The sequence below is a fragment of the Bacillus atrophaeus genome, from assembly GCF_001584335.1.
GTDB lineage: Bacteria > Bacillota > Bacilli > Bacillales > Bacillaceae > Bacillus > Bacillus atrophaeus.
Window position 1 is genome coordinate 57,672 of record NZ_LSBB01000002.1, and the last position, 57,671, is coordinate 115,342.

57 protein-coding genes and 1 other annotated feature (2 of these 58 cut by a window edge) are annotated in these 57,671 nt (G+C 45.0%); of the genes, 9 read left to right on the plus strand and 48 right to left on the minus strand.

Annotated features, from left to right (window positions below; all coding sequences use genetic code 11):
- The 3 genes from AXI57_RS05250 to AXI57_RS05260 form a co-directional block, all read right to left on the minus strand.
- Window positions 1-594, minus strand: partial view of an L-lactate dehydrogenase gene (locus AXI57_RS05250; protein ID WP_061669461.1) — the 5' portion only. It extends 372 nt beyond the left edge of the window; 594 of the gene's 966 nt are visible here — the first part of the coding sequence; the start codon lies at window positions 592-594; the stop codon falls past the left edge of the window.
- Between the two features lie 154 nt (window positions 595-748).
- Window positions 749-1,222 (minus strand): DUF6773 family protein, encoded by a 474-nt coding sequence (locus AXI57_RS05255; protein ID WP_010787567.1) that lies wholly within the window; start codon window positions 1,220-1,222, stop codon window positions 749-751.
- A 123-nt stretch (window positions 1,223-1,345) separates the two neighbouring features.
- Window positions 1,346-2,788 carry a YfcC family protein gene (locus AXI57_RS05260; RefSeq protein ID WP_061669462.1) on the minus strand — a complete coding sequence of 481 codons (1,443 nt, stop codon included), beginning with the start codon at window positions 2,786-2,788 and terminating at the stop codon, window positions 1,346-1,348.
- 146 nt (window positions 2,789-2,934) lie between these two features.
- Here AXI57_RS05260 and AXI57_RS05265 point away from each other — a divergent pair, with 146 nt between their 5' ends.
- The gene (locus AXI57_RS05265) at window positions 2,935-4,089 is read left to right on the plus strand and encodes a M20 peptidase aminoacylase family protein (protein ID WP_061669463.1); all 1,155 of its coding nucleotides are present in this window, start codon (window positions 2,935-2,937) and stop codon (window positions 4,087-4,089) included.
- Between the two features lie 39 nt (window positions 4,090-4,128).
- Here the strand turns inward: AXI57_RS05265 and AXI57_RS05270 are convergent, their stop codons facing one another.
- The 14 genes from AXI57_RS05270 to AXI57_RS05335 form a co-directional block, all read right to left on the minus strand.
- Complete coding sequence (locus tag AXI57_RS05270) at window positions 4,129-5,010, minus strand: glycine betaine ABC transporter substrate-binding protein (protein WP_003328021.1); 882 nt, start codon at window positions 5,008-5,010, stop codon at window positions 4,129-4,131.
- A complete protein-coding gene (gene opuAB / locus AXI57_RS05275) occupies window positions 5,010-5,858 on the minus strand; it encodes a glycine/proline betaine ABC transporter permease subunit OpuAB (RefSeq protein ID WP_003328020.1) in 849 nt (282 codons plus the stop codon). Before opuAB ends, AXI57_RS05270 begins: the two co-directional genes overlap by 1 nt.
- Entirely contained in the window at window positions 5,859-7,115 is a 1,257-nt protein-coding gene (gene opuAA, locus AXI57_RS05280) for a glycine/proline betaine ABC transporter ATP-binding protein OpuAA (RefSeq protein WP_003328019.1), read from the minus strand. It abuts the gene before it with no gap.
- Between the two features lie 594 nt (window positions 7,116-7,709).
- On the minus strand, window positions 7,710-8,915 hold the full coding sequence (locus AXI57_RS05285; RefSeq protein WP_061669464.1) for an MFS transporter: 1,206 nt from the start codon (window positions 8,913-8,915) through the stop codon (window positions 7,710-7,712).
- Window positions 8,916-9,046: 131 nt separating this feature from the next.
- Complete coding sequence (locus AXI57_RS05290; RefSeq protein ID WP_010787563.1) at window positions 9,047-10,138, minus strand: toxic anion resistance protein; 1,092 nt, start codon at window positions 10,136-10,138, stop codon at window positions 9,047-9,049.
- A gap of 15 nt (window positions 10,139-10,153) precedes the next feature.
- Entirely contained in the window at window positions 10,154-11,767 is a 1,614-nt protein-coding gene (locus AXI57_RS05295) for a YceG family protein (protein WP_061669465.1), read from the minus strand.
- A 29-nt stretch (window positions 11,768-11,796) separates the two neighbouring features.
- Window positions 11,797-12,597, minus strand: coding sequence for an HAD family hydrolase (locus tag AXI57_RS05300; protein WP_061669466.1), 801 nt, complete (start codon window positions 12,595-12,597; stop codon window positions 11,797-11,799).
- Window positions 12,594-13,703, minus strand: a complete 1,110-nt coding sequence (locus AXI57_RS21690) for a cysteine protease StiP family protein (RefSeq protein WP_061669467.1) — start codon at window positions 13,701-13,703, stop codon at window positions 12,594-12,596. Before AXI57_RS21690 ends, AXI57_RS05300 begins: the two co-directional genes overlap by 4 nt.
- A 6-nt stretch (window positions 13,704-13,709) precedes the next feature.
- Window positions 13,710-15,029, minus strand: a complete 1,320-nt coding sequence (locus AXI57_RS21695; RefSeq protein WP_061669539.1) for a phosphoribosyltransferase family protein — start codon at window positions 15,027-15,029, stop codon at window positions 13,710-13,712.
- Window positions 15,019-16,179, minus strand: a complete 1,161-nt coding sequence (locus AXI57_RS05315) for an HpcH/HpaI aldolase/citrate lyase family protein (RefSeq protein WP_061669468.1) — start codon at window positions 16,177-16,179, stop codon at window positions 15,019-15,021. The genes AXI57_RS21695 and AXI57_RS05315 overlap by 11 nt, the downstream gene beginning before the upstream one ends.
- A gap of 59 nt (window positions 16,180-16,238) precedes the next feature.
- Window positions 16,239-17,012, minus strand: coding sequence for a TerC family protein (locus tag AXI57_RS05320; RefSeq protein ID WP_003328008.1), 774 nt, complete (start codon window positions 17,010-17,012; stop codon window positions 16,239-16,241).
- 54 nt (window positions 17,013-17,066) lie between these two features.
- On the minus strand, window positions 17,067-17,645 hold the full coding sequence (locus AXI57_RS05325; protein ID WP_003328007.1) for a TerD family protein: 579 nt from the start codon (window positions 17,643-17,645) through the stop codon (window positions 17,067-17,069).
- A gap of 40 nt (window positions 17,646-17,685) precedes the next feature.
- Window positions 17,686-18,267 (minus strand): TerD family protein, encoded by a 582-nt coding sequence (locus AXI57_RS05330; RefSeq protein ID WP_003328006.1) that lies wholly within the window; start codon window positions 18,265-18,267, stop codon window positions 17,686-17,688.
- A gap of 25 nt (window positions 18,268-18,292) precedes the next feature.
- Window positions 18,293-18,892, minus strand: a complete 600-nt coding sequence (locus AXI57_RS05335; protein WP_003328005.1) for a TerD family protein — start codon at window positions 18,890-18,892, stop codon at window positions 18,293-18,295.
- A gap of 302 nt (window positions 18,893-19,194) precedes the next feature.
- Between AXI57_RS05335 and AXI57_RS05340 the strand changes: the two genes are divergently transcribed.
- A complete protein-coding gene (locus AXI57_RS05340; RefSeq protein WP_003328004.1) occupies window positions 19,195-20,190 on the plus strand; it encodes an LLM class flavin-dependent oxidoreductase in 996 nt (331 codons plus the stop codon).
- 62 nt (window positions 20,191-20,252) lie between these two features.
- Here AXI57_RS05340 and AXI57_RS05345 read toward each other — a convergent pair whose 3' ends face one another.
- The 6 genes from AXI57_RS05345 to AXI57_RS05370 all read right to left on the minus strand — a co-directional run bounded on the left by AXI57_RS05345 (window position 20,253) and on the right by AXI57_RS05370 (window position 26,901).
- Window positions 20,253-21,095 (minus strand): metal ABC transporter permease, encoded by an 843-nt coding sequence (locus tag AXI57_RS05345; protein ID WP_003328003.1) that lies wholly within the window; start codon window positions 21,093-21,095, stop codon window positions 20,253-20,255.
- Window positions 21,053-21,748, minus strand: coding sequence for a zinc ABC transporter ATP-binding protein ZnuC (znuC, locus tag AXI57_RS05350; RefSeq protein ID WP_003328002.1), 696 nt, complete (start codon window positions 21,746-21,748; stop codon window positions 21,053-21,055). Before znuC ends, AXI57_RS05345 begins: the two co-directional genes overlap by 43 nt.
- Before the next feature lie 56 nt (window positions 21,749-21,804).
- Complete coding sequence (locus AXI57_RS05355) at window positions 21,805-22,779, minus strand: metal ABC transporter substrate-binding protein (RefSeq protein WP_003328001.1); 975 nt, start codon at window positions 22,777-22,779, stop codon at window positions 21,805-21,807.
- A 324-nt stretch (window positions 22,780-23,103) separates the two neighbouring features.
- Complete coding sequence (locus AXI57_RS05360) at window positions 23,104-24,789, minus strand: glycoside hydrolase family 13 protein (protein WP_061669469.1); 1,686 nt, start codon at window positions 24,787-24,789, stop codon at window positions 23,104-23,106.
- A gap of 95 nt (window positions 24,790-24,884) precedes the next feature.
- A complete protein-coding gene (locus tag AXI57_RS05365; RefSeq protein ID WP_061669470.1) occupies window positions 24,885-25,661 on the minus strand; it encodes an SDR family oxidoreductase in 777 nt (258 codons plus the stop codon).
- Between the two features lie 112 nt (window positions 25,662-25,773).
- Complete coding sequence (locus AXI57_RS05370; protein ID WP_061669540.1) at window positions 25,774-26,901, minus strand: response regulator aspartate phosphatase; 1,128 nt, start codon at window positions 26,899-26,901, stop codon at window positions 25,774-25,776.
- Between the two features lie 120 nt (window positions 26,902-27,021).
- Between AXI57_RS05370 and AXI57_RS05375 the strand changes: the two genes are divergently transcribed.
- Window positions 27,022-27,525, plus strand: coding sequence for a M15 family metallopeptidase (locus AXI57_RS05375; RefSeq protein ID WP_003327996.1), 504 nt, complete (start codon window positions 27,022-27,024; stop codon window positions 27,523-27,525).
- A gap of 10 nt (window positions 27,526-27,535) precedes the next feature.
- Here AXI57_RS05375 and AXI57_RS05380 read toward each other — a convergent pair whose 3' ends face one another.
- The 3 genes from AXI57_RS05380 to AXI57_RS05390 all read right to left on the minus strand — a co-directional run bounded on the left by AXI57_RS05380 (window position 27,536) and on the right by AXI57_RS05390 (window position 30,963).
- The gene (locus AXI57_RS05380) at window positions 27,536-28,900 is read right to left on the minus strand and encodes a YcdB/YcdC domain-containing protein (RefSeq protein ID WP_061669471.1); all 1,365 of its coding nucleotides are present in this window, start codon (window positions 28,898-28,900) and stop codon (window positions 27,536-27,538) included.
- A gap of 138 nt (window positions 28,901-29,038) precedes the next feature.
- Window positions 29,039-29,476: a Fur family transcriptional regulator gene (locus tag AXI57_RS05385; RefSeq protein ID WP_061669472.1), complete on the minus strand. Its 438-nt coding sequence runs from the start codon at window positions 29,474-29,476 to the stop codon at window positions 29,039-29,041.
- Between the two features lie 83 nt (window positions 29,477-29,559).
- On the minus strand, window positions 29,560-30,963 hold the full coding sequence (locus tag AXI57_RS05390; protein ID WP_061669473.1) for a YcdB/YcdC domain-containing protein: 1,404 nt from the start codon (window positions 30,961-30,963) through the stop codon (window positions 29,560-29,562).
- A gap of 347 nt (window positions 30,964-31,310) precedes the next feature.
- Here AXI57_RS05390 and AXI57_RS05395 point away from each other — a divergent pair, with 347 nt between their 5' ends.
- Complete coding sequence (locus AXI57_RS05395) at window positions 31,311-32,378, plus strand: DUF5105 domain-containing protein (RefSeq protein WP_061669474.1); 1,068 nt, start codon at window positions 31,311-31,313, stop codon at window positions 32,376-32,378.
- 42 nt (window positions 32,379-32,420) lie between these two features.
- On the opposite strand, the gene AXI57_RS05400 is transcribed toward AXI57_RS05395, so the two are convergent.
- The 3 genes from AXI57_RS05400 to AXI57_RS05410 form a co-directional block, all read right to left on the minus strand.
- Entirely contained in the window at window positions 32,421-33,353 is a 933-nt protein-coding gene (locus AXI57_RS05400; RefSeq protein ID WP_061669475.1) for an aldo/keto reductase, read from the minus strand.
- 276 nt (window positions 33,354-33,629) lie between these two features.
- Complete coding sequence (locus tag AXI57_RS05405) at window positions 33,630-34,697, minus strand: helix-turn-helix domain-containing protein (protein ID WP_061669476.1); 1,068 nt, start codon at window positions 34,695-34,697, stop codon at window positions 33,630-33,632.
- Between the two features lie 160 nt (window positions 34,698-34,857).
- Window positions 34,858-35,502 carry a lipase EstA gene (locus AXI57_RS05410; protein WP_003327989.1) on the minus strand — a complete coding sequence of 215 codons (645 nt, stop codon included), beginning with the start codon at window positions 35,500-35,502 and terminating at the stop codon, window positions 34,858-34,860.
- Window positions 35,503-35,951: 449 nt separating this feature from the next.
- On the opposite strand from AXI57_RS05410, the gene lmrA reads away from it, so the two are divergent.
- On the plus strand, window positions 35,952-36,518 hold the full coding sequence (lmrA, locus tag AXI57_RS05415; RefSeq protein WP_061571035.1) for a transcriptional regulator LmrA: 567 nt from the start codon (window positions 35,952-35,954) through the stop codon (window positions 36,516-36,518).
- A 61-nt stretch (window positions 36,519-36,579) separates the two neighbouring features.
- The gene (gene lmr(B) / locus AXI57_RS05420; RefSeq protein ID WP_081112752.1) at window positions 36,580-38,016 is read left to right on the plus strand and encodes a lincomycin efflux MFS transporter Lmr(B); all 1,437 of its coding nucleotides are present in this window, start codon (window positions 36,580-36,582) and stop codon (window positions 38,014-38,016) included.
- Window positions 38,017-38,064: 48 nt separating this feature from the next.
- Here lmr(B) and AXI57_RS05425 read toward each other — a convergent pair whose 3' ends face one another.
- On the minus strand, window positions 38,065-39,141 hold the full coding sequence (locus AXI57_RS05425) for an aminotransferase class V-fold PLP-dependent enzyme (RefSeq protein ID WP_061669541.1): 1,077 nt from the start codon (window positions 39,139-39,141) through the stop codon (window positions 38,065-38,067).
- 249 nt (window positions 39,142-39,390) lie between these two features.
- On the opposite strand from AXI57_RS05425, the gene pcp reads away from it, so the two are divergent.
- Entirely contained in the window at window positions 39,391-40,038 is a 648-nt protein-coding gene (pcp, locus tag AXI57_RS05430) for a pyroglutamyl-peptidase I (RefSeq protein ID WP_061669478.1), read from the plus strand.
- A gap of 6 nt (window positions 40,039-40,044) precedes the next feature.
- On the opposite strand, the gene tatC is transcribed toward pcp, so the two are convergent.
- The 5 genes from tatC to AXI57_RS05455 all read right to left on the minus strand — a co-directional run bounded on the left by tatC (window position 40,045) and on the right by AXI57_RS05455 (window position 44,907).
- Window positions 40,045-40,770: a twin-arginine translocase subunit TatC gene (gene tatC, locus AXI57_RS05435; RefSeq protein ID WP_010787540.1), complete on the minus strand. Its 726-nt coding sequence runs from the start codon at window positions 40,768-40,770 to the stop codon at window positions 40,045-40,047.
- Between the two features lie 64 nt (window positions 40,771-40,834).
- Window positions 40,835-41,053, minus strand: coding sequence for a twin-arginine translocase TatA/TatE family subunit (locus tag AXI57_RS05440; RefSeq protein WP_003327982.1), 219 nt, complete (start codon window positions 41,051-41,053; stop codon window positions 40,835-40,837).
- Between the two features lie 13 nt (window positions 41,054-41,066).
- Window positions 41,067-42,818: an alkaline phosphatase D family protein gene (locus tag AXI57_RS05445; protein ID WP_061669479.1), complete on the minus strand. Its 1,752-nt coding sequence runs from the start codon at window positions 42,816-42,818 to the stop codon at window positions 41,067-41,069.
- Between the two features lie 321 nt (window positions 42,819-43,139).
- Window positions 43,140-43,568: a cell wall hydrolase gene (locus AXI57_RS05450; RefSeq protein ID WP_003327980.1), complete on the minus strand. Its 429-nt coding sequence runs from the start codon at window positions 43,566-43,568 to the stop codon at window positions 43,140-43,142.
- 82 nt (window positions 43,569-43,650) lie between these two features.
- Window positions 43,651-44,907, minus strand: a complete 1,257-nt coding sequence (locus tag AXI57_RS05455; protein WP_061669480.1) for a serpin family protein — start codon at window positions 44,905-44,907, stop codon at window positions 43,651-43,653.
- Window positions 44,908-45,057: 150 nt separating this feature from the next.
- Here AXI57_RS05455 and AXI57_RS05460 point away from each other — a divergent pair, with 150 nt between their 5' ends.
- On the plus strand, window positions 45,058-45,438 hold the full coding sequence (locus AXI57_RS05460; RefSeq protein WP_061669481.1) for a DUF2512 family protein: 381 nt from the start codon (window positions 45,058-45,060) through the stop codon (window positions 45,436-45,438).
- Window positions 45,439-45,468: 30 nt separating this feature from the next.
- Here AXI57_RS05460 and AXI57_RS05465 read toward each other — a convergent pair whose 3' ends face one another.
- From AXI57_RS05465 to AXI57_RS05490, 7 genes are all read right to left on the minus strand, one after another.
- A complete protein-coding gene (locus AXI57_RS05465) occupies window positions 45,469-46,167 on the minus strand; it encodes an ABC transporter permease (protein ID WP_061669482.1) in 699 nt (232 codons plus the stop codon).
- Window positions 46,168-46,183: 16 nt separating this feature from the next.
- The gene (locus AXI57_RS05470) at window positions 46,184-46,876 is read right to left on the minus strand and encodes an ABC transporter permease (RefSeq protein ID WP_061669483.1); all 693 of its coding nucleotides are present in this window, start codon (window positions 46,874-46,876) and stop codon (window positions 46,184-46,186) included.
- A gap of 15 nt (window positions 46,877-46,891) precedes the next feature.
- The gene (locus AXI57_RS05475) at window positions 46,892-47,815 is read right to left on the minus strand and encodes an ABC transporter ATP-binding protein (RefSeq protein ID WP_061669484.1); all 924 of its coding nucleotides are present in this window, start codon (window positions 47,813-47,815) and stop codon (window positions 46,892-46,894) included.
- A gap of 88 nt (window positions 47,816-47,903) precedes the next feature.
- Entirely contained in the window at window positions 47,904-48,839 is a 936-nt protein-coding gene (locus AXI57_RS05480; RefSeq protein ID WP_061669485.1) for a HAMP domain-containing histidine kinase, read from the minus strand.
- A 1-nt stretch (window position 48,840) separates the two neighbouring features.
- A complete protein-coding gene (locus AXI57_RS05485; RefSeq protein ID WP_088118433.1) occupies window positions 48,841-49,521 on the minus strand; it encodes a response regulator transcription factor in 681 nt (226 codons plus the stop codon).
- 269 nt (window positions 49,522-49,790) lie between these two features.
- On the minus strand, window positions 49,791-49,970 hold the full coding sequence (locus AXI57_RS21285) for a hypothetical protein (protein WP_141292188.1): 180 nt from the start codon (window positions 49,968-49,970) through the stop codon (window positions 49,791-49,793).
- 25 nt (window positions 49,971-49,995) lie between these two features.
- Window positions 49,996-50,157 (minus strand): tryptophan RNA-binding attenuator protein inhibitory protein, encoded by a 162-nt coding sequence (locus tag AXI57_RS05490; RefSeq protein ID WP_003327970.1) that lies wholly within the window; start codon window positions 50,155-50,157, stop codon window positions 49,996-49,998.
- Between the two features lie 104 nt (window positions 50,158-50,261).
- Window positions 50,262-50,511 (minus strand) — a binding site (T-box leader).
- A gap of 199 nt (window positions 50,512-50,710) precedes the next feature.
- Between AXI57_RS05490 and AXI57_RS05495 the strand changes: the two genes are divergently transcribed.
- Window positions 50,711-50,896 carry a hypothetical protein gene (locus AXI57_RS05495; protein WP_003327969.1) on the plus strand — a complete coding sequence of 62 codons (186 nt, stop codon included), beginning with the start codon at window positions 50,711-50,713 and terminating at the stop codon, window positions 50,894-50,896.
- 44 nt (window positions 50,897-50,940) lie between these two features.
- Here the strand turns inward: AXI57_RS05495 and AXI57_RS05500 are convergent, their stop codons facing one another.
- The 6 genes from AXI57_RS05500 to gucD form a co-directional block, all read right to left on the minus strand.
- The gene (locus AXI57_RS05500; RefSeq protein ID WP_061669486.1) at window positions 50,941-51,858 is read right to left on the minus strand and encodes a macrolide 2'-phosphotransferase; all 918 of its coding nucleotides are present in this window, start codon (window positions 51,856-51,858) and stop codon (window positions 50,941-50,943) included.
- Between the two features lie 319 nt (window positions 51,859-52,177).
- A complete protein-coding gene (garD, locus tag AXI57_RS05505) occupies window positions 52,178-53,713 on the minus strand; it encodes a galactarate dehydratase (RefSeq protein WP_003327966.1) in 1,536 nt (511 codons plus the stop codon).
- A gap of 98 nt (window positions 53,714-53,811) precedes the next feature.
- Window positions 53,812-54,513, minus strand: a complete 702-nt coding sequence (locus AXI57_RS05510) for a FadR/GntR family transcriptional regulator (protein WP_003327965.1) — start codon at window positions 54,511-54,513, stop codon at window positions 53,812-53,814.
- A gap of 70 nt (window positions 54,514-54,583) precedes the next feature.
- Window positions 54,584-55,951 carry a glucarate dehydratase gene (gene gudD, locus AXI57_RS05515; protein ID WP_061669487.1) on the minus strand — a complete coding sequence of 456 codons (1,368 nt, stop codon included), beginning with the start codon at window positions 55,949-55,951 and terminating at the stop codon, window positions 54,584-54,586.
- Between the two features lie 36 nt (window positions 55,952-55,987).
- Window positions 55,988-57,361 (minus strand): MFS transporter, encoded by a 1,374-nt coding sequence (locus tag AXI57_RS05520; RefSeq protein WP_061669488.1) that lies wholly within the window; start codon window positions 57,359-57,361, stop codon window positions 55,988-55,990.
- A gap of 93 nt (window positions 57,362-57,454) precedes the next feature.
- Window positions 57,455-57,671, minus strand: the end of a protein-coding gene (gene gucD, locus AXI57_RS05525; protein ID WP_061669489.1) for an alpha-ketoglutaric semialdehyde dehydrogenase GucD. 1,250 nt of this gene lie beyond the right edge of the window; the window shows 217 of its 1,467 coding nt (coding positions 1,251-1,467); its start codon lies off the right edge, out of view; its stop codon occupies window positions 57,455-57,457.

Here is a 57,671-nt window from a genome sequence, read left to right on the forward strand (position 1 = left end):
GTTCACTGGCACACCGCCGATATTGGCGTGGCTCCAAACAGGCAGCTCCGTATCTCCGTGTTCTCCGATAATATGCGCGTGTACATTGTGAGCCGCCGTGCCGAAATATTCACTGAGCATATAGCGGAATCTCGCAGAATCAAGAGTTGTGCCGCTTCCGATTACACGCTCTTTCGGTAGGCCGCTGAATTTCCATGTCGCATATGTCAAAATATCAACCGGATTTGTCGCAATGAGGAAAATTCCATCAAAGCCGCTCGCCATGACCTCACCGACAATTCCTTTGAAAATATTCAAGTTCTTTTCCACCAGTTCAAGACGTGTCTCACCCGGCTTCTGGTTCGCTCCTGCACAAATGCATACAATATCGGCATCTTTGCAATCGTCATAAGTTCCGTAAGATGTCTTAACCGGATGCGGAGCAAACGCCTTCCCGTGATTTAAATCCATGACATCGCCCATTGCTTTTTCTTTATTTAAATCAATGACCACAAGTTCATCTGTGATCCCTTGGTTAATTAACGCAAATGCATAACTGCTTCCAACAAAACCCGCTCCGATTAATGCAACTTTATTCACTCGTTCGTTCATCATTTATCATCATCCTCCAGCGTACATATCGTTGTTGTTTTTTGTTTGTGAAGTATTTCACATTTATATTGTGCAACATTTCACATACTTTTGCAAGAGAAAAGTTTTGTCTGATTTATGACAAAAAAAACCGAAATCACAAATGATGATTTCGTCTTTACGATCTTTTATTTGATCTTTTAAATAATAGAATCACAATGATATATCTAATCAGGAAGAGAACGGCACCGCATAATAAGCATAACAATAGATATTTAAACCAGCCCGTAAAGGTATGCGGAAAGCCGATATGGTACATGGTGAACCATGTGATAATCAGCGCGGCAGCAATTGATTCGATCAGCTGCTCCTTCACCCTTTTTCTCTTTTTTTCTTCGGAGTCTATCTTCGGCAGCAGTACTCCCGCTATAAGCGCTCTGATACAGTAATAAAAGGTTATAATGAAAAAAACAGCTAAGCTCCCGGACCACTCTTTAAACGGCTCATCCAATAACAGCCCCCGGATGATCACATCCAGCAGCGTCAGCGCAAATCCAAGCTTTCCCACTTCAGCCCATATCCGATGTTCTTTTTCTTTCACTCTCTCAGTCTTTTCATTCAGGCTTGAGAACCGATTCCTCAGCTTATTCATTACTTTCCTCCCGCTTTCTTTGGTTACTCCTTATTAAGTATGACTTACATCTTACAACAGCTGAACGCCCGCCTGCAATAACGGACCCTTGAAAAAACCGCCGGCCGCGCCGGCGGGCTCTCTTTAAAACGGACCCCAGTTGATCATCACACCGATACAGATAAACACAAGCCCGATGACAAACCAAATCAGCGCAAGCGGCAGCATAAACCGAAGCCATTTCACATACGGAATGCCGCTGGCCGCAAGCACCGCCATAAGCACGCCGGAGGTCGGGTTCACACAGTTGACCACTCCTTCTCCAAGCATAACCGCTTCAACAGCCACCTGCCTTGTGATTCCCATCAAATCAGCAAGCGGTGCAAGAATCGGAATAAAGACGACAGCTTCTCCAGATCCCGAGGAAATCAAAAAATGCAGCAGCGCGCTGGCGATATACATGCCGATCGCGCCGGCCATCGGACTGTAGCCGTCCAATACGGATGCCAAACTGTTCACAACCGTATCAAGCAGCTTGCCGTTTTCAAGGATCACGGAAATGCTCCGTGCCATTCCGACAATCAGTGCTCCGTAAACAAGGCCCTGACACCCGGTGATAAAGGTTTTTGCTATATCATTCGCAGCCAGACCGCCCATTAAGCCTGCCAGAACTGAGATAAATATAAAAGTAGCAGCCATTTGCGAATCAGACCAGCCAAGCTTCAGCGCGCCATACAAAAATCCGATCAGCGATAAAGACGCAACAGCCAAAATCAGTTTATGGCGAAGTGTAAAAGGAACGGGCTTGTCCTCCGCGTCTGAATCAGCCGCTTCTCCTCCAAGCCCGCTTGCCGGAAACCAATCACGGCCTAAAATGCTCGCATCCTTAGATTTTTTTAGTTTTTTCGTATATAGATAGATATAAATAATAGTGGACAGCAAAAAGCAGATGTAGATGATCACCCGCAGACCGATCCCTGAAAAAAGCGGAAGATCCGCGATGCTTTGCGACAAGCCAAGCGGTGAAGGCGATAAGATCGTCGCATTAAAGCCGGCGTAACAGCCAATATAGATAACGGCCGCACCCGCGACGGCATCCCATTTCAGCGAACGGGCCACAATCAGACCGATCGGGATAAATCCGATGACTGAGTTCACCACAATACCCGTTGTTCCGAGAATTGAAAACAACGCGCCGACAATACAGATAAATAATAGCTGCTTCGTGCGAAACTTGCTGATGACGTTATGTATCAATCCATTAATCGCTCCGGTTTTCTCTAAAATCGCAATCGTTCCGCCAGTAAAGAGAATCAGAAAGATGATGGAAGCAGAGTTTGTCATTCCATCCTGAATGGATGTGAAAAAACTGACGAGACTGACCGGAGATTGTTCAATCGAATGGTAGCTTCCGGGGACCGCCGTCGTCACTTCTCCCTTTGTCACCCGGTCAAATTCTCCGGCCGGTACGACGTATGAAGCAATGGCACAAATGAAAGCAATGGTAAAGAGAAGGACGTAAGCATCGGGCATTTTAAATGTCGGGCGCTTCTTCTTTGTTACGGTTTCGGCTGTCGGTGCGCTCATGAGTGTTCATCCCCTTTTTGAGAATATATATACTATTCAGAAAAATGAATATATGTGCTATATTATATACAGACCATTTACCTGTTTCAATATAAAAAAAAGAAAAGAAATCAAAGTCTTATTTCTATCAAGGAGGTCATTTGGGCATGAAGAAGCTCTCAGAAAATATGAAAGAAACGATCATGGACATATTCGATCACCTCCATACCCACCCTGAAGTGAGCTGGAAGGAATACAAAACGACTGAATACCTCACAGCAAAATTAGAGGCATCAGGCTGCCGTACGCGCACTTTTTCTGATTGTACGGGTGTCGTCGGCGAACTGGGCGAAGGCTCGCCTGTAGTGGCTGTCAGAGCGGATATCGACGCTTTGTGGCAAGAGGTAGACGGAACATTCAGGGCAAACCACTCCTGCGGACACGATTCTCATATGACAATAGCCCTTGGAACATTAATGCTGTTACAAAAGCAGCAGCTTCCTAAAGGCACCATCCGTTTTATCTTTCAGCCTGCTGAAGAAAAAGGCGGCGGGGCGCTGAAAATGATTGAAAAAGGCGTGTTAGATGATGTTGATTATCTGTACGGCGTTCACGTCCGCCCGATTCAGGAAACACAAAACGGCCATTGTGCGCCGTCCATCCTTCATGGCTCCAGCCAGCATATTGAAGGCACCATTATCGGTGAAGAAGCCCACGGCGCCCGGCCTCATCTCGGCAAAAACAGCATAGAGATCGCCGCTTTTCTTGTTCATAAACTCGGGATGATCCACATTGACCCGATGGTTCCCCACACGGTGAAAATGACGAAGCTTCAAGCCGGCGGAGAAAGCTCAAACATCATACCGGGAAAAGCATCCTTCAGCCTTGATTTGCGGGCCCAGACCAACGAAGCGATGGAAGCGTTGATACAGGAAACGGAAAGAGCCTGTGAAGCCGCCGCTTCCGCATTCGGCGCCAAAATCGAATTGCAGAAGGAACACAGCCTGCCGGCAGCTACGCAAAATAAAGAAGCGGAAGCGATTATGGCTGAAGCGATCACAGATATCATCGGAGAAGAACATTTGGACGAACCGCTTGTCACCACCGGCGGTGAGGATTTTCATTTTTACGCCGTACGGGTGCCGAACATCAAGACAACCATGCTCGGGCTTGGCTGCGGACTTCAGCCGGGGCTTCACCATCCGCACATGACATTTGATCGGGACGCCATCTATATCGGGGTTGAAATCTTAGCGAACGCGGTTTTAAAAACCTTTCACAAAGCGGGAACGCTTGCCTCAGCCCATACTGAGGCTTCATAAATAAAAAAAAGCAGCCCTGCACTGGGCTGCTTTTTCGTCTTACTTCTTCAAGTCTTCTAATGAATTTACGTTTTTCATATATTGCGGAACGACAAGCCCCATTTTCACACCTGTTATGCTGACGCCTACATCATCATATTTCCCTTTGTATTTGGCAGCATATGCTTTATGGGTATTCGGCAGCCATGCAGATAAAGAAGCATCTGCACTGCCGGTTGCGATGGCAGTCCACATTGGGCCCGCCTCAACCTGTGTCAGCTCTACATCATAACCAAGATCCTTAAGGACTTTACCGACGACATTTGTACTTGCAATTTCACTGTCCCATGCAACATAGGCAAGGTTGATTTTATCTCCCTTGACCTTATCGACGCCTTTTGTCCATTCAGCGATCTGATCTTTATGTTTCTTCACATAGTCTTCAGCCGCTTTTGCGGGCTTTGTGCCCTCTTCCACGGCGATCATGACTTCTCCCATATCGTCTTCCGTCCATTTAAACTGGCTCAGAAGTTTGACGGCATTCGGCTGTTCTTTGCTGAAGCCTGTACGGGTGATCGTATGAATCTGCTCTGCTTCACCGTAAGATTTTTTCGGATCATCGAGATATTTCAATTTATACCTTGAGAACATCCAGTGCGGTGTCCATCCTGTTACGATAATTGGTTTCTTACGGTCATATGACTTTTTGAGCGTAGCCGTCATCGCGGCACTGGAAGCGGAGACCAGCGTCCAGTCATTCAAATCATAATCTTTCATCGCTTGATCCGTCAGTCCCATAATACCTGAGCCCGGATCTATCCCGATGATGGTCTTGTTGACCTGGTCAGCTGCTGATGAATTTTCATCCGCCTCGGAACCGCAAGCGGCTAAAGATAGAGCCAGCATAGCGGAAACGCCGATCCCGATGATTTTTTTAAACATCAGGCATTCCCCCTGCTCTTCTTCTTCACTTTAATATTTTGAGTAATCCGGTCAAGTGTGATAGCTACGATAACGATTGCGATACCGGCTTCTACGCCAATTCCCGTTTTTAATTGTGTAACTGCGCTGTATACTTCAGAACCAAGTCCCGGTGCTCCGACCATAGCCGCGATAACAACCATGGAAAGCGCAAGCATGATACTTTGGTTAATACCGGCAAGAATGGTTTTCGTCGCAAGCGGCAGCTGCACTTTGAACAAACGCTGTGACGTTGTAGAACCGAACGCTTCAGTCGCTTCAATCAGGTCAGCAGGCACTTGCTTGATGCCGAGAACCGTCATGCGGATCGTTGGAGGCATTGCGAAAATAACTGACGCCACAACCCCCGGTACGACACCGATGTTGAAAAAGAAGATCGCAGGCAATAAATAAACAAAAGCAGGCATTGTCTGCATCAAGTCTAAAATCGGTGTTACGATTCTGCGGACTGATTCTTTCTGAGACGCCCAAACTCCAATCGGAACTCCCACTACAACTGAAATAATGACTGATGTTAACACAAGAGCCAACGTTTGCAGCATTGGATCCCAATATCCTAAATAATCAATAACAAGGAAACCGATTAATGTAAATAGTGCAATTCCTCTCGTACTGATCCACCATGCAAGAGCTGCAAAAATGAGTGTTAACAGAATGGACGGGATATAACCCAGTCCGGTGACAATTCCGTTTACGAAAACGGCAAGTCCGGTAGCGATTCCGTCAAAGAAGCCGCCGAATGTTAAAGTAAGCCAGTCGACAAACCGGTCAATGATATCTGCTAAAGGTATTCTAGGCAATCTGTCCATCTATTTCACCTCCTGAATAGAAGGGTTTTGTGCTTGTTCATCAGTGCTTTCAACATTGATGTAATCGTTGTTGCCCGCAAGCGCGCCGATCAATGCGCCTCTGACGACAATCCCTTTCATTCTTTGCTTTTCGTCTACAACCGCGATTGGAATATTGGCGTCAGATACGACGTCAAAAATCTCTGTCAAATACGTGCTTTCAGGCACAGTCGTAAATTCTGTATTCAAGATATCTTGAAGAGATAAATCCGACTCGGCTGCTTTTTTCGCATCTGCTGCATTAATGACGCCCAATAGCTGCTTCTGTTTATCAACAGCGTATATAGAAGAAATACCGAGGTTTTTCATCAACGTCAAAGCAACACGAGGCCCTTTGTCAATCCGTACTGTCTCAGCACGTTTCATGATATGGCCCGCAGTCAGTACTTTTGATAAATCAACGTCTTCAACGAATTTTTCTACATATTCATTGGACGGGCTCATGAGAATCTCTTCCGGCGTGCCGATTTGAACGATGTTTCCATCCTTCATCAGCGCGATTCTGTCACCGATCCGAAGTGCTTCATCAAGATCATGGGTAATGAAAATAATCGTTTTTCCAACCGAATCATGCAGATCAAGCAATTCATCCTGCATATCTTTGCGGATCAGCGGATCAAGCGCACTGAATGCTTCATCCATCAGCAATATATCCGGATCATTAGTCAGCGCCCGCGCAAGCCCGACACGCTGCTGCATTCCGCCGCTCAGCTGGTCAGGATACTGTTCTTCATATCCTTCAAGTCCGACAAGCTTAAGTGATTCAATCGCTATTTGCTGCCGCTTTCCTTTTTCAATACCTTGCAGTTCCAAACCGTATTCAGTATTTTCAAGGATGGTTCTGTGAGGAAACAGAGCGAACTTTTGGAAGACCATGCTGATCTTTTTCCGGCGGACTTCCCGGAGCTGGTCTTTTGACATATTTGTTATCATGTCACCATCAATATAAATTTTTCCGGCAGTCGGTTCAATCAGCCGGTTTAACAGCCGCACTAGAGTTGATTTTCCGCTCCCCGATAGACCCATGATGACAAATATCTCCCCATCGTATACGTCAAAGTCTGCTTGATTGACACCAACGGTTGATCCAGTTGCTTTTAAGATCTCTTTTTTATTTTTACCGCTGTCAAGCATTTGAATGGCTTTCTTTGTCTGTTTGCCAAAAACTTTAGATACTTTTTCGACTTTTATCTTAATTGGCTTCTCATCTATACTCATATTTTCCCTCCATATTAAGCAATCTTTTATACCGTAACATGTTTGTAACAAGACCACCAAACATCATAATCCCTTTTATTCTGTACCATAACTCGAAAAACATCCATGTGTCTTAATATCCTCGTGAATGCTTCTAAATGCTCTCTAATCCTCCTTAATTAATATATTTTATAGGTAAAATTCAGTCTTTTTAACAGTTGAAAGCGATTACTAAAAATGTGCTTTCCAGGTAATATCATCGGTTTTTATTCCTTATCATGGAAATTCGAGTTATAAAACAATCATAAGTTCAATGCAGAACACAAATATTTTATGACTACAACTAGTCTATGCACGCTGTGCGAAACTGGCTGCTTTGCAGACAAATAACGCAGAGAACTGGAAAAAAGGCACCCATAATGCGGCGCCCTCTAAAATAACCTGCTAAAAAGTTAATGGAATAAATTTCATAAAAAAACTCATACGGAACTCACTTTCTCTAGAACCTTCTTCCCTTGCCGGGTGAACTGCAGCTCTCTCACTTGATCAAGAGCCAGACCCTTCCCTGCAGTCTGGAGTCTCGAAAACGGAGCGACAGCATTCATAAATTGATGCTCATTCCGCAAGCTCTGTTTGTTTCGTTTCTTTCCCCATGATCAGAATACTTGCGACCGCGATCAGAATCGCTATGCAAAAGACCGTAAAAATAACAGAAAACGATACATGCTGTGCGGCTAGCGTACCGACTAGAAGCGGGCCGAAAATGCCGCCGATTCTGCCGCACGCAGCCGTTGTTCCCGAGCCTGTTGCACGGATGGATGTCGGGTATTGCTCCGGCGTATACGCGTACAGCACGCCCCATGCTCCAAGGTTAAAGAAGGACAGCAGCATGCCGGCAGTCAGCAGCAATGCCAGTGAATCCGCGGTGCCGAAGAAGAACGCGCTGCCCGCCGTACCCAGTAAATAAATGACCAAAATGCTTTTCCGACCAGCTTTTTCAATCAGCCAAGCGGCTGAAAAATAACCCGGCAGCTGTGCAAGAGTCATCAGCAGCACATATTCAAAACTTTCGATCATGCTGAATCCTTTCATCAGCATCACGCTTGGAAGCCACAGAAACATCCCGTAATAAGAAAACACCACACAAAACCACACAACCGACAGCATGACCGTAGGACGCAAATACTGTCCCGACCACACGCTTTTCACATTATCCCATACCGATTTCTTCTGAGGCTGAAGCGATTCATATTTAGGCGAATCAGGCAGCCCCGTCCGCAAATACAGCGCATAAAAAGCCGATAGCGCGGTTAAAAGCAATGCCGTTTGCCACCCATAACTCGGGATGACAAAGTAAGAAATGACAGCGGCGGCGAGCCAGCCTACCGCCCAAAAGCTTTCAAGCAGCACAATCACCCTTCCCCGTTTCTCAGGGGCAACCGCTTCAGATACCAAGGTTGAAGCAACGGGAAGTTCACCGCCAAGCCCCATCCCGATAAAGAAGCGTAATATAAGAAAAGCGGACAAGCTTGTCGCAAATGCTGAAATGCCGCTTCCGATTGAGAAAAATAAGAGCGTGATAATAAATACTTTTTTCCGGCCGATCCGATCAGCCAGCAATCCGAACATAAACGCGCCCGCTGCCATGCCGATGGAATTCACACTGCCGATCCACTTCATTTCACCGGGAGATAAATTCCATTCCACATGCAGTGCGGCGATAATAAACGATAATATTCCGACGTCCATTGCATCAAACAGCCACCCAAGTCCGGCGACCCCCAGCAATTTTCGCTGAGAAATAGGCTGTTGTTTCTTCATTGACAGCACCCCTGATCGAAAAGTAATTACCGTTTCAGTTTACACATGTCTTTACACCTTGTCATTAAAAATTTTATGGGTGCCTGTCCGAACAAAAAACCCCGCTTGTCCTTAAACAAGTGGGGTTCCCTTTATTGCTGCAATGCCGCTTTTTTAATATTGTCTTGAAGCTGCTGAATGCGTTTCGCTCCGTCTTCACGCAAGCGTTTGTTTTCTTCTTCGATTTGTTTTGTTTCCTGCATCCCGCTGACGATTGTATTCCAAGACGATTCAATTGTTTCAATATCAATACTTGGTCTTCCCGCCATTCTCGCAATTTCAACACTTTGACTTGAAATGTTTTCGGCGTTTCTCTTCAGCATTTCATTTGTGCGGCGATCCAGTTCACTCATGGAATCAGCCACAAGCTTTTGCCGTTTTACTGTAACAGCCTGAATAATTCCGTTTTTAAAAATCGGAATCGTGATGATAAAGGCAGAGTTGATTTTTCCGATCAGCTTTGTATTTCCGCGCTGCAGCAGGCGGATTTGCGGTGCGGTTTGAAGTGCGACCATCCGCGCCATATCAAGGTCGTATACCCGTTCCTCCAAAGCCTGAATACCGTTACGGAGCGTATCAAGCTGCATTTGCGCCAGCTGATTGCCGCCAGCTGCTTTTTCTTCGTAAGAAGGTATGATAGACTGCATCTCCTCAAGCTTCATTTGACCGGCAACCACATACTTTTCAAGCTCCATGTAGTAATTGATGTTGTTTTCGTACATTTCGTCAAGAGTATGAGTTGTTTTCGTCATTTCATCTTTATATTTTGAAATCTCGACATGGATTTTCTCAATCTCTCCGCCGAGTGTCTGGTACTTTTTAAAGATTTTTTCAACCATACTGCCGCCGCGCTTGAAAATCTTGGCCATCAGGCCTTTGGGCTCGTCAAAATCATTTTTGTCAAAGCGGTCCATAATTTTCCCAAGCTGCGTAAGCATCGTACCGGAATCTGTGACGCTTGTTGTTTTCATCATTCCTAAGATACGGTCAGAGAACTTGGAGATCTCAACGGCAGGCTCCTTTCCGTACTCTAACAGCTCCAATTGGTTTTTCACGTCAATTTGCTGGGCAATGCGCTGCACCTCAGGTTCCTGGCGCAGCTGCAGGCGGATGTCATCCGCTTTTTGCTCAGAAATTTCTTCATTTTTATCAAGAACAAGCAAGTTATTGTTATCTGTAGTCATGCTTTTCTTCTCTCCTTACTTTTGGGTAATGGTTCTGAATAATCTTCTCACGATTGAAGGCTCTTTATAGTCCTGTTGAAACACCATATCCTCCAGCCAATGAATATCGTACTGATCCTCTTCTATATAATGTTCGATGTCTTGATGCCCGGGAGGATTGTAAATGGCGATATCAATTCCGATCTCATTCAAAAACAGAAGCGCCGCCGCATCTGAGCGTGTCAATTCCCCGTTGAATTCCGTGTGATACAGGAGAAGCTTCGGCACGGTTTGCGCATAATCAAATGTTTGGATCAATTTCAGCAATTTGGCAGGAAGATTTGTCGTTTGTTTAAATAAGTAGATTTGCACATCTTTTTCCTGTTCCTTATTTAGAGCCTTCAGCCGCGGATGCCTGCACATTCTAGAAATGGTTTTAGCGATTGCGGACTGAATCCCTGACGGCAATTGCTTGTATTGCCATACATTGCTTTCCATCAGTTTATCCGGGTCAATGATGCCGTCCTGATTAAGTGCGTGGCTGTAATGAAATTGATAGTTCGATTTGATTTCCTCCGTAAACGGGAAGCTTCTGACCATTTCAGTTTCTTGGTATTCCGCCATCGTGTGCAGCCTGTTCCAATATTCTTTATTGTCCTTTGACACACCCATGATTTTGGCAAATACGTTCGGAATGTCGACCGATTGCTTATTCGCTTTAAAATTAGGCCTGATAAACGCGCGCTCCTTCGCGATTAAAAACAGTTCATCATAAGTGGTTTTCAGCGTGACGGATACCGGCGTATGGTCTCTGAATTGCCATGGCTTGTACAGCATGGATTCCTCATGATTCAGGACATGCTCGATTTCCTTTGTTGACCGATAGGCAACCGTAGATTTCCGGTCGGGCTTCTCTTTCGGGAAAGGCTGGGGCTCTGATACATCCGGAAGTTTGAGCGTAAATGTCAGCTGCCGCTGCGGATCAATCTGTATGAGCTGGTCCGTTCCCGCCGGATGAAAAAGGAGGACATCACAGCCAATCAGCATCAGATAATATAAAAAATACAACTGGCTTTTCGATGCGTCCCCGTACCAAACCACCTTCGGCATCTCTCGCTCTATATCGGCTTTTTCAAGCCATGGATTCAGATGATTTAACGAAAACTTTGAAACATCCAGCAGCACTCTTCGAAAATCGGGATGATTCAGCCCCTGCTCATGGTTCGCCGCAAACGTATGTAAAACCGTCATCAAGCATTTTCGCAAATGCCGGTGCATGAGGGGATCAGAATGCTTCGCAATCAGCTGCTCCCCGTCAAGAAAGGCGACAAAGCGGCCGACAGACAGCCCTTTTTCTTTTTGATTGATGGTATGAATGTGCTGAAGCGCCTGAAAGGTCTCCGGCGCGATTGTTTTATCAAGCGTTTCGCTTAATACATGGATATTCTCATTGGCTGACAGCTCGTACAATTCATTATAGTAATCGGTCTCATCAAAGGGCGTACCCAGAATTTGCCCGGCCAGCCGCGTGAAGGCCGGTCCCGGCTCTTTCTCATAAACTGCCCGCTCCGGCAATGGCTGAAGCAGAATGCTCTTCCAATCATCATTCACCGGCTCGGCCCTATGGATGGTCAACTCTTCTTGTCTCATCATATCCTCCTTTCTCATACGTCATTTTTTTACACTTGTTTTAAACGGGACAGGCGGGACAAAACAGCCGCTGTCATTTCTTCTCCCGCCAGGATACCGCTGCTTGCTGTTTTGCGTAAATTCGGGTAATGCCGCAGCACTTCGCCGTGGGCTGGCGCTATGCCGAAATCAGCTTCTTGAATCAGCTCAAGGTCCAGCAGCGAATCTCCCGCCGTACAGACCTCTTCAAGCGAAAGCTTTGATTTTAAATAAGCGACAGCCTTCCATTTATTGAGCGGATTTGGAATAAAGTAAAGCTTCCGGCCCTGTAAGGACACCTGCCAGCCTTTACTCGCGCCCCATTCCTTCACAGCAGCACTGTCAATGTGCGCTAATTTTTCTTCATTCAGTATCAAATAGACAAAATAGTGATGCGCCGTGCGGGTTCTTTCAACTGCGGCCGATAGAGGCAGGCTTGCGATTTCTCTCAGCATTTGCTCAATCGGGAGACAGGCTGCCAGCTGTTCTTCTACGATCTCAGCCCATTCTGTCAGAGGTTCCCCATTCTTTAATATGCAGCCGCCGTTTGTGGTCACCGCGTATTCCGGCACAATATCATGCTGTAAAAATTGAAGTCTCTTATACTGTTCGTTAGTGCGTGTCGTGACTGGGATAAAATAGTTCTCTTTCTGAATCCGTTTCAAATTTTCTTTTGTGATACCGCTAATATAGGAGATTTCCCTGCCGTGCAACGTTTCCGTCAGCTCAATGCCCGCTTCCATTTCGGCTGCTCCGACCATGCGTCTGGAATAAATTAATGTTCTGTCTAAATCACTGGCAAATGCGTTCATAGGCTTTTCTCCGCCGGACGGATCAGCCCGCAGCAGCTATAAGACATATTTTCGTATTCTATTACCGGAACTCCCCGATCTTCCGCAAGCAGCAAAATGTGCTGAAGCGCTTCCTCGGAGCCCGGTTGAATAAGGATCTTCCAAGGCACACGGCGTAAAAGCACACGGGTTGTTTCGCCCACTCCAGGCTTAATCAGATTTGTGTTGCTGATTCCAAAATCCTTCTGTATCGACTGAATGGAGGCCAGTCCGCTCCAATCAGGCGCTTCCCGTTTTTGCTGAAGCAACTCGGCTCTGTGTTCGGCTTCTTTCTCAATAGACGGAAATTGGCCCGTTATCGTTTCAATATAAAGATTTGAAACGTCTTCTGCGAGAAGCTCCCGATAATACTTCGCCCCATGGAAATCGGACGGGCCGATCCATTTTTCATTCAAAATAGTTCGGCTCACAAGGCCAGATACAGTAGAGTTTAAGCACGCGCTCGGAATCAGGAAATCCTCCTTCGTTCCGTAAATATCAGCGCAATGTCCGGGGTCCGCAAGCACCGCCAGTTCTGAGGAAAGCCCTCTGCCATACTGTTGATTAAACCGCTCCACTGAACGGATCAGTTCTTTTGTGATAGCGCCTTTCCCCGTCCACCCGTCAATAAAGGCGACTGCCCCGTTCGGGTGATGATTCAATATATAATGCAATGCATTCTCATCAATTCCTCTATCGCGAATAATGGATATGCTGTAATGAGGAACAGAGGTGTGATACTTTCTCTCAATATATCGTTTGATTAAAACACCGATGGGCGTGCCCGCTCTTGCCAGACTGCACAGCACGGTATTCTTCCCGCTCCTGGCGAAAATTTGCTCCGCGACAATGCCCGCCGCCAGCGCAACCTTTTGTTTGCTGTCTTCAAGCGATGCATAAAACAGCTGCATATATTCATCTGTCGGCTTGTATTCAATCGGCAGCATTTCAGAATAATGAGTCCCGCTTTGAATCGATTGTTCCCGCTCTTCTGTGCTTTTTTCTATTGAAATATCGGATAGGTCTTTTAAAAGAAACGTTACATCCTCTTTCGCATAGCTCCCAAGCTGGTCAATAACGTCTGCCAATGCAGCTCACGCCCTTCCCGAAATGGTCACGATATGAATATGTGACATTCCCTTTTCTTTAAAAATATCGAAAATCGGCTGTAATGACTCATCTGAAACCGCCTTTTCAAAACACAAGAAGACTTCATCATAGCCTTCATCCGGTAGATTATAGACAAAATGGCGAATCGACTCATCTTCAGGGTTCATAAAGGAATACCCGTTTTGCACCGCGTACCCCTCTCTTGCAGCAGGATGAATCGGACTGCGGGTTGTCGATTGATAAAACACAGCGCCGCTCAGCTCTGCCGCGATTTTCATCGGGACATACATCAGTTCTCCCGTTCCGAGCACAAGCGTCCTATCCCCTTTCCGAAAACCCTCGATATGATGAGCGGCTTTTTGGCAGGCTTCGTGTACGGACACTCGGTCAGCAGGCGTCAAACCGAATCTTCCCGTTTCTTTTATATAAGGAAACGGACCGGCTTCTTTAGGCGCTGTTTCGGGCTGATAAGAAACAGATGTGAAAAACCCAGATACATCAATGTCCGTTCTGCATACATGGGAACCTTGCAGCTTCGGCCGGTAATTGTGGATTGAATCCGATAACGGCTCGCCCCGGAAGGAAATCCGGCCTGATAATAAAGCGGAAGTTGAAATCGTAATGCCCAATTCCCGTTCTGCTGCTGAAAAAGCCTGCCGATGCGCCTCTGTACGCCAATCCAGTAATGACAGAACGGCGTATTCCTTACGGGGATATTTCGACTGAATATCTCGAATGATGTTTAATGCAGTTTTGCCCGTTGTCAATTCATCATCTACAAGAATGATCGGACATTGATTGTCCAAGACATGATGTTCCGCATAACAAACCTGATCGGCCGCATGGGAATGTTCCTCCACAAATGTGATTGCAGGCTCTGTATCACTGATCTGCTCGCGTGTGGTATGGACATATGATGCGTTCTCCATGCAATCATAGACACCGTGGCCGAGGGCTGTGGCTGTTTCCGCGAATCCAATCACCAGCGGCGCTTCCGGAAGCGTAAATCGCTGTGCTTGTAAGATTTGATATGCCGTTTGAATATCGCTATGGTTTTCTGAAAGGAACCCCTTTAAAATGTCTTTTTTATCCTTCAAAGGCCGTCCTGTTTTTTGCTCTGCATATTCAAAAGCCAAGAGACCGGAGGCCAACAGCGGTTTCAGCGGGTGCACGGGAATATGTTTGCCGAGCACTTTGCTGACAAATAAGAAACCTCTTTTTTTGTTCACCCGAGCCGCCATTTCAAACAAATGATGTTCCGGTATGGACAGCGGGTTGTCTGTTATGGAAAGGTCAACCGCCATATTGTCCATAATGTGCAGCATTTGGCTGTTCTGTGAGCAAGTCGGTAAAATGTCGGATTTCATGAAACACCCCGTATATATCTGATTTTAATAGAATGGTTTCAGCCCATTTCATATGCGGCTTCATTTCATTCATTTTATTCGAAAAATTGCTTTTCAACACACCGAGTGTGCCTTTCGCATGATGAGCAATGTGTAACGCATCCGTGTAATCTTCTTTGGAAACAACATACAGGCTGTTCACGACTTTCAACTGCGTCGGATGAATCACCGTTTTTCCGTGAATGCCGTTTGCGATATCAAGCGTTGTTTCCTTCACAAGCCCCTCCATATACTCACTGAAATCGGAAGCTTGGTGAAAAGGATGAGGTGCAGCTTTCAGGGAAGGATCGAAATACTCCCAAACAGGGCCTGAAATCGTAAAATCCGCACCGAAATAATTGATGATGTCCGCCATAAAGTCTGCAATCAGGCGGATATCGTAGATGGATTGGTCAGGCTTTCTCCTGATGCCGTATAGTCCGCAAAGATCGGTGGCGCCAATTCTTACGTTTAAAATGACGTCTTTGTTTTGCTGAAAGATCATATGTAATTCAGACAAAACATCCATTCTTGTCTTTTTAGACAGCACATCAGGCGTTTCTAAAATCGGCATGCCGTAGAGTACGGTCCCATATTGTTGAGAAACCTCCTGAAGAGCTTCAAAATAATGATTCGCATTTTCTATTGAACATTTAGGAAAAACAAAGCCGGTTAACAAATGGAGAGAGTGTGGCAGCATATCAGCCAGCGTTTTTAGCTGCTGCGGAGAACGTACACGCACGAACATAAAAGGGAAATGCTCCGCCAATTGTTTTCGCTGCTGAACCGCCTGATCAATACGCTCTAATTGATGCTTGAGATTATGTTCAGCCTGTTTGACTTCATCATCGCCAATCGCATCCTCCAAACAGAAAACAACCGAGGATAAATCTTCATATTTTTGATTCGTTATAACAGCTGCAATATCATGGCGTGTGGCGGGCATATATAATACGGCCCCCAGCGCTTGCTCAAGCAGCTTCTTCGGAGCTTCTTTTGTGACCGGTTTCGGTTTTTGATAAAATACATTTTCTTGCTGCAATCCTGATAAATAATGGAAATACCGCAAACCTGCCGCCTCTTTTCTGTAACAAAAAAGGAAGGAGTCAATCTCCCCCCTGTTTTGTTTTATTCTTCTTTTGATGCAGCCGTTTGTTCACGCACCTGTTTCTGCTTGTTCATAAAGTGAATAATAAACGTCACCACAAATGCGGCAATAATGATACCGAAGAAATAAACGTGCGGCATTTCATAATGGAACGCACTTGCACCCATTTTCAACGCGATGATACCGATTAAGACGAAAGCTGTATTTTCAAGCTCAGGTATCTTATCAATTAACACAAGGAACAATTTTGCGACTGTACGCATCATTAAGATTCCGAGCATACCGCCGATCAGCAGCACCCAAACTTTTTCTGACACCGCAAACGCGGCCAAAATACTGTCAACTGAAAACGCCAAATCCATGAGTTCTACAGAAAGAACGGTAGCCCAGAAGATTCCGAATGTACGGACCATCCATGTATTTTTCTTCATACCGTCTGTTTCGTCTTCTTTTTCCCCGATTACGAAATGCTGAATGACGAGCCAAGCCAGGTATAGCGCGCCAAGTAATTTAATCCACCAGAATTTGATGAGAAGCATACCGAGACCGATGAAAATAAAACGGAAAATATAAGCCCCGAACAGGCCGTACGTTAATGCTTTCTTGCGCTGTTTTTCCGGAAGATGTTTAACCATGACAGCAAGCACTAACGCGTTATCCGCAGACAGAAGACCTTCCAAAAGAACCAAAGAGCCGATCAGCCCCCATGAAACAGGGTCAGTCAGAACTTCCCCCCACATTTCCCAATCGAAAAATGAAGCGTAAGTTGACATTATATGATGTAAGAATTCCAAGTTTTTTCCTCCTATTTATTAAAAAAACGGCGGCAGTTTCTATAGGCCGCTCGCTTAAACCTGTAAACCGTAGTTCCGGCAAAGAGAAGCCAATCCGCCGGAAAAGCCGCTGCCGATCGCGTTAAATTTCCACTCGCTTCCGTGTCTGTAAAGCTCACAAACAACGACAGCTGTTTCAATGGAGAAATCTTCTCCTAAATCAAAACGAAGCAGCTCATTTTGTGTATTTTCATCCACCACACGGACAAACGCGTTGGAAACTTGTCCAAAGTTTTGGCTGCGTGCATCCGCATCATGAATGGTTACTGTAATGCCGATTTTCTCAATATTGGCAGGGATTTTAGAGAAATCAACGATCAGCTGCTCATCGTCTCCGTCTCCCTCGCCTGTGCGGTTGTCACCCGTATGGATGACGCCCCCGCTCGGATGCTCAAGATTGTTGTAGAAGACAAAATCAAGATCATTCACACAGTTATCATTGGCATCAACCAGGAAGGCTGAAGCGTCCAAATCAAAGTCTTCTCCGCCTGAATACTTGTTCGTATCCCAGCCTAAACCGACCACTGCTTTTGTAAGCCCCGGATTTGTCTTTGTTAAATCAACACGCTGTCCTTTTGATAATTGAATGGCCATGTTGCATGTCTCCTTTCTGCTTCTGTAATTTTGGTATCAGTTATCCGATTTGCAGACCGTAATCCGTTGCGATGCGGGCAAGGCCGCCTTGATAGCCTGAACCGATAGCCGAGAATTTCCACTCGCCGTTATGTCTGTATAGCTCTCCTGCGATAATCGCCGTTTCAATCGAGAAGTCCTCCGCAAGATCGTAGCGGATCAGCTCTTCATTTGTCTCTTCATTTACGATACGGACAAAGGCGTTAGAAACTTGTCCGAAGTTTTGGCTGCGCGCTTCTGCTTCATGAATGGTGATGACAAATGAAATTTTCTCAACATTGGCAGGAACGGCGTTAAGGTTCACCTTCACGCTCTCATCATCGCCTTCGCCCTGTCCTGTCAGGTTATCTCCTGAATGAACGACAGAACCCGCTCCGCCTTCAAGCTGGTTATAGAAAATAAAATCGCTTTGAGACGCGCATTTACCCGCCGCATCTAAAAGAAAGACGCTTGAATCCAAATCGAAGTCATGCCCGCCGTCATATTTATTGGTATCCCAGCCTAAGCCGACAACGACTTTTGAAAGGCCCGGATTTGTTTTTGTTAAATCTACTTTTTGTCCTTTTGCCAGTGAAATTGCCATGATTCTTTCACTCTCCTTTTAAAAATTATGCGTACCGTCTGATCAATTCTTCTAATCTAGTATCGTTTGTGCCTTCGCCGACAGCCGCGAATTTCCACTCGCTGCCCTGACGGTAAATTTCGGCCGCAATCAGGCTTGTTTTCCCTGAATAGTTTTCTTTTAAGTTGTATTTGACCAGTTCTTCATTTTTTGATTGATCAACAACACGGATAAACGCATTTTGGATCATGCCGAAATCTTGTTTTCTTCTGACACAATCATAAATATTTACAACGAATACCAGCTTATTAATGTGAGAAGGCACTTTTGTCAAATCGACGAGAATTTGCTCGTCATCGCCTTCGCCGTCACCCGTCAGGTTATCACCCGTGTGCTTCACACTGCCGCAGCTGCTTTTTAAATGTCCGAAGTAAATTAAGTTTTTCTTCTCTGTAAACTTATCATTGTCCAGCATCAGAACGGAAGCGTCACAATCAATATTCGCTCCGCCGCCTCCGAACAGCTTGCCGAGAAACCCGCCGCCGGCTGATACAGGGTCCCAGCCGAGTCCGATCAATAATTTGGAAAGCCCCGCTTTACCTTTTGTTAAATCAATCCGCTGACCTTTTTCTAAAGAAATTGCCACATGATTCACTCCTAATCATCAAAATGTGAATATAGTCACATCTTTTTTCACCTGTAAATTCGACAAATGCTAAGATGGAAATGTCGTAAATTATTTATATATACGTTTTTTATTATATCAAAGTTTCATAAAAGTTAAGAATAATTGACGAAAATCCTCGAAAAAAATCTCCCATAATTGAGCGTTATTTGCAAATCATAAGGTTCATGAATTAAAAAAACCTGTCAAACAAAGCATTTGACTCCAGAGAGCTATTTTTCCTATTCTTGTGTCAGATCCTAACATAGAAAGGAAGCGGCCTATTGATTGAATTGAGTATTCTTGATCAGGCTCCTGTTTCCAAAGGGGACAGCCCTGTTACGACCCTTCAGCATTCAGTTGAACTTGCAAAGCTTAGTGAACTGTGGGGCTATAAACGATACTGGTTCGCAGAGCATCACAGCACGAAAGGATTGGCAAGCACGGCACCGGAAATTATGATCGCTCATATTGCCGCACATACCACGACAATCCGTGTCGGTTCCGGCGGCGTTCTTCTGCCGCAGTACAGTCCCTATAAAGTGGCCGAAACATTCCGCCAGCTTGAAGCGCTCTATCCGAACCGGATCGACCTCGGAGTCGGACGTTCGCCGGGCGGTACGACAAAAACACGGCTCGCATTAACAGATGGCGTCAAAAAAAGTTTGACTGATTTCAATCGGCAGCTTCAAGACTTGTCCTATTTCCTGACAGATTCGCTGCCTGCAGGCCATGATTACGCAGGCATCAAAACAGCGCCCCTTATTGATACGGTCCCTGAACTCTGGGTACTCGGACTTGGAGAAAACAGCGCAAGACGCGCAGGCCAGCTCGGTATCGGGTATGTTTTCGGCCATTTTATCAATCCTGAACGCGGTGAGAATGCGTTTCGCGTGTACCGGGACAGCTTTAAGGCTTCTGCCCACTTTTCATCTCCGGCCGCGCTATGCACCATTTTTGTGGTGTGCTCTCGAACAGATGAAGAGGCGGAGGAGCTTGCCTTGAGCCAAGACTTGTGGCTTCTCCGTGTCGGAAAAGGCTTGGACAGCCGCGTGCCGAGCATTGAGGAAGCCCGATCATACACCTATACCGCTTCCGATAAAAAACAAATAGCAGAAAACCGCAAGCGTATGGTTATCGGTTCTCCAAGCTCAGTCAAGCAGCAGCTGACGGAGCTTGCCGGCCGCTATGACACAGAGGAACTGATGGTCCTTTGCAACATATATGACTTTGAAGCTAAAAAACAATCCTACGAGCGGCTTGCAGCATTATTTTTATAAAAAAACGCCGTTAAGAGCAGATCAGCAGTTTTTCGCATATCTCAAAAAACTGCTGACAAGCCTTAACGGCGATGTTTTTTCCGTTCTGTTTCCTTCTTGATGAAATTCCATATTGCCTGAAGCAAAAATCCGATGATCAATAGGGCGATCAGAAGCAGCGTGATGGACGGACCCGGCGGTGTCCCCAGCTGATAGGAGGACGTGAGGCCCATGAACACACTAAATAAAGAAATCAAGATTGCCGCTGTAAAGACCATTTTAAAGCCCTTTGCAAGTCTGATCGCAAAAGCGGCCGGCAATACGAGCAGAGCTGATACAAGCAACACGCCGATAATCGGGATAATGACTGAAATCGCAAGACCCGTTACAATGCTAAATGACATGGACAGCATATTTGTATTGATCCCTGACGTTTTTGCCGTCGCTTCATCAAACGTAAGCAAATAGAGCGGTCTGTTTAAGATAATGAAGTAAAGTAAAATCAGCAGTGTGACTCCGCCGATAATATAGACCTGCTGCTGGTTCACCGTTACGAGCGAACCAAACAAATATTGGTCTATGCTCATCGTCGTGCCGCCTTTTGACAGGCTGATTAGGAACATCGCAAACGATAATCCCGCAGCCATCAAAATAGCGATGGACACCTCTGAATAGGTGCGGTAAGCACGCCGCATGTATTCAATTCCGACCGCGCCCGCCGTGACGACGATGATGCTGGCCGCGGTGATATTGGTGTTCAGGAAAAAGCCGATGGCAACCCCTGACAGTGAAATATGCGAAAGCGTGTCCGCCATTAACGCCTGTCTTCTAAGTACAAGATAAACGCCTAATATCGGCGCAATAATTCCGATCATGCTTCCGGCTAAAAAAGCTCGTCGCATGAATTCCAAGTCAAACATTTCCATCCGCCTTTTTCCCCCCTTTCCAAACGTATCACTTTGTCTAAGTACTGCTGAACTTCATTTTGCTCATGCGTCACCATTACAACCGTCCGATTGTGGTTTTTCACTTGGTGGTGCATAAACTCGTAAAAACCTTGTCTGCTTTCATAATCGACCGCAGTTGTCGGCTCGTCCAGCATCAGCAGATCAGGGTTACTCGCCAGCACTCTGGCAATACAGATTTTCTGCTTCTGCCCGCCTGATAAATCACCGATTTTACGATGGCGCAGGTCCCACATTTCAACCATTTTCAGGGCTTTTTCCACTTCTTCATGATCTTCTTCATTCAGCCGCTTGAACCATTTCCCTTTTGTATATCGGCCGGACTGCACCAGTTCAAGCACGGTGCTTGGAAATCCCGCATTAAATGAAGAGATTTGCTGAGGCACGTAGCCGACGGTTAGGCGCTTGCCCGCTTCATTCTTTTTACTGAGGGTTACAGTTCCTTCCCACGGCTTCAGCATGCCGAGCATGACTTTGATGAGCGTTGATTTCGCCGCTCCGTTCGGTCCGGTGATTCCGACAAACTCACCGCTTTCGATCTCCAGCGAAACCTTATCGAGTACGGGGGTATGTGAATAACCGAACACGATATCTTTCAATGAGACGAGATTCATGTATGCTCTTCCTTTCTCACAAAGAAATAGTGTGCACCCTGCGGCGCACACTATCTTTATTTATCCAATAGTGAATCTTTAAGGGCATCCAGGTTTTTCTCCATGATTTCGATGTAACCTGTGCCTTTATCCTGTTCTTCTTTACTTAAACCTTCCAGTGTATTGAGCACTTCTGTTTTCGCGCCAATTTCACCGGCAAGAGTATCGGCAACTTTAGATGATGCGACTTCTTCAAAATAAATGATTTTCACGTTGTGTTTTTTTGCAAACGTTTTGAGTTTAGCTAAATTGGCCGCACTTGGCTCTTGATCAGGTGAAAGACCGGAGATCGGAACTTGTGTCAGACCGTATTCTTTTGCCAAATAGCTGAAAGCCGAATGCTGTGTGATAAATTCTTTCTTCGATGCTTTTTTTACTGTTGTACGATATAGTTTATCAAGATCTTTCAGTTTTGCAATATATTCTTTACTATTTTTCTCATAATATTCTTTGTTATCCGGGTCCTGTTTTACAATTTGTGCAGTGATATTTTCAACTTCTTTTTGTGCAAGAACCGGGCTGAGCCATACATGAGGGTCCATTTCATGGCTGTGCTCGTGTTCCTCTTCATCCCCGTGCTCATGCTCTTCTTCCTCTTCATGAGAACCTTCCATCAGATCAATGCCTTTGCTGGCATTAACGAATGTGGCGTGGTCTTTGTCCATGCTTTTCTCAGCAGACGGCACCCATGTTTCCATGTACTTGCTGTTGTAGACAAACAGATCAGCGTTTTGAATATTGGCAATGTCCTTCGGCGTCGGCTCCCAATCATGAGGCTCAACAGAAGACGGTATTAAAAGATCCACATCGCCTTTGTCTTTTACGACTTGTTTCGTAAATTCATACATTGGATAGAAAGTAGTGACAACTTGCAATTTGCCGTTTTTCTTATCAGATGACCCCGATGATCCTTTAGATGATGAATTGCCGCATGCCGCGACTAACAAAAAGCATGCTGCGATCATAAACAGGCCGCTCCATTTCTTACGCATAGTAATCCCCTCTTTTTTTAAAATGACTTTATGATTCTTTAAATCAAAATGATAACGATTTTGCAAATAAACTGAGGTATTCGTTTTGCATCCTTTATAATAATAAAACGAAGTAATTACGTTTTGCAAGGATAATTTATAAATTTATTCGTTTAAAAAACAGACGGTACAGACCGCCTGCTTGTTTGATGGCGGCTGACTCCAAAGCCAGCCGGTATTATGAAACATATGTGGGCCTGCGGGCATATGCCCGCATCCGGTCTGGCAAAAACCAGAGGCTGTTTGCCCGTAACAGGACTGCGGCGAAAAGGATGAAGATCTGACTCAATCCCTTTTTAACAGATACACCCTGCTTTCAAACGGTTTTAATTCTATGGATGGAAGAGCTTCTCTGCCGCCATCATAGTTGCTGAGAAGGAGCTGTGCCATTTCCCGTTCCAGCTCGTCCGGCCATTGGAATATGGCTTCTTTGTCAGAGAAATTGTTAATGACCAACAGCTGCCGGGTGTCTGTCTGCCTGATATATACAAACAGCTGCGGATCTTCCGGCAGAAGCAAGTCATAGCTGCCTTTCATAAGGTCCGCGTACTGTTTTCGCAAGCTGATCAGCTTTTTGTAATAGGATAGGATGGAATCGGGATCAGCCAGTGCTTCGGCGGCATTGATGGATGTATAGTTAGGATTCACTTTCAGCCACGGTGTGCCGTCCGTAAAGCCCGCATGCTTCCCGTCATTCCACTGCATCGGCGTCCGGGCGTGGTCGCGGCTTTTTGCCAAAATGGATGTCATCACCTCTTTTGGATCATAGCCTTTTTCATACACGCGTTTATGATACATATTGACCGTTTGAATATCTTTATAGTCTTCAATCCGGGTAAACGGCGCATTCGTCATCCCGAGCTCTTCTCCCTGATAAATATACGGCGTTCCTTTCATCAAATAGAGCACGGAGGCAAGCATCTTCGCGGATTCTTTGCGGTATTTTCCCTCATCGCCAAACCGGGAGACAATTCGCGGCTGGTCATGGTTGCACCAAAACAGCGTGTTCCAGCCCTTGTTCTCAAGTTTCTTTTGCCATTTTGTTAAGACAGATTTCAAATCAGAAAGCTCAAGGGGCTTGAGATCCCAATGTTCCTTGCCCGGCTGCTGGTCAAGCTCCATATGCTGAAAATGAAAGATCATATTCAATTCATGCTCATCAGTTCCCGTGTATGTTAAACCTTCCTCGGGTGTCACGGTTCCTGCCTCTCCGACAGACATTACATCATATTGAGAAAATACCTCTTCGGTCATTTCTGTCAGGTAATCGTGAATCCGCCTGCCGTTTGGCTGAAAGGGCTTCGATTCAGCCTTGCCCTGGACGTAATCCTCGTATGACGGAAGATATTCTTTTTTAGATATGAGGTGAAGCTGATCAATTCGCAGGCCGTCCACCCCTTTATCAAGCCAGAATCTCATCATTTCATACACAGCCTGACGTACGTCTTCGTTTTCCCAGTTCAAATCCGCCTGTTTCACTGCGTTCATATGCAGATAATACTCACCCGTGTGCTCCTCGTACTGCCAGACTGACTGTCCATAATCAGACTGCCAATCTGTCGGCGGCCCATGTTTTGTGCCCGGGCGCCAAAAATAGAAGCTGCGGTATTTGCTCGTTTTGTCTAGTTCCGCCTCTTTAAACCACGCGTGCTCAGTAGACGTATGATTTAACACAAAATCCATCACAAGCTTTAAGCCCCGCTTATGTACCTCTTCCAGAAGCTCATGAAAATCTTCCATTGTCCCATACGATTCCATCACCGTTTTATGGTCCGTGACATCATATCCGTAATCCACGTTCGGAGAAGGATAGATCGGGCAAATCCAAATGACATCAGCACCTAGCTGTTTGATATAATCGAGCCGGGAAATAATCCCCTGCAAATCTCCGATTCCGTCACCGTTACTATCTTGAAAGCTTCTCGGATACACTTGATAAACGACAGAGTCCTTCCACCAATCCTTCTTCATGTCAGCATCCCCCTGTTTTTTTATTGTTTATTTCCTTATTTTGAAAGAAATCAAACAAAAAAGAGAAGGCTTCCCTTCTCTTTCTCTCTGTTCTTCTATTCCAGCTGAGACGGATACAGCGTCATGCCGCCGTCTACAAAGAGTGTGGTTCCGGTCACGTAGCTTGCCTCCTCTGATACGAGCCATGCTGCCGCGGCGGCGACTTCTTCGGGTTTGCCGAATGTTTTCATCGGAATTTTTTTCAGCTGTACTTGTTTATGTTCTTCCTCTTGAAGATCATCGTTTGATTCCGTTGCGATTGTTCCCGGTGCCAGAGCATTGACTCGAATGCCCTTGTCAGCATAGTTCAGCGCTAACGTTTCTGTCATGAGCTTCATGCCGCCTTTGGACGTGGAATATTGTACATTCAGCGGACGCGGAATTTGCTGATGGACGCTGGAGATGTTTAATACATTTCCTTTGATGTTGTGCTTCATCATGTGCTTCAGCGCCGCCTTTGCCCCCATAAAGGTTCCTGTTACATTCACATCAATCACCTTTTGCCAATCTTCCAGACTCATTTCGTGCGGCATTGCTTCAGCGCCGTTAAAACCTGAATTATTCACCATCACATCGAGTGTGCCAAACTGTTGTAAGGCCGTATCCATCAAAGCCTCAATTCCCGTTTCCGAGGACACATCAGCCTCAACCGCTACAGCTTGGCCGCCGTTTTGCTTGATCGTTTCGATTGTTTCCTCCGCTCCGCTCGGGTCGCTGTGATAATTCACAACAACGTTCATTTTTTCCTTTCCGAAGCGTTCGGCAATGGCTTTTCCTATTCCTTTTGACGATCCTGTCACGATCGCTGTTTTTCCTTGTAAATCTTCATACATGTTTTTCTGCCCCCTTAGACTCTGTTTCGATTACTGACAAAATACCCGTTTTGCCGTCTAAGAAAACAGGACAAAAAAAGAGCGCGGAAAAACCGGGGTTTCTCCGCACTCTTTATACATTGTAACAGTCACTGCTCTGCAAGCGTTTTTTAATATTTGCAAGCTTGCGGTAAAAATAAGCCGCTGACTGATAATTTTCCTTTTTATTGAAGTAATCAGCTGCATCAAGCACTAATTCCTCAGTATCTGCTAAAAGCTGTTTCGATTCCAGTTTATCAAAAAGTGCATCAAGCACTGCCTGATCACCTTTTTCGAGATAAAGCTCATTCAGAAGACGGAATTTCGTCTCGTAAATGTCATCGCTCCACTCTGAAGCGCTTTTCATACCGCGGTGATAGGACTCTTTTGCTTTACTGTATTTTTCTTCTTTAAAATAGATATGGGTCAGCGAAAAAATGGCTTGAATGACCTGCTGAAAGTTGTGCTCCTCAAAAATGGCGGCCGCTTTTTCAAAATAGCCCGCCGCCTTGGCAAAGTTACCCAAGCTGTACATACAATGCCCTAAATTATAATGGGCCGCCGCTATCATATAATCTTCCTCAAGCAGCTGTGCGTGGTGCAACGCGCTTCGAAGGTGTTCCAGCGCCTTCTCGTGATGATAAACATCCGTCAAGTTCCCCGCGATGACAAATTCGCATTGCACTCTTCTCGTTCCATATAACTCATATTTCGTATAAATATCAAGCGCCTGACTCGCATAACTCATCGAAAAATACGTTTGCTTCATATGATAATAAACCTCGGCGACTTTAAACAGGAATTCAGCTTTTTCAATATCATCTTCAACGTACTCCAGCTTTTCCTCCGCCTGCTTATAATGAGAGATCGCCGAAATGAAATTCTTTTGCTTAAATTCATACATTCCGCGGAAATAATAGAAATAATATTCCAATAATCCCGTCAGTTTTTGCTGATTCATTTCAATGTCGTTCAGCATTTCAGAGAATGGAGGCTGGCTGCCGCTGTCTTTTACAGGCTTCAGTTTGTCCAGCATAATCCGGTGCCGGAATTCCATCAAAGAAAAATATAATAGTAAGTCCTGATTTTCTTCCATGTCTTCTAATTCGCGCTCGATCTCTCGCTTTAATTGATCTGATTCGTCTGCTTTAAACGCGCGAATGAGCTTGTACCATTCGTTTAGTTTTACTGCAACTTCTTCGGATGGAATCTTTGATTTCATCATCTGCCCCCTTCCTCCTGCTACTATTTATGTTATATTTTATCATAGCTATGATTTTTTAGAGAGTGCGAATTACCTGAAACAGAATGTTCAGCACATCCTTAGAAAGAGTGACCCAGCATGAAATTGTCCGCAAGAATACTGATGATTTTATTCATTCTATTAGCGCTGCATCTAAGTTCGACGTATGTACAGCATGATTGGCTGCCAAAGCAGGCATTAAAGGACAGGCCGATCCCGGAAGGCCTGCATCCGATCGTCAAACAAAACACGGAAATTCTAAAGGCGGCGGCTGAGAAAAAAGGCATCTCCATTGTGATCACGGAAGGATTCAGGTCGATCGAGGAGCAAAACGAATTGTATAAACAAGGACGGTCCAAAAAGGGGAATATTGTTACTTATGCAAAAGGCGGCGAATCCTATCATAACTATGGGCTTGCCATTGATTTTGCCCTTCAGCAAAAAAACGGCAGTCTCTTATGGGATATAGAATATGACGGCAACCAAAACGGAACGTCAGATTGGCTGGAAGTTGTGGCCATTGCCAAAAAACTCGGATTTGAATGGGGCGGCGACTGGAAGCGTTTCAAGGACTACCCTCATCTGCAAATGATTCCTGATTAACCAGGCGGAACTAGAGCCGTTTCTTTCGCCTTTTGTGTGCGTCAATATATGATGGGTACACCGGGGTATATACGAGCTTATAATCATACTCACTGTGAGGGGAAAAATCGGGCTGCCACTCCAGCTTCAAATCGAATGCGGACAAAAATGCTGCTCTGGCTTCTTCAGCAGGCACGTCCGGCCGATGCTTGATTTTTTCCAATACTTCCGGGTCAATGTCCGGTGCCATATACGCGTCAACGTGTCCAGTCTCCCGATTGACGATGATGCGGGCCGCTCCAAAACGTAAAGGGACATCTTTATACCAAACCGAAAAATGGTTTCGAATCCTGCCTTTCTCGTCTGTTCTGGATGGGTTGACTCTGAAAAACTCCCTTGCTCGCGGAAAAAGCGCATACAAAAATTGGAGCGCTATTGTCTCGCATTCTTCCTTCGAATACTTGATGTCGCCCTGTTGTTTTACAAATGAAATAAAGGCAGTTATATTCCCTGTTTTTTTATCCGTTTTCATTTTCATCGTGTTTTGGTTGCGGCTTTCAAAGTAGCTTCCAATGCTTAAATCCTTCCGCTCCGGTGCTTCTCCTTTGCGCCATGTGGTACCGTATACGTCCCCAAAGTCCCGTTCACCGACTTTTTTCATGTCATTGGTAAAACCCATCATCTGATAGATATCAGGTTCTTGCCCGCTTTTCTCCAAAAGAGGCAAGGGCGCTCCTTGTTCCGTCCTTTCATCGGAGAGATTCTGGTCCGGGACAATTGCACTTACATCGGCTGGATAGCTGTAGCCGGGCATAATCGGTTCATATACAAGACGAGGCGCCTTTTCATTATCGATGACATCATACACCAGCTTGAAAGACAGCGTATTTACATAATGAGAAATGACCTTCTCTTTCTCCACAAACTCTTCGGGAATGTCGGCTCTTCCTTTTCCTCCGTAGTATAAAAAGTTGACGACGCGTCCGCTGCGGCTGATATCAATGAGAAAGCCTGAATTGGGGAGAGGCAGCTCCAGCACTTTTTTTATATAAATAAAACGGACATGATGTTTCCGTTCTTCCTTTGCTTGAAAATGAAAATACATAAAAGTATCCGGATGATGGCCGGCGGCAAATTGAAGAGCCGTCAGCTTCAGCTCAGCGTCCGAAAGCCTCTTATCCGGCATGGGAGAGGCGGTAGTTGAGTATCTGAGCAAAGAACCGTCCATCCCCAGCTCGACCGTAATTTTCTTTCCTGTATGTTCGGGGTCTCTCCAAATAAAATAGGCTTTAGCCTTCTTTTTTTGCCTTTCGTCATAATCTTCTATTTCAAGTTCGTAATGGGGCGGCACATCTCCGATCTCCATCGCCTTCTTTTTCAGCTGTTCTTTTACCAATGAAGTCATCCTTTCACAAAAGAGTTTACGGCAAAGAGAACCGAATTTTATTATATAAAAAGACCTTTCTTCTTTACAGTGAAGAAAGGTCCCTTTCTCTTGTTAAATTTTTTGCCATGCGAAGAAATGAGATATGGTTTACTGCCTGTCCTTCTCTTTCCTGTGACAATCTTCACATAATCCGTAAAACTCCAGACGGTGATGCATGACTTTAAACCCTGTCATTTGCGCGGCAAATACCTCAACCTCATCCAAGTAAGGATAATGAAAATCAACGATCTTTCCGCACGTTTCACATATGACGTGATAATGCTCGTCTTCGGCTAAATCAAAACGGACAAGCTCTCCAAAGCCCATCTCCCTTATCAGGCCTTCTTTTTTGAAATAGCGGAGTGTATTATACACGGTTGCTGTACTGACTGCCGGAAATTCAGCCTTCAGTGATTGATAGATGTCATCCGCGGTCGGGTGATGTCTTTTTACCGATAAATCGTGATAGATTGCGAGTCTCTGGGGCGTAATCCGTATTCCTTTCGCTTTTAATTGCTCTAAAGCTTCCTGTTTCAGCTCAGACATCTTCTAACACCTCTTTTTTACATCAACTGCTCTTTGCCCGATTTGATGTGATACGTTCATCGCAGGCATCAAGTCAGGGTTTTTCAGATGAGACTTCTTATAACCTTTCCGTTATGAGCTTCAATAAAGCTCGGAAAAACCGGCTGATACACAAGCTGGTAGCTCATGCTGGCATCATCGCCGTATTGCTTATCCCAAGCCAGCTTCACCTTGAGTGCGTCGAGAAAAATGGATCTGGCCTTTTCTATTGAAACCGAGGGAACGGAGTCTATGGATTGTAATGTTTCAGGGTCAATATCCGGCGCCATATATGTAGTGACTTGACCCGTTGTACGGTTCACGCAGATCCTTGTATAACCGAACCTCAGCGGGACACCGTTGCAGACTGCTTCAAATGTAAACCCGACTATCGTTTCCGCATCCTCCGTTTCATCATATTTTAATTGAAAAAATCGGTCAGCATTGGGAAATAGGGTGAACAGAAACCGGAGTGCCCTTTTCTCACATTCCGCACGGGACAAATGGAACGGCCCTTTTTTGTCCATAAAAGACATGACTCCGGCCAGTTTTCCGGTTTCTTTGTGACGGATCATTTTCATTACCTTTTCCGTCCCCCCTTCAAACCAGCTTTTCATGCTTTTGTCTTTTGGCTCCGGAGCGGGGCCCTCGCGCCAAACTTCGCCGATCGTTCCGTCCCCCATATCTGCTTCCCGTACTTTTGTTAAACCATCATGCCAACCGATCATGCTATTGATATCAGCTTTTTCCGTAACACCCTCGAAAAGGGGCAGCGGAAAGCTTTCTGATTCAGTTTCTCCGTCCTCACATTCCGTTGGACATTCTGATAAATCAGCGGGTAACGGACTCAAATAAGACTCGTATACCAAATGAGGATTATCATCTCCAGACTCATATACCGAGCTATGAAGAACGGTAAACATGAGTTTGAAATCAATATTCTTCACATAATGGGCCAGAGCCGTTTGTTCATCCGCAATGTGTTCCGGCTTGACAAGAGCCTCCGCGTGCCCGCAGTAGCGGAAATTGACTATCTCCCCCGCCAAGGATACATCCGCGTACCATCCAGTCATGGGAATCGGAAGTCCGTCCGCCATCTGAATATAGGAAAATCTTACTTTTCCATCTTCTTCCTCAGCTTGTTCTTGCAGCACAAATTGCGACGAAGCTCCAGGATAATGGGTTTCTGTAAAATGAAGCATTCTTTCAAACAAAAGCTCATCAGACAGCGTATCCTCTTCTGGATCGGCGACATAGCGGCCAAGCGCTTCAAGCTGACCATCCATGCCAAGTTCAACGAAGACAGCTTCGTCTTCATCATCAGGATTACCCCACCAAAAATAAGCCCTTTTTTCTTCAGCGTCTTCTCCATAATCTTCAATGTTCAGCTGGAAATGTTTCGGTACATTTCCGATCTGCCGGGCTCTTTCTTTTAACTCCTCGTTCTCCAAACGATCACTTCCTTTCATTCATCATTTGCCAAGTCATGAAATACGATCCATTTCAAAATAATCTAAAAGTTCTAGTCTAATACTCACACGATTTCCAGAATTGGCAGTACATCCAGAACATTTTTCGCCAAAAATAGTAGGATGAACCTATTCAATATAAAAGCTAATAATCTTAAAATTAAACACGTTGTAACAATTTTATAGGTAATCAATCGTGATGGAGGGCTGAATTTTCCAAAACCTGCGGACAAAACCATGAGAAAAGAACTGATTTTTTGCATAAGTGCCAAAAGCCATTCAAAAAGATCCATTTCTCTAAGACAAAAGCCGCGTCCCATCCGTAAATGAATTGAGGGGGAAATCAAATGTTCAAGAAAAAAACGTATGCTGTTTTCCTTATACTGATCCTGACGCTTTTTACAGCAGCTTGTTCAGGAAGTAAAGCGAATGGGGAAAAGAAAAACTCAGATTCTGAGAAGAAATCAGATACGGCAGAAGTAAAGATTGATAGTACCGAGTACACGCTTCCGCCGCAATATGACAACTCTGCTTCAAATGATCAGCTCGTATTAAAAGTAAACGTTTCTGTTAAAAACACAGGGAAAGACATTTTATATGTCAACAGCAATGATTTCACCTTATACCAAGGGGACACAAAGTCTTCAGAGTCTACACCCGACGATTATAATGAACGCCTCCAAAGCAGTTCTTTGAATCCTGATAAAGCAATCAAAGGCAGCCTGTTCTATGTCGTAGACAAAGGCAAAAAATATGAGCTTGTCTATAATCCGCCAAGCAGCGGCAGCGATAAAAAGGAAAAATCGTTAACATTTAAAATTGATGGAAGCAGCAAGAAAATCCTCGCTACCGCCGACCAGCTTCAAAACCCGGCAAAGGCGCTGTCTGCGTATGTGGATATCCTGTTATTCGGAAAGGATAACAAAGATTTCGAAAAAATTACGGGTGATAACAAAAACAAAGTGGTAAACGAATTTAACAAAGCGGCAAAGGAAAGCTATGTTTCTGCTTCCGGTCTTTCCAGCCAATACGCAGATGATAAAACACTTGATAAAATACTCGGTGCCATTACATCAACGTTAAGCGAAAAATCTGCCGTTCAAACGAAGACAAAATCCATCACAGGAGACGAAGCGATTGTGGAAGCCACGATTAAGCCGGTTGACGCATCCTCTCTTTCCGACCGTATCAAAGACCGGGTGGAAGACTACTATAGCAAGAACTCTGGTTCAAGCTATGAAGATGCAGTCAAATACGCCCTAAACGTATATCCGGACGAATTCAAAAAGCTCGGTCCTGCGTCAACTGAAGAAACAGTAGAAGTCAAAATGAAGAAAAACGATATTGACCAATGGCAGCTTGACCAGAAGGATTACAGAGCATCGGAATTCGCATCAGCTTTCATTAAAGAATAATAAGGTAAGAGGAAATAGCAGCCGCTATTTCCTCTTGTTATTTTACTTAAATATGCCGCTGATATATTCAGCTTCATCATCCGTTAATTGAATATCGAGCGTTCTCAGGTTGTTTTTAAGCTGATCAGGACGTTTGGCGCCTGGAATGATCGCACCAATTGCAGGTCTCGTTAAAAGCCATGCAAGAGCGAGGTGAGCCGTCTCTGCCTGCTTATCTTTGGCAAGGGCTTTCAGCTTGTCCACCTTTTCCAGATTCTTAATAAATGTTTCTCCCTGAAACTGCGGATTGTCTTTTCTGATGTCGTCAAATGTCGAATCCTTTGTGAACTTTCCTGTTAACAGCCCTGATGCGAGCGGGAAATACGGGATAAATGAAATGCCCTGCTCTACACAGTAAGGGAGCAAGTCTTTCTCAGCATCGCGGTGAATTAAAGAGTATTCGGATTGAAAGACCTCTAAATACCCGTCTGCGTTAAATTCCTGCAATTGTTTAAAATCAAGATTAGAAGCGCCGATCGCTTTAATTTTGCCTTCGTCCTTCAATTCCTTCAGCGTTCCCGCCACCTCAGCCATAGGCGTTTTGCCATCCGGGAAATGGACGTAATACAGATCAATATAATCCGTTTTCAGGCGCTTCAAGCTTTTTTCAACTTCGCCGCGGAGAAATTCCCGGCTGTTGTCTAACTCAATGCCTCCGTTGACCTCTTTATGCGCTCCCTTCGAAGCGATAACCAGCTGGTCCCGTCCACCCCTCTCGCTTACAATCTCTCCGATTAATTCCTCAGAACGGCCCAATCCATATATAAAGGCGGTATCGATAAAATTCACACCGCCGTCTAAAGCTGTGCGAACCAAGTCCCTGCCAGTCTCATCATTCAAATTCGGAAACAGATTATGTCCTCCGACCGCGTTAGCTCCAAAACCGATTCGTTTCACCTGTAAATCTGTTTTGCCAAGAGTACGAGTTTGATTCATTGTTCATTCTCCTTCCGAAACGATATGTTTTGCCATTTCCCTATTTGGATTATCATAAAAACAAACTTCGCGTCACGTTCTACTATTAGATAAGTTAAATTTATTTTCCTGCTTTTTCAGCATACAAAAAAAGGAGAAAGCGCATGTCTCCTTTTTTCGACTTATTTTGGCAGCACCCATTTGTCTTTCAGAAAGGTCTTTCATTTAGAAATTAACATTCCGTTTCAAAAGAAAAAACCTTGAAAAGCCGCGGCTTCTCAAGGTTTTTATCTGCTGTTATGATGTTATTGCTGCTGCAAAGCTGTCCGCTTCGCTCTTTAACACACTTTCAATTTCTTTATAGCGGCTGGAAATGGTCGATGCGCTTACACCGTATTTCTTCGCCAATTTGGCTTGTGAAAGGGAAGCGCCGTTTAGAGAAATGGAATTCACATAATACTCGACCGCCGCAGCAAAAGCTTCAGGTTTTCTGATAACAGGCTCTTTTTTCTCACAGAAGGTTTTCCACAGGCCGATGACTGCCGGAATCAGCTTGTCCGGATACTCTTCTCCGCCCATTCCTTTTTCGATGGCAAGGGCTGTTTCCTTCTCCAAGTCGTTTGCCCACTCTATGCTTTCTTCTTCAGCAGCCGGCTGTTTCTCTTCTTCGCTTAACAAGGCAAAAAGAACCTGCTGGAAGTCTTCTTTCATAAAGCTTTCCGGCGTTTTGCCTTTTTGCAAAGCGGGATCTGCAATCTTCATCACTTTGCTGATCAAAGCGTCTGTTCTCTTTGCCGGGAAGATAGTAAACTGCATGAAGAATTCAGCTTTTTCCGCCTCGTGAATCGGATAGCCTAAAATCAGGCTTCCAAGCGGCGGAAGCTCTTGCTTTTTCACGTCCATCTCAACATTAAATTGCTTTTTCGTCACCACATCTTCAAACTGAATGACTGTCTCGTCCATTTCTTTCAACAGAAGTAAAGCCGGAGTCATGCTTTTCCATGATTCAACAAGCTCACGCGTTTTAGGGCGTGTAATGGAATCGGCTTTTTTCTGAAGATAGTCTTCAAAAATCGTTTGATTGCCGGCAAGCGGGTGAAAGAATATTCCCCAGATGCCTAAGTTAAACACGCTGATGTCTTTTGTCTGCCTGTCCATAGCTGAAAGAATGTCATACTGATTGATAAATGCTGAAATGCTTTCTCTATGTACTGTAAAGGCATACTCCATCAAGTCTTCCTGAATTTGTTTCGCTTCTTTTGCTGCCATTTCTGCCGGAAAATCGACAACCTTACTTCCGCAGCATTTTTTATATTTCTTACCGCTGCCGCATGGACAAGGGGCATTTCTTTTCACTTTTCCCACGATAAACCCTCCGAATTCTATTATAACTTTACTATTTTAACAAAAATAACTTCCGAGGGCTTGGTTTCGAGCGAAAAAAGAATTTGGAAATGAGTGACGATATATTCCCTTATATACGTAAAGCCTTGATGAGCAAGCACTCTTCAAGGCTTTATATCTATTAATTAGTATTTTCCCCGCCGCCGTTAAGGCCTTCTTTAATCAGCCCGTTTACTTTGCTGTTCATAAGCAGGCCGATGTGGCCGACACCGTGAATTTGCACGTTTTTCGCTCCGATTAATCTGGACAGCGGGTTCATGACAATCATGTCAGCTGAGCTATAAACTGATGTGTATAAAATCTTTTGGTTCGGATCGGTACCCGGCAGCGCTCTGTTTGTGACCAGTCCGTTCGCTCCGCCAAGAGTCACGACGTTAGCGATCTTGTCTCCGCCGTCCAGGTTTTTAATATAGTAAAGAGTATTAGCGCCGCCCATGCTGTGCGCGACAATATCCACTTTACTCGCTCCCGTTTCACTCAGCACTTTTTTCACATATGATGATAATCTTGGCGCATTGTTTCTGTTATTCCCTGTTTTATCCAAAAAATCAATTGCATACAGGTCTTTGCTCGACCATCCTTGGGACACCAAGTAAGATTTAATTCCCGCGAAGTTAAAGGACGCCCCGCCAATACCATGGACCATGACCACTGGATTGTGTTCTGAAGCAGCTTTTGAAACGTTTGGCTGGATCGTAAACACAGACACGACACTCAGCATACAAATCATTAATACGGCTAATAGTTTAGATTTTACAGCATTCATGATATTTCCCCCTAATATGTAATGATTTAACAGACTTTATTCTATTAAAGAAACAGAGGGAAATATAGGGTATTTTTTCCTCTTTTCGACGAAAAAAATAACCCTTAAAAAATGAGTACAATTGACCTTTCGCGATAACGTATTTGTGCTTTTATGCGTTGATTGGAAAAAGCTGAGGGCGGGAGGCCCCTCAGCTTTTCTTTCAGATTTTTTCCTCTTACAAAATGGACTCCGCACAATATTCGGAAAGATAGGGATGCTTACTTTGCTCAACTTTTAATATTCACACACATTAAGGTATGTCCCGGTTTTAAGGAGGTTATCCTGCAAAATACAAGAGATGACTTTCCGGATTTTTTTATTAAGTCTTTCTTGACATTCATTCACCTGACAAAGATAATAGACCAGTCACTATATTTTAGCTATTGCATTTTTAAGGTGGGAATTATATGAGTCATGGAGATTCTCGTGAAAAAATACTTTCAGCTGCAACTCGTCTTTTTCAGCTGCAGGGATATTACGGAACGGGACTAAATCAAATAATTAAAGAAAGCGGCGCGCCTAAAGGTTCTCTTTATTATCACTTTCCCGAGGGTAAAGAACAACTGGCGATTGAAGCTGTGAATCAAATGAATGAATATGTCCGTTTAAAAATAACCGAAAGCCTTGAAAAATGTTCAGATCCTGCGGAAGGCATTCAATCATTTCTAAAGGAACTGTCCTGTCAGTTCACATGTCCGGAAAATATTGAAGGATTGCCCGTTGGTTTACTTGCGGCGGAAACTTCATTGAAAAGTGAATTTTTACGTCATGCGTGTGATCAAGCCTATGAAACATGGGAAAACGCATTTGCGGAGAAATTACAGCAATCAGGTTTCTGCGAGAATAAAGCGAAGGAAATAAGCACCGTCATTAATTCAATGATTGAAGGCGGCATTATTCTTTCTATAACGAGGAAAGACAGCAAACCGCTTCTGCATATCGCCAACCTTATTCCAAAGCTGCTGAAAACTTAAAATAGAGACATCTTAACTACATTTCATACAGACTGGTCTATTGCCGGTTATAGAGAGGAGAATCGTTTTGGAAACAGCTGCACCTTCTAAACAATATAAAGTAATGCCTATTATGATTTCATTGCTGCTCGCCGGTTTTATCGGCATGTTCAGTGAAACAGCATTAAATATCGCCTTGACCGATCTCATGAAGGAGCTGAACATTACGGCGTCAACCGTACAATGGTTAACGACCGGATATTTGCTTGTTCTTGGAATTCTTGTTCCGGTATCAGGACTTCTCCTTCAATGGTTTACAACCAGACAGCTTTTTATCGTATCGCTCGCCTTTTCAATTTTGGGGACACTGATCGCTGCGATATCACCAAGCTTTTCATTTTTATTAATTGCAAGAATTGTGCAGGCCCTCGGAACAGGATTGCTGTTACCGTTGATGTTTAATACCATTTTGGTCATATTCCCGCCGCATAAACGCGGAGCTGCCATGGGAACGATCGGGCTTGTCATTATGTTTGCGCCGGCCATAGGACCGACGTTTTCCGGTTTGGTTTTAGAGCACCTTAACTGGCATTGGATCTTTTGGATTTCTCTTCCTTTTCTTGTGTTGGCTCTTATTTTCGGAATTGCTTACATGCAAAATGTGTCCGAAATTACAAAACCAAAAATTGATGTCCTTTCTATTATTCTGTCGACGATTGGGTTCGGAGGCGTTGTGTTTGGCTTTAGTAATGCGGGTGAAGGGTCTGGCGGATGGTCAAGTCCTATTGTTATCAGCTCACTCGCTGTCGGCGTAATCGCTCTTATTTTGTTTTCAACCCGCCAGCTTACAATGAAACAGCCAATGATGAATCTTCGTGCTTTCCGCTATCCGATGTTTGTCCTTGGCGTGCTTATGGTTTTCATCTGTATGATGGTTATTCTATCTTCCATGCTTCTGCTGCCGATGTTCTTACAAGGCGGCATGGCCTTAACGGCATTTACAGCAGGACTTGTGATGCTTCCCGGCGGAATTCTAAACGGTTTTATGTCGCCAGTTACAGGGCGCTTGTTTGATAAATACGGACCAAAATGGCTTGTCATTCCCGGTTTTGTCATTGTTACAGCGGTTCTCTGGTTTTTCTCAAATGTCACCACAGCGTCAACGGCGGCAGTTATTATCGTGCTTCATACATGTTTGATGATCGGTATCTCTATGATCATGATGCCGGCGCAAACAAATGGATTAAACCAGCTTCCGCCGAAGTTTTATCCAGACGGCACAGCCATTATGAATACCCTTCAGCAAATGGCAGGCGCGATCGGTACTGCGGTGGCGGTCAGCATTATGGCCGCAGGACAGCAAGATTATATGAGCGGCGTGAAGAATCCGGCTGATCCGTCCCTCATTCCAAAAGCACTGACCGCAGGTGTGCAGCATGCATTTATCTTTGCCATGATTGTGGCCATCCTCGGTCTGGTCTGTGCTTTCTTCATTAAACGTGTGAAAGTAGACCAATAATAAGAAGGCAGACCCTTTTAGGGTCTGCTTTTTTTATTGATATGTGCATCATTGACGGCAGGCAAATATATTTACCAGTTCATCAATCACATACGTCAGTTCATCCTTTGTATTATAAAAATGAGGAGCCAGCCGGATGACATTATTCCACGGTGCACAAACAATCTTTTGTTTTTTCAATCGTTCCGCTGTCTCCGATGCCCGCTCATCATAAATGGAGATCATCCCAGGCCGCTGGTCGCTGGATGTCGGCCCCATCACCCGCAGCCCTCTTTCACTTGCGTATTGAAAAGCATATGCACTCAGCTCTTTTATATAAACATGTATACGCGAAACTCCTATCTCATTAAGCAACGACAAGCCTTCATGTGCGGCATACAAACTGATAAAGGACGGCGTTCCTGTTTCAAAACGTTTAGCTCCGCTTGCATATGAAAAACGGTTTAAGTCAAAAGCCGCCGCGCTTTGCTGGCCAAACCAGCCTGAAGCTTTCGGCCGAAGCTGTTCCGCCAGCTCTTTTCTCACATAAAGAAAAGCGGTTCCCGGAATGCCGAGCATATATTTTCGTGAACCTGCAGCCAGCATATCAATCCCGCTTTCCTTTACATCTATCGGGACGTGTCCGGCGGATTGATAGGCGTCTACAAATAACAACGAGCCTTTTTCCCGCGCAATGGCTGCGATTTGTTTGATATCTTGACGAAAGCCATTATAGTAGTTGACGTGAGGCACACAGGTCAGCAGGGTCTCTTCACTGATACATGCTTCATAATTCTCAAGCGGCACCATCCCATCTGAAGAAGGAATAACTGATAAATCATAGTCTCTTTGCGCCTTCCAAATGTGAGCTGCTGCGGGGAAATCTATTTCTGTATAAACCACTTTCTTTTTTTTGCCATCTTGCAAAGCAGATGCGATCGAAACAATTGCATCGGAAACTGAAGGCAAAACCGCAATCTCCTCAGGCTCCGCGCCAATCAGAACAGCAAATTCATTTCTGGCGCTTTCTGTTTTTTTAATCGCTTCATTCCAGTTGGCTCCTGTTTGCAGTAAGCTGTCATGGTACTCTTTTATAGCTCTTGAAACCGGCAGTGCCAATGCGCTTTGAGAGCAGCTCGCAAGCATAGTATGCGTATGCAGCACCGGAAACAGTGACCGATATTGCTGAGAAAGACCCTCCAATATGATCCACTCCTTTTACCCATTGTCCGCTACATTTCAAAAATTTTCAAACGATAAAAAAAGAAAAGTTAACGCTTGATTCTGTTGAACATTGATAAATGACCCACCGGTTTCTGTATTTTCAAATTGATTCAGAGATGATTTCTAAAAAGCAGAGATTTACAATAAAATAGATGAAAAGGGGGAATTAGTATGAAACCAAAAGTGTTGTTCACTGGCTTTGATCCTTTTGGAGGTGAAACAGTAAATCCGGCGTGGGAAGCTGCCAAACAGCTGAACGGCGAGGATGCCGATCATGCTGTAATCGTGTCGGAACAGGTGCCTACCGTATTTAAAAAGTCACTTAAAATCCTGCGGCAGGCCATTCATAAACATCAGCCGGACATCGTCATTTGTGTGGGACAAGCAGGCGGCAGAATGCAAATCACGCCGGAACGTGTGGCGATTAACCTTGATGACGCACGAATTCCTGATAACGAAGGGAATCAGCCGATTGATGAACCCATCTCCGAAAATGGTCCCGCGGCTTACTGGACGGGGCTGCCGATCAAACGGATCGTTGAGCGCATGAAGGAAAACGGCGTTCCTGCGGCCGTTTCCCATACTGCCGGGACATTTGTATGCAACCACCTATTCTATGGGCTGATGGATGAGATCAACAAGAATTCCCCAAGAATAAAGGGCGGCTTCATCCATATCCCGTACATCCCGGAACAAACCATAAATAAACAAGCGCCGAGCCTCAGCCTCGAAATAATCGTCAAGGCACTAAGGATCGCCGCTGTTACTGCCGCAAAGTATGATACAGACATCCGCTCTTCCGGCGGTTCACTCCATTAAATTCCGTCATGTCATCAATGGTTCACTGGCCAGTTTCTTTTTATAGACAAACGCGGACAGGGCCACACTTACTTCAAACAGGACGAGAAGCGGAACCATGACCAAAAAATCAGAAACAAAATCCGGCGGCGTAATCAGAATCGACACCACAATCAGGAGAAAATAAGAAAGTTTTCTCGCTTTCGCCAGCCGCAGAGGGTTTAGAATGCCAAGGCGGGTTAAAAACATGACGACCAGAGGCATCTCAAATAAAAAACCAAACGGCAGGCTCAAATTCACCATAAATCGAAAATAGTTATCAGCGGTGAACATTGTTTCAAAATGCCCTGACGACAGCTTCATCAAAAAGCCAAGCACAATCGGATACAGCACAAAGTATCCAAACGAAATGCCTGTCAGAAATAACGCAAATAATCCCGGAATATACAAAAGAGTCACCTTGCGTTCTGTTTCGGTCAGCGCCGGGGCTACAAACCGCCACACCTGGAATGCCGCTACAGGAATGGAAGCGGCAATGGCGCATACTCCGGCGATCATCATGTACACCCATAGAATTTCACTCGGTCCCAGAACAGCCAGTTTTCCATCCAAATCTCTGCTTAGCCAGTCATAAATATCCTGTACAAATAAAAAAGCGGCAATCAAAAACACGACAAATGCAGCTAACGTCAGAATGATTCTTTTTCGCAGCTCTTCCAAATGTCCGATCAAATGCGTTTCTTTTTTATCCATGCCGGAAGCCCTCCTTATCAAATCAGTAAAGAGGCAGATACTGATTGATCTGCCTCATCAGCATTCAGCCCGCTGGTTTGTCCTTTTTGACAGCCGTTAAGTCAGCTGATGGTTTTTCCTCTTCTTTGTCTTCACCGGACACGAGAGATTTTGTCGCGCTTTTGAATTCAAGGAGGGTCCGTCCTGCCGCCCGGCCGATCTCCGGAAGCTTTGAAGGTCCAAAGATAACCAAAGCAATCACAAAAATTAAGATTAAACCGGGTATCCCGATGTTTGAAAACATGACATTCAGCTCCTTATTTTGTTATTTTGGCTCTTTTCTTTATCACTTGTTTTTCGTGGGCTTTATTATGGGCAAAGAAGCGGTCTTCTTCTACCTCATTAGACTGCTTCAAGCCTCCCGGAACAGCCGCTGCCGATACTTTTCTTAATCCGGTTTGATCCTTTTGATACACAAATGATGCTCTTGTCGATAGGGATGCTCCAGGTTCAGTTACAAACGGCACTACCCGATAATCCGCTCTCCATTGTTCAGGGGTCACTGTGCAGCGGACATAGCCCCGATAGTCGTTGAAAAATTTAATGTGCGGATTTTGTTTTAAAATTTGATCTGTATCCGCTCTCTTATCCGCTCCGTTCCCGCCGGATGTAATAGACGTTCCGACAAATTCGGCTCCGAAAATAGACGAATTGATTTTATTAAAATCGGTATGCAGATTCGACGCCCAGCTCGCGTGGACATCTCCCGTCAAAACGACCATATTATTTAGATTTTTGCTTTTAATAAAATTGACGATCCGTTCGCGCTGTGCCGGGTAGCCATCCCAAGAATCCATGCTGTAGATCGGACTTGCGCTTGTCCCGAAATTCCATTGGGCGAAGAAAATTTGCTGCGCCAGCACATTCCAATGAGCGGTTGAGCTTCCCAAGTTCTTGAACAGCCAATCTTCCTGTTCTTTCCCCAGCAATGTGCGGGTTGGATTAAGCGATTCATCTGAAGGCGGCTTATTCCCGTCGCCATTCGCTTGATCGTCTCGGTATTGCCGTGTATCGAGCACATTGAACGATGCCAAGTTTCCATAAGAGAAATGGCGGAAAAGCTTCATGTCCGGACCGTTTGGCAAAGAGGATCTGCGAAGCGGCATATGCTCGTAATACGCTTGATAAGCCGCGGCACGGCGCAAGACAAATGCTTCAATGGACTGCCCTTTTTCCGGTATCTTATTGGCATAGTTGTTTTCCACTTCATGGTCATCCCAGGTCACAACCCATGGAAACGCCGCGTGCGCCGATTTTAGATTCGCATCGGAACGATATTGGGCATGGCGATTTCGGTAATCTTGAAGCGTAATGATTTCTGCACTGCTGTGCGTGCGTACATTTCCTGTTTTTGATACGTACTCATTCGGGCCATATTCATAAATATAATCGCCGAGATGGAACACCAAATCGAGTTTTTCCTTCGCCATATGTTTATACGCCGTGTAATAGCCATGCTCATATTGCTGACAGGAGGCAAACGCAAAAGTCATTTTCGAAACATTTGCTCCTGCGGCAGGCAGGGTTTTTGTTTTTCCGACAGGGCTTAACTCGTGACCGCTTTTGAAACGGTAATAGTACACTTGATTAGGCTGAAGACCGTCAGCTTCAACGTGGACCGAGTGCGCAAGGCTCGGCTTGGCCATTTCCGTTCCGCGCTTTACGATGCGGCGGAAATGCTCATCCTTCGCCAGCTCCCATTTCACAGGAACAGCCTGTTTAGGCATTCCTCCGCCATTCAGCGGATCGGGCGCAAGACGGGTCCATAAAATGACACTATCAGACATCGGGTCTCCCGAAGCGACACCGAGTGTAAACGGATAACTGGAGAACTTAGGCGCGGCATTCACTTCAAATGCGCCAACCGACTGAGCAATGGTTAAACCTAGAGAAAGACCCGCGATTTTTCCCGCCCCTTGAATAAAACGGCGGCGGTCAAACGTATTGTTTTCAAAGCTTTCTTCCTTTAACTTCTTCACCCACTCATCTAAACGACTGTCATGTGCCATTTAAGATCCCCTCTCTTCTCATTGATCGCCTTCATTATAGGAAACCTTTGTTAAATGAATGTGAAGAAATATAAACGTATTGTTTGCCCTTAAAATGACAAATAGGACAACCTTCACAGGCCATTGATCGAAATGTGTCGATTCACGGAAAAAAATCGTGTTTTCAGTAAAATTCTCTTTTAAGCAACTGCTCTTTTTGCCTATTTTTCTTCACACATTCTTAAAGAATAAAAAAACACTGAGCGGCTAAACATGAATCACCCAGTGTTTCCGATACCATTAAGTAAAACACCGCCCGGCGATTCGGACGGTGTTTCTGAACTAAAATGTATTATAGACATTCTCGCACGTTTCCGCTGTCGGCTGGTAAAAACAATGGGACTTGAATCTGGCTACCAACGGCTGGTTATACCATTGTGCAGGGCAATTCCCGCCCGGCTTAAAATACCATAAGCTGAATTTGGCAGGCCAGAATCGTTCTCCATTAATGGTGCGCCGCGCCAGCCTTCTTTCACTTTCTCTGGGCCTTTGATAGAAGTATCCATGTGTCACCGCCTCAAATGCGTGCGGCTGGTAGATCATTTGCCGAATCGTGCGCAGTCCTTTAAAATCAGAGCAATTGGCTCTTAACCGGTTGACCCCTACATTTCCGACAAGCAGCATTCCCTGCTGTCCTTCACCTTCGGCCTCCGCTCTGAGCAGTCTTGCCATCAGATCGATATCCGCACTTGACGCTTTCACGACTGCCATCGTGTCACCTCCCTGTATCCTCCTTTCATCATATTGCTGGACAGTCAAGGAGATGACGGGTGAACAGCAGAAACTTTTTATTTTACTCAGCAGGCTCTGCCACAGTCCCCAAAAATAAAATGCTTTTCGTCTTTTCATCCGCTATTACGAATAAAAAAGGGCGGTTCACCGTCAGCGACAATTCAGGCCCAGAGGCGGATTCAATGATCTCTACAGACATCGCCGCCGCTGCTTCTGTTCCTGTTTCGTCCGTTTTGATAAACGTATGGTGATTGACATCGTCGATTTTTGCACCCGTGCTTTTGTCTTGAAACAAATTTGAAAAATCAGCTTTGCCAAATGCTGTTTTCATTCCCAACTGAGCCAGTATACCTCTCAGATTGTATTTTTCTTCAAAGGAAAAGCGCGGAAGACTCAGCTTCACCGTTTTTTCTTCCCAGCGGTTCTCCCATTTTTCCAAATTCTCATGCGTCAATGAAGCAGTGAGTGATGAAAGGTCCTTATCTTTCTGCGGCAAAAATACAGCAAAAGACAAGTCCTTATTCTTATAAGAAAGCTTTACAGCTTGAAACAGCTCGTTCTCTTGGTATGGGAGGAGAGCCGTCTGCTTCATCATCGGATGCTTCTTTTCCGTTCCGTTCTGTAAATAAAATGGTTCAACATAAGTCATTGCCTTATCAAACGGTTGTGTCCAGTCTCCTTGAAAGTAGATTGTATTTAGTAAAACAGCGATTGTATTCGGGGACAGATTGTCAGCAATATCTTCTATATGGCCTTTTGTTTTTTTCGCGGCCCATTCATTGATCTTCCTCTTTGCTTTTTCAGGATGAGGTCCCAACTTACATGCTTTCCCGTCAAAATGTTGTTCAATCGTTTGTTTAAATTGCGGATTGATGTCAAGTCCTGTCCAAACCGAATGGGCCGCAAGCAATTCACCATCAGAAAGGGTACGGAAGGAGTTCATGAGGGTGTTTGCTGCTTCATTGATTTCTCTGTCTTTCATTTCAGATAGAAGCAAGGTGTTCTTCATTTCTTCTTTTGTCTTTCCATCGGCGCCATTTGCCGTCATAACAAGTGCCTGCTGAATGCTGTATGGAGATATAAACACATTTTTCTCTGTGCCCTGCTGTTCAATCAGGTGATGAAATACGGAAATTCCAAAAAGCCTCTCAGCTTCTACAAACTCTTTATGTATTCCGTCCGCCGACTGTGCAGATGGAGACGTCTTAGATGAAGACATTTGAGAGGCCGGGTGTTCAGCAGATGGTTGTCCGCATCCGGCCAGTGCTAACAACAATAAGAGGAACATCATCCATCCGTTTTTTTGTCTGCACTCCATTGCAATCACCCTCTTCAAAGCGGATTTTATCACCAAAGACACTAACACCAAATGGGAAATATTTCAATAAAAAAGCGGCATAAGGTTTAATTTTCTTGAATTGAGGAAACATACACATAACAAAATATAAGATTGGAGGAGGAGTTTAATATGGTTCACGTGAAAGCGCTTGCTATTAAAGGAATTATGACAATTATTGTTTTGTATTTGGTTCTTGGCCTAGGCTTTAATTTCACTTTTGGCGATACGTTGCTGATGACGATCGTTTTAGGGGTTGTTTCTTATTTACTCGGGGATCTTTATGTATTGCCTAAATGGAACAATATGATAGCGACTTTGGCTGATTTTGGGTTAGCCTTCCTCGTTGTCTGGCTGATGGGAATGCCGCTCTCTATGGGGTTATCTCCGGGAATGCTGGCGCTGGCAGCCCTCTTTGCGGCCATTGTCATGGCAATCGGGGAGTACTTCTTCCATTTCTATATGATGAGTAAAGAGCTGGGCAAACCACGCTTCATTGAAAGAACAGAGTAACGCTGAAAGGCCGGTTTTATACGGCCTTTTTTACATTACATCTTCCTGGTCTGTCTTTCGGATCGTCCGGTAAGCGATAATGATACCGACAGCAGCAAGGGCTAAAGGAATATAAATAATGTTAGCTAACGATAATTCTGAGCTATTTTGACTGATCAATATCATCAAGATAACTGACGAGACAATGGTTGCAGAAACAGAGTGTTTTCGCATTCCAAAGTATAAGGGAACAAGGCATAACCCCGCAGCGGCAGCCGCATATACCAGCATAGCGCCAATCTCCCCGCCCAAAGCATGGAACGCCAGCTTACCTGAACTGAAATGAAAATAATCATTTACCTTAAAAATGATGGCCGAAAGCACCAGCTCGGACACGATAATAGTGACAAAGGTCAGCCCGGAAACGATCAATAGCTTGGCAGTCATCAGCTTTTTTCGGCTGATGGGATAGGTGAACATAACCGTGATCGTCTTATTTCTATACTCGCCGATGACCAGTTTGGCAATGAGCACTGCCGCAAAGACGATATAAACAGATCTGACAAAGAGCCCCAGTATGAATACTGTTGAGCCCGTATCAGCATACGCCATTTTGGCGGTAGAAAGTGATCTTTCCTCTGAACCTATCAGACACATAAAACCCAAAATACATAGATTTGCAATGACGGCGCCCTTGAAATACCATCCTAATTTTGTCTTTTTCAATTCTAATTTCACCAGTTTTAACATTTTGTTATCAACCCCGCTATAACACATCCGTTTTATCTACTTTTCTGACAGCCAAGTAAGCAAAAACTAAGCCCGCGGCAGCCAGGGATAAAGGAATATACACAATTGAGGACAGTGAAAATTCCGAGGTTGTTGAACTCATGGCCATGACAATAATAACAGCCGAAATAATGGTTGCCGGAACAGAGTATTTACGCATCCCAAAATAGATGGGAACTAAGCTTGTTCCAGCGGCGCCAAAGGCGAAAACCGCCATTTTCACAGCTTGCTGAGAGACTATATCCGATGTCACTTCCCCGGGAATCATATGATAGATTGAGTTCAAAAAAAAGAAAGCAAAAGCGACAAATACATTTGATATTAAAATCGTGATAAAGGTCAGTCCGAAGGCAATCATCAGCTTGGATGCCAGCAGTTTTTTTCGATTGACCGGATAGGTGAACAGCACAAGAATTGTTTTATTTTTAAATTCCGAAATCACTAATCTTGCAATCAATACCGCCCCGAAGATGATGAAAACCCCTCTGACCAATGTCCCGATGATGAGGAACGATTCATCAATGGTTTGCATGGTCTCCTCGCCTTCTATTTTTTCTACATAGCTGACCATCCATAAAAATCCCAGAAGTATAAGATTGGCGATAATTGCTCCACGCGCATACCAGCCCAGCTTCATTTTCTTTAATTCGATTCTCATTAAATTCCACATTAGCTCCGCCCCTTTTTACGCACTGATGCTGTCACCGTTGATCAGGCTTAGGAAATAGTCCTCCAGCGAGGTATATTTTTTGTTGATTGACTCGATGTCTATATCATTTAGAATCAGTGCTTTTGAGATGGCTGCCTGTGATGCGTCAGAATCATAGATCCGTACGGTTTTTTCATTCAATATTTTGAAATTGGCGATGCCTAGTTCATTCTCAAGCACAAAACACGCCTTCGTCCGATTCGTCGTCACCAGCTCAATGTATTCCGTATTTTGACCTCTGATTTTATCCAGGGAAACCTCTTCAAGCAGCCTTCCGTCACGGATCACTCCGATTGTATCGGCGATTTGCTCTATTTCACTGAGCATATGGCTGGATATCAGCAGTGTCATGCCATACTCTTTACTCAGCACTTGGAACAAATGTCGGATTTCCTTAATTCCGACGGGATCAAGTCCGTTAATTGGTTCATCTAAAATCAGCAATTCAGGCTTGGTGATAATTGCCCGCGCTATGCCGAGCCGCTGCTTCATACCAAGGGAGAAGGTTTTTACCGCCTTGTCCTCAATATTTTTCAAATTCACCATGCCGAGCACTTCTTGAATTGAATTTTTATCGTGATAACCCATGTACTCACAATGCAGTTCTAAATTCTCTTGTGCTGTCAGTTTTTCGTAAAAAATAGGATATTCAATCATACTGCCTATTCGGCCCAGTACTTTGTATGACGTATTTGTCAGTTTATGTCCAAGGATTTCAATCTCACCGCCGGTCGGTTTTACAAGGCTCGTGAGCATTTTCATGACGGTTGTTTTACCCGCGCCGTTTGGTCCTAGAAATCCGTATATTTCTCCTTTTCGTATATGCATGTTTACATTTGATACGACTTCTTTGCCTTGAAAGGTTTTGGTCAGGCCGTTGATATTCACAGTATAGGTCATTATCTTTCTCCTTCCGTCTGAACCTGTTTTCTATTATAGACATGAGCGGTGTCATTTTTATTTCCTATTTCTTAAGAAAATCTTACGTTTAATACGTCATTCTTTTTAATGTGATGGTAAACGCTGTCCGTTCGTATGGTTTGCTTTGAAGGGAAATAGCACCGCCCATTTGTTCAACAAGCCTTTTTGTAATCGTCAAGCCGAGCCCGCTCCCCTGAAATGATTTATTTCTTGATTCTTCAAGCGTGTACAGCCTTTCGAATACCCGCTCTTGTTCCCGTTCGCCAATTCCTTTCCCCCGGTCCCACACGCTGATATAGACATGCTGCTCATCGCTTGATAACGACAAACCGATAACCTTTCCGTCGCCTCCATATTGAATCGCGTTCGATAACAGATTTTGAAAAACCCGGTCAAGCGCTTCTTCATTCCCCTTCGCATACACCGGAATGTCAGGGATGTCGATTGCTGCCTCATAGCCTTTCGCCTGAACCACGTCATAGTAAGAAAGGATATTCTTTTTACACAGTTCATTGATATGTATTTTTGTAATCGGAATCTCTTTATCTCCGGATTCCAGTTTGGCTAAGTCGAAAAATGAATTCATCAGCCTGATAATTTCATATGTCTTTTGGTGAAGTTTTTCTAATAATGCCTTTCTCTCTGCATCTGCCAGATCCGAATCATTTTGAATCGCTTCGATATAGCCCAGAACAACTGTCAGAGGCGTTTTTAGATCATGTGACATATTGGTCAGCATCCGCTTCATCGAGTGTTCGGTTCTTGTAAATCGGGCTGTGATTTTTTGATTATCATCCAGCAGCTGATTGATTTGCACCAAAAGCGCCTGGAGCTTGCGATCGTCAGTCAGAAGCAAAATCTGCCCGGCGGGATGCTGTTCGGTCAGGCTGTTTAGTTTTTTTGTTATATACTCGAGGCTCCTGTCGCGGCTTCTCTTCATTTGGTATTGCGCCATATTGACAACCGCCAATATAATCACAGCGCCAATCAATAAAGCTGTCATGCTAAAACTCTCCCAATTTATAGCCGATTCCCCAAAGTGTTTTGATATATTGAGGCGATGACGGATCGTCTTCAATTTTCTCTCTCAGACGCCGCATATGAACGTTAATAATATTTTCGTCACCATAGTAATCCTCATTCCAAACCGAGCGATAGATCTGTTCTCTCGTAAATACTTTTTTAGGATTAGTAAAGAATAGCTTGATGATCTGCCATTCTTTTGAGGTCAGCTGAATCACTTCATCATTTTTTGTGATAAGGACATTTTCAATATCAAGCGTCAGCTCATGTACACGAATGATATTCGTTTCTGCCGGTTCATTTACGGCATACTGTGTCGCTCTTCGGATTGCGGCCTTTACTCTTGCGGACAGTTCGATCATTGAAAACGGCTTGGCGATATAATCATCCGCGCCGAACCCCAGACCCAGCGCCTTTTCCACATCACCGTCTTTAGCGGAAATGATCAAAACCGGAATCTTGCTTTGCTCTCTTATGATTTTCAACAAATCCATCCCATTCAGCTTAGGCAGCATCAAATCTAGCAGGATCAAATCAAACGCATTCTGCCGAAACAGCTGAATGCCCTCTTCGCCGTCAAAAGCATGAACGACGTGAAACCCTTCCTTTGTTAAATAATGATCAACCACTTCACTGATTGACCGGTCATCCTCTACAAGCAAAATCTGCTGCATTTTCTCCACCAACCTCTTTAAAATAAGAAACACACGTTTAATTACATTAAGTGTAATCAAAAACGTGCGTCTTTTATATAACATATTATGTTTTTCCTATGATCAGCTTCCTATATTCCAAAAAAGTAATCACCATCAATACAACCAGACATCCCGTCCATTAAATGCACGCCAAGAAACAAAGCGCTCAGGAATTGTAATGACCGCTCCCCCATCGAGATCATCGCTCCTCTTTCAGCTCCAATCCGTTTGATGCCCTAAAACTCAAAACAAAGGGAATAGCTGTGCCTGAATAACAAAACCGCGGCGGACGTTGCACCCTGAGCGTACGCCCGCTTCATCAAAATCGACTTTGAAGCGAAACAGACGGGGCCGCAAACCAGAAGGGCCACTCCAATGACAGCCTGACGAACCTGGCTCTCCTCAACTTGACTCATCTCAGCTCACTTACCTCCGTTATCTCTATTCGTTCAAATGTTTTTTGATAAAATGCAGCAGGGTATTTCCTTGAGCGGTGAGAATGACGCCTTTTCCGTCGCATTTCGGACAAGGCTTTCCATCTTCCTCCCCTGTTCTTTTACAATGCGGGCAAGTTAATTCCAAATCATCTAAAGCGATTACCATGCTTATTCCTCCTTTTTGATTGATAAGTCTCCTGTACATGTGTTTCGCCAGCCTTCTTCCATGGCCGTCACCTCCTTTAAAAACACAAAAAACCCCCGTCCATATCAAAGGACGAGGGTTTCGCGGTACCACCTTTATTAACAGCTCAAAAAGCCATTCACTCATAAGTACAGAAAAGTAAATTTCGATACTCCTCTCTTGGTAACGGGGAGAGAATCCCGGCAGCGCCTACTATTGTTTCAGCGATGCAATTCAAAAGCCCATTCGGTATCAGGGGAGGATCGGTTCTCAGCAGCCACCGACTCTCTGGACCCCGCACACTGATACGTACTTACTCTTCCTCCAGATTGTTGATCCGTTCTTTATTTGTAAAATTTATAATACTCCGTGAGTTGAAGGAAGTCAATTCGAAATTACTTCGATCGTTTTGGTTTTTCTTCAATATGGGCCGACTGCATATTTGATGTTTAAGAAAACCAGTTTCAAGGAAACCAGTCATTAGATAGGGTAACCATTTCAAAAAAATCACTACAACTGCAATGAGGTGAAGCAAATGAACGCTACAGCTAAAAAGTCGATGCTGAAAGGTGTCATTCTTGCGCTGGCAGTATTATTTTTAGTGTGTACGCACGTTGTAAATCTTTATGTTTGGCTTATTTTCATGTTTGCCGGCATAGTTGGTGATAAATTCATTACCATTCAAGAAAAACGAAAAGAGGCTGAAATGGAATCCGATTAGCCATCGCCCGGTCTCATAACCGCCCGCTTGCCGGAACGATCATTTCATTTATCCAAACCAAGTGCCTCCCGCGCCATTTCCATATGATCATCTTGTTTTGTCTGCAGCGCAAACTTTGCGATATCGATCGGATAGGCAGCCTCCATTTCTGTAATATGCTCCTGCATCCCCGGCCATCTTCTTCCCCCTTCCTCACTATAATGCTTCAGCAGGCGCGCGGTTTCTTTTTCGCCTAAAATCATTTGATACGCGACAAAATCCTTGGCCGGATCGGCGACTTTTGCTTCCGTCCAATCCAGAAGACCTGTCACGCGCTGATTTTTCCCAATCAACATATGCGCGGGATGCAAGTCGCCGTGAATGAGGGCGGAGAACCCCGGCCAGTATGAATCGTCACTAATCCACTTTTGCCACCTTCGCCAAAGGTGATCTGATACGCCCAGCTCTCTCTTTATGTTATCCATGGATTCCGCTATTGACTGCCGGGTATTGTTCGGGCTTAACACTTCAATGCCGGCTTCAGCCGCGGCCGCTGGATCTGTCCCATGTAATTCAGCTAATATGCCGGCAAGCGATCGGACAAAATGATCTGAAGGCGGCTGATGGTCCATATTCCATACATATTGTTTCTCTTCTAGATCAATACCGGCGGCGGGTATTCCGTCAAGCCTTGGATAAGCAATCAGTTCCGGTGTATGAATTCGCCAATCCGGTACAGAGGCCGATAGATGTTTGCGGAGAAAGGCGAGAGCATTGCCTTCTGCTGCGGCTCTTTCAATCACATCATGCCGGCGCGGTTTTCGCAGCACCCATGGCACACCGTTTTCATCATCCGCAAATACAACTTGAAAATCCATACCCGTTTCATTAATTTGCGTGCTTTCACGGTTTACCATGAGGCCATTTTTATGTGCCAGTCTTACAATTTCCTCAATGGACTGTTGTTCGTTCTGATTTGTCATCTGCTTTTCCCCTTTTCCCTATTTGCTAACATATAAGGCTCCGCCTGCGGTTCAGGATAATGGAGAAGGATTTTTGAAGACGCAAAAAAAGAAGGCAGCATTGCCTCCCCCTATTTCATACAATATTAGGGCTCCTTATTATAGGCAGGCCAATCCCGATTCCCCCGCACACAGGCAGAGACTCTGTTCACTATTTAATTAGTGTGCCAAAGTGTGAAACGGAATCTTATGAATGCCAAACCAGAACCCCTCCGTTCTTTATAAGTTAAGACCATTTTACAATACATTCCATGTGATAACTACCATAAATCTAAATCAATCAAGTCACCGGCGATGGATTAAAGAGACACAAATCATTGTGAAGCCCCCAATGGTCGGCCCACGTTTGTTTGCGGCCGCTGGCGACGTCCACGATCAACCGGAATATTTCCCAGCCGATTTCTTCTATGCTCGCCTCACCCGTTGCGATTCGTCCCGCATTCACATCTATTAAATCTCCCCATTGCTCTGATAACGAATGCCGGGTTGATACTTTAATCACCGGCGCTGCTGCCAGACCGTACGGCGTTCCTCTTCCTGTCGTAAATACCTGCACATTCATGCCGGCCGCAAGCTGAAGTGTTCCGCAGACAAAATCACTTGCCGGAGTCGCCGCGAACAGTAACCCTTTTTGATCCGCCTTTTCACCGGGACCCAGCACGCCGGAAATGGGGCTTGTGCCTGACTTCGCCACAGATCCTAATGATTTTTCCACCACATTTGATAAACCGCCTTTTTTATTGCCCGGCGATGGATTGGCGCTTCGATCCGCTTCCCCACGCTGCAAGTAGCTGTCATACCACTTCATTTCATGAATAAGTGAGTGCCCGACCTCTTCATTGATTGCCCGCGGCGTTAATAAATGGATGGCATCTCTTACTTCCGTGACTTCTGAAAATAAAACAGTCGCCCCCGCCCGAACCAATAAATCAGCTGCATACCCTACCGCCGGATTGGCCGTGACGCCGGAAAAGGCATCGCTTCCGCCGCATTGCAGGCCGATCACCAAATCAGAAACAGGACAGGTGACACGGGTTCTGCTGTTTAGTTTAATTAACCGCTCTTCCGCCATTTCCATTATGGATTGAATCATATTCGTAAAGCCTTGCTGGTCTTGTAATGAAATGATATTTGCAGGTTCGCCGCCAGGAACAATTCTTGCGGGAAGGAGTTTTTCACAGCCTAAGCCGACCGCCATTACCTCCCCGCCGAAATTAGGATGCTTTGCCAAGTTTTGAATCGTGCGGATGGGGATTACGGCATCCGGCGCATTGATCGCCACTCCGCATCCATATTGATGATGTAACGGCACGACATCATCAACATTAGGGTATTTCGGAAGGAGGTCTTCTTTGATGCGTTTTACCGCATAATCAAGGACGCCGACGACGCATTGAACGCTGGTGGTAATTCCGAGGATGTTTTTTGTCCCCGCGCTCCCGTCCTCGTTTCGATAGCCTTCAAATGTATATCCTTCAAGGGAAGGCTGCGGGCCGGGCACTCTGTTTGCAATGGGCAGGTCCTCTAATACCGGAGGGGCGGGCATTCTTACAAGAGTTTCTTGCAGCCAGCATCCCCGATTGATCTGCCGGTCGGCATACCCAATCACTTCTCCGTAACGTACAATAGCAGCACCTTGTTTCAAATCAGTTAAAGTCACTTTATGACCTTGCGGAACATATTCCTCAAGCATAAGGCCGCATGGAAAAACAGTACCTGCCGGCAGTCCTCTGTCATTTACAATAATCGCTACGTTGTCATTTGCATTCACTTTGATGTAAAGCGGCGATTGATTTTGTTTGAGGTTCAAAACCATTAGAAAAACACTCCTTCCACATATTCGTAAGCGCTTTCTATACTCATTATAAAAAAAGCCGCAAAGATGAAATCCAATCTGCGGCTGGTGTGTTACGGCTATTTTCCGTCCATGCCTTTTATGATCTTGTCACGCACAAATTTCAAATGCTCATACATGTGATAATGGGCTTGATAAGGATCTCTTTTGGCAAGGGCGTCATAAATTTGTTTATGATATTCAACCGTAACGTCCCTTTCTCTGTACGGGATTTGACTGTCTATTTTCGCATGGGTGATCAGCAACGATTGAATCATTCCTTCGACAACCGGGTTATTGGCGCTCAATGCAATAATTCTGTGAAATTCTTTATCCGCTTCGCCGTAATTATTGTCTGTGCTATTGGCGATGTCGTCGATGGTTTTCTTTAAACGCTTGAGCTCATCTTCATTTATTTTCTCCGCGGCAATCGTCACCAATCCAAGCTCTAATGCCATCCGCGCTTCTATGATAGCCGGCAGATTATCAAGCGCTAAAGCAAGCATGACGGAAAACGGGTGCATGCCGATTTTATCGTTGAAATAGGTTCCGCCACGGGTTTTTCTTGTAATCACACCAAGCGTTTCAAGCGAACTTAATGCTTCTCGAAGGACAGGCCTGCTGACATGTAAAATGTCCATCAATTCCATTTCGGTCGGTAATTTATCTCCTGCCTTCAATTGGCCGCTTGATAATAAGTGGACGATCCGCTCAATCACCTGTTTAGCTAGTGTTTTACGATTGACTGAATCCACTTTCAGTTCTTCTAAACCTTCATACACGAACAACTCCCCCTTCAGTTGTTCAATTGTAAGACAAAATAAAACTTATTACAATATTTAGAATCAATTCTTATCGAACGAGACAAGGCCGTTTGTGGTTAAACTCCCAGTTATTGATCAAAAACTGCATAGGAACCGCGTCATTGCGCGCGCCTACATTCATTTTTTGATACAGCGCATTCGCCTTCTCCACTTGTTCCATATCAAGGTCAATCCCAAGCCCCGGCTTATTCGGCACCTTCACATAGCCATCGATAATCTCAAATGGCTGTTTCGTTAAACGCTGCCCGTCCTGCCAGATCCAATGGGTATCAATCGCAGTAATCCGGCCCGGAGCTGCGGCTGCCACATGGGTAAACATGGCGAGTGAGATGTCAAAATGATTGTTAGAATGAGAGCCCCACGTCAATCCCCAATCATGGCACATTTGCGACACACGCACCGAGCCCTGCATCGTCCAGAAATGCGGATCAGCTAACGGAATATCTACGGCATACAATTGAATCGCATGCCCCATTTCCCGCCAGTCGGTCGCAATCATATTGGTTGCAGTCGGCAGCCCTGTCGCGCGGCGGAATTCGGCCATCACTTCGCGAGCCGAATAACCGTTTTCTGCCCCGCATGGGTCTTCGGCATACGCAAGCACGCCATGCTGCCCTTTACATAATTCGATCGCTTCGTCTAATGACCATGCCCCGTTCGGATCTAGAGTAATTCTCGCATCAGGAAAACGTTTTGATAACGCGGTGATGGCTTCCATTTCTTCCTCTCCCCGCAGTACGCCGCCTTTCAGTTTGAAATCCTGAAAGCCGTAGCGTTCATGAGCGGCTTCCGCAAGGCGGACAATAGCCTCAAGTGTCAATGCTTCCTCGTGGCGAAGGCGGAACCACTTACAATCTGACTCCTGATCGCTTTGATACGGCAGTGTCGTCCGTTTACGGTCACCAATGTAGAATAGATAGCCGAGCATCTCCACTTTATCCCTCTGCTTGCCTTCTCCCAGCAAAGCAGCAACCGGTTCATTGAGAAACTTGCCCAGCACATCTAACAATGCTGCTTCCAATGCTGTCACAGCGTGAACCGTTGTTCGCAAATCAAACGTTTGGATACCGCGTCCTCCGCTATCCTGGTCTGCAAACTGCTTCCTGACCGTTTGCAAAATCGACTGATACGCGCCGATTGATTTTCCGATCACAAGCGGCTTTGCCAGCTCCAGCGTGCGGCGGATTTTTTCTCCGCCAGGCACCTCACCGACACCCTGATTCCCGCTGCTGTCTGTTAAAATAACGATATTTCGGGTAAAAAACGGGCTGTGGGCTCCGCTTAAATTCAAAAGCATGCTGTCGTGACCCGCTGTTGGAATAACCTTCATTTCAGAAATTAACGGAATATTCGATCTATTTTCTTTTTGAACCTGCTCCTGTATTGGTGAACTCATTTTTCATCCTCCTCATGTAAAACGCTTTCAAAATTGTTAGACAGGCAGTGATTGATCGGGGTTTTGCTCTTGTTTCTTCAACACGACCCGTTTGATCGGCCCGACAAGCAGCAAATAGCTGAGAATCGCCGCGATCGCGTTAGCGCCTACAAAGACGAGCGCGCCATTAAATGATCCCGTTGCGTTTACAATATAACCGATAATAATCGGGGTGGTGATAGAAGCAATATTTCCAAATGTATTAAACAAACTGCCGCTTAATCCCGCACACTCTTTCGGAGACGTATCGGAAACAACAGCCCAGCCCAACGCGCCGAAGCCTTTTCCAAAAAACGCGAGTGACATGATCACAACGACAAGCCAAGCAGATTCTGTATAGTTGCAGATGATCATACTGCAAGACAGCAGCATCCCGATAATGATCGGCACTTTTCTGGCCAAAGTGAGTGAACGGCCTTTTTTCAGTAAAAAGTCAGATACGATGCCGCCAAGCACTCCGCCTGCAAATCCGCACAGCGCCGGCATCGAAGCCACAAACCCCGCTTCAAGGATGGACATTCCGCGGGCTTGAACCAGATATACCGGAAACCATGTCAGAAAGAAATAGGTGAGCGTTGTAATGCAATATTGCGCGATGTACACGCCGATTAACATACGGTTCGTTAATAATTGCTTGATATACGGCCATTTGGATTCCTTTTTCTGCTTGCTTTCTTCCCGGCTGTCATCCATTGAAATCAGCCCGCCGCCTTTTTCAATATACTCGAGTTCAGCTTGGTTGACCTTCGGATGCTTTTTCGGTTCATACACCGTTTTAAGCCAAACAAAAGTTAGAAGGATTCCCCCGACACCCATGACAACAAAGACAGAATGCCAGCCGAAAGAATGGGTGAGCCAGCCCATTAAAGGAGAAAAAATAACGATAGCGAAGTATTGAGCTGAGTTAAAGAAGGCTGAAGCCGTGCCGCGCTCGGCGCTTGGGAACCATGAGGCAACCACTCTGCCGTTCCCCGGAAATGACGGCGCTTCAGAAATTCCCACCAAAAAACGCAGTGTAAACAGCAGGATAATAGCAGTCCCAGCGGAAAAAAATCCAATCGCGCCTTGCAGCAGCGTAAAGAATGACCAAAAAAAGATGCTTAAGGCGATAATGGTTTTAGAACCGAAACGATCAAGCAGCCAGCCTCCGGGAAGCTGCGCGATGACATATGCCCAGCCGAAAGCGGAAAAAACATACCCCATGGCAACTGAATCCAATCCAAGGTCTTGCTGTACAGCATCACCCGCAATGGAAAGCGTCGCGCGGTCCGCATAATTGATTGACGTCACAACAAACAGCATAAATACGATGAACCAGCGCACAGATGTTTTTTTGCCCGCCGGTGAAAAATTCGCATTGTCTTTTTTCATAACATCTTCTCCTTTATCAATTTAGAGAAAAATATGCTGGCCGGTAATAGAGATTGGAAAGAGACAACTGCCCCTTTCCAACGCAAGGAATCATTACTGTTTAATAAAAACGGTTTTAATCGCCGTGAAAAAGTCTTTAGCCGCCTCGCCCTGTTCGCGGGAATGAGAGCTTGATTGTTTGACGCCGCCAAAAGGAGCCTGAAGTTCAACCCCTGCGCTTTCTGCGTTGACCCGAACAAGTCCTGCTTCAATATCATCTATAAAAGACAGCATATGGCCGATGTTTTGGGTGAAAAGCGAAGCACTTAGT

What these genes read in the sequence shown, in the direction of transcription:
- AXI57_RS05365 (WP_061669470.1), bottom strand. Translation starts at nt 25,661, where the DNA reads ATGTATGAAGATTTACAAGGAAAAACAGCGATCGTGACAGGATCGTCA.
- AXI57_RS05265 (WP_061669463.1), top strand. Translation starts at nt 2,935, where the DNA reads ATGAAGAAGCTCTCAGAAAATATGAAAGAAACGATCATGGACATATTC.
- AXI57_RS05480 (WP_061669485.1), bottom strand. Translation starts at nt 48,839, where the DNA reads ATGACAGCTTTATTGATTGGCGCTGTGATTATATTGGCGGTTGTCAAT.
- AXI57_RS05370 (WP_061669540.1), bottom strand. Translation starts at nt 26,901, where the DNA reads ATGAAATCAAAGATTCCATCCGAAGAAGTTGCAGTAAAACTAAACGAA.
- opuAA (WP_003328019.1), bottom strand. Translation starts at nt 7,115, where the DNA reads ATGAGTATAGATGAGAAGCCAATTAAGATAAAAGTCGAAAAAGTATCT.
- AXI57_RS05270 (WP_003328021.1), bottom strand. Translation starts at nt 5,010, where the DNA reads ATGTTTAAAAAAATCATCGGGATCGGCGTTTCCGCTATGCTGGCTCTA.
- AXI57_RS05360 (WP_061669469.1), bottom strand. Translation starts at nt 24,789, where the DNA reads ATGAAGAAGGATTGGTGGAAGGACTCTGTCGTTTATCAAGTGTATCCG.
- AXI57_RS05410 (WP_003327989.1), bottom strand. Translation starts at nt 35,502, where the DNA reads ATGAATGCTGTAAAATCTAAACTATTAGCCGTATTAATGATTTGTATG.
- gudD (WP_061669487.1), bottom strand. Translation starts at nt 55,951, where the DNA reads ATGAGTTCACCAATACAGGAGCAGGTTCAAAAAGAAAATAGATCGAAT.
- tatC (WP_010787540.1), bottom strand. Translation starts at nt 40,770, where the DNA reads ATGGATAAAAAAGAAACGCATTTGATCGGACATTTGGAAGAGCTGCGA.
- garD (WP_003327966.1), bottom strand. Translation starts at nt 53,713, where the DNA reads ATGGTTTTGAACCTCAAACAAAATCAATCGCCGCTTTACATCAAAGTG.
- AXI57_RS05325 (WP_003328007.1), bottom strand. Translation starts at nt 17,645, where the DNA reads ATGGCCATTCAATTATCAAAAGGACAGCGTGTTGATTTAACAAAGACA.
- znuC (WP_003328002.1), bottom strand. Translation starts at nt 21,748, where the DNA reads ATGAATCTCGTCTCATTGAAAGATATCGTGTTCGGTTATTCACATACC.
- AXI57_RS05400 (WP_061669475.1), bottom strand. Translation starts at nt 33,353, where the DNA reads ATGAATCAAACTCGTACTCTTGGCAAAACAGATTTACAGGTGAAACGA.
- AXI57_RS05395 (WP_061669474.1), top strand. Translation starts at nt 31,311, where the DNA reads ATGTTCAAGAAAAAAACGTATGCTGTTTTCCTTATACTGATCCTGACG.
- AXI57_RS05500 (WP_061669486.1), bottom strand. Translation starts at nt 51,858, where the DNA reads ATGACAAATCAGAACGAACAACAGTCCATTGAGGAAATTGTAAGACTG.
- lmrA (WP_061571035.1), top strand. Translation starts at nt 35,952, where the DNA reads ATGAGTCATGGAGATTCTCGTGAAAAAATACTTTCAGCTGCAACTCGT.
- AXI57_RS05330 (WP_003328006.1), bottom strand. Translation starts at nt 18,267, where the DNA reads ATGGCAATTTCACTGGCAAAAGGACAAAAAGTAGATTTAACAAAAACA.
- AXI57_RS05450 (WP_003327980.1), bottom strand. Translation starts at nt 43,568, where the DNA reads ATGGCAGTCGTGAAAGCGTCAAGTGCGGATATCGATCTGATGGCAAGA.
- AXI57_RS05440 (WP_003327982.1), bottom strand. Translation starts at nt 41,053, where the DNA reads ATGTTTTCAAACATCGGGATACCCGGTTTAATCTTAATTTTTGTGATT.
- AXI57_RS05465 (WP_061669482.1), bottom strand. Translation starts at nt 46,167, where the DNA reads ATGTTAAAACTGGTGAAATTAGAATTGAAAAAGACAAAATTAGGATGG.
- AXI57_RS05425 (WP_061669541.1), bottom strand. Translation starts at nt 39,141, where the DNA reads ATGCTTGCGAGCTGCTCTCAAAGCGCATTGGCACTGCCGGTTTCAAGA.
- AXI57_RS05455 (WP_061669480.1), bottom strand. Translation starts at nt 44,907, where the DNA reads ATGGAGTGCAGACAAAAAAACGGATGGATGATGTTCCTCTTATTGTTG.
- AXI57_RS05495 (WP_003327969.1), top strand. Translation starts at nt 50,711, where the DNA reads ATGAACGCTACAGCTAAAAAGTCGATGCTGAAAGGTGTCATTCTTGCG.
- AXI57_RS05390 (WP_061669473.1), bottom strand. Translation starts at nt 30,963, where the DNA reads ATGAAAGGAAGTGATCGTTTGGAGAACGAGGAGTTAAAAGAAAGAGCC.
- AXI57_RS05490 (WP_003327970.1), bottom strand. Translation starts at nt 50,157, where the DNA reads ATGGTAATCGCTTTAGATGATTTGGAATTAACTTGCCCGCATTGTAAA.
- AXI57_RS05460 (WP_061669481.1), top strand. Translation starts at nt 45,058, where the DNA reads ATGGTTCACGTGAAAGCGCTTGCTATTAAAGGAATTATGACAATTATT.
- AXI57_RS05475 (WP_061669484.1), bottom strand. Translation starts at nt 47,815, where the DNA reads ATGACCTATACTGTGAATATCAACGGCCTGACCAAAACCTTTCAAGGC.
- AXI57_RS21695 (WP_061669539.1), bottom strand. Translation starts at nt 15,029, where the DNA reads ATGGCGGTTGACCTTTCCATAACAGACAACCCGCTGTCCATACCGGAA.
- AXI57_RS21285 (WP_141292188.1), bottom strand. Translation starts at nt 49,970, where the DNA reads ATGAGTCAAGTTGAGGAGAGCCAGGTTCGTCAGGCTGTCATTGGAGTG.
- AXI57_RS05285 (WP_061669464.1), bottom strand. Translation starts at nt 8,915, where the DNA reads ATGAAGAAACAACAGCCTATTTCTCAGCGAAAATTGCTGGGGGTCGCC.
- AXI57_RS05355 (WP_003328001.1), bottom strand. Translation starts at nt 22,779, where the DNA reads ATGCGTAAGAAATGGAGCGGCCTGTTTATGATCGCAGCATGCTTTTTG.
- AXI57_RS05255 (WP_010787567.1), bottom strand. Translation starts at nt 1,222, where the DNA reads ATGAATAAGCTGAGGAATCGGTTCTCAAGCCTGAATGAAAAGACTGAG.
- AXI57_RS05345 (WP_003328003.1), bottom strand. Translation starts at nt 21,095, where the DNA reads ATGGAAATGTTTGACTTGGAATTCATGCGACGAGCTTTTTTAGCCGGA.
- AXI57_RS05290 (WP_010787563.1), bottom strand. Translation starts at nt 10,138, where the DNA reads ATGACTACAGATAACAATAACTTGCTTGTTCTTGATAAAAATGAAGAA.
- AXI57_RS05295 (WP_061669465.1), bottom strand. Translation starts at nt 11,767, where the DNA reads ATGAGACAAGAAGAGTTGACCATCCATAGGGCCGAGCCGGTGAATGAT.
- opuAB (WP_003328020.1), bottom strand. Translation starts at nt 5,858, where the DNA reads ATGGACAGATTGCCTAGAATACCTTTAGCAGATATCATTGACCGGTTT.
- AXI57_RS05260 (WP_061669462.1), bottom strand. Translation starts at nt 2,788, where the DNA reads ATGAGCGCACCGACAGCCGAAACCGTAACAAAGAAGAAGCGCCCGACA.
- pcp (WP_061669478.1), top strand. Translation starts at nt 39,391, where the DNA reads ATGAAACCAAAAGTGTTGTTCACTGGCTTTGATCCTTTTGGAGGTGAA.
- AXI57_RS05375 (WP_003327996.1), top strand. Translation starts at nt 27,022, where the DNA reads ATGAAATTGTCCGCAAGAATACTGATGATTTTATTCATTCTATTAGCG.
- AXI57_RS05300 (WP_061669466.1), bottom strand. Translation starts at nt 12,597, where the DNA reads ATGAACGCATTTGCCAGTGATTTAGACAGAACATTAATTTATTCCAGA.
- AXI57_RS05520 (WP_061669488.1), bottom strand. Translation starts at nt 57,361, where the DNA reads ATGAAAAAAGACAATGCGAATTTTTCACCGGCGGGCAAAAAAACATCT.
- AXI57_RS05385 (WP_061669472.1), bottom strand. Translation starts at nt 29,476, where the DNA reads ATGTCTGAGCTGAAACAGGAAGCTTTAGAGCAATTAAAAGCGAAAGGA.
- AXI57_RS05445 (WP_061669479.1), bottom strand. Translation starts at nt 42,818, where the DNA reads ATGGCACATGACAGTCGTTTAGATGAGTGGGTGAAGAAGTTAAAGGAA.
- AXI57_RS05470 (WP_061669483.1), bottom strand. Translation starts at nt 46,876, where the DNA reads ATGTGGAATTTAATGAGAATCGAATTAAAGAAAATGAAGCTGGGCTGG.